This is a genomic window from Desulfosporosinus youngiae DSM 17734 (assembly GCF_000244895.1).
Lineage (GTDB): Bacteria > Bacillota > Desulfitobacteriia > Desulfitobacteriales > Desulfitobacteriaceae > Desulfosporosinus > Desulfosporosinus youngiae.
Genome location: NZ_CM001441.1, coordinates 3,996,198 through 4,053,868, shown reverse-complemented (window position 1 = coordinate 4,053,868; position 57,671 = coordinate 3,996,198). Strand labels below are relative to the sequence as shown.

At 43.9% G+C, this 57,671-nt stretch carries 48 protein-coding genes, 2 pseudogenes and 1 riboswitch (1 of these 51 only partly in view); of the genes and pseudogenes, 42 read left to right on the top strand and 8 right to left on the bottom strand.

The genetic code is table 11. The features are described from left to right. The 9 genes from DESYODRAFT_RS18765 to ilvN form a co-directional block, all read left to right on the top strand. Positions 1–76 carry the final stretch of an ABC transporter permease subunit gene (locus tag DESYODRAFT_RS18765; protein ID WP_007785493.1) on the top strand. Its footprint begins 731 nt before the window's first position, so 76 of the gene's 807 nt are visible here — the last part of the coding sequence; its start codon lies beyond the left edge, outside the window; it ends in the stop codon at positions 74–76. A gap of 295 nt (positions 77–371) precedes the next feature. Continuing rightward, positions 372–2,060: a methyl-accepting chemotaxis protein gene (locus DESYODRAFT_RS18760; RefSeq protein WP_242833486.1), complete on the top strand. Its 1,689-nt coding sequence runs from the start codon at positions 372–374 to the stop codon at positions 2,058–2,060. A gap of 4 nt (positions 2,061–2,064) precedes the next feature. Then, positions 2,065–2,370: an STAS domain-containing protein gene (locus DESYODRAFT_RS18755; protein WP_007785489.1), complete on the top strand. Its 306-nt coding sequence runs from the start codon at positions 2,065–2,067 to the stop codon at positions 2,368–2,370. Positions 2,371–2,501: 131 nt separating this feature from the next. Beyond that, positions 2,502–5,087, top strand: a complete 2,586-nt coding sequence (locus tag DESYODRAFT_RS18750) for a SpoIIE family protein phosphatase (RefSeq protein ID WP_007785487.1) — start codon at positions 2,502–2,504, stop codon at positions 5,085–5,087. Between the two features lie 50 nt (positions 5,088–5,137). Next, the gene (locus DESYODRAFT_RS18745) at positions 5,138–5,626 is read left to right on the top strand and encodes a (deoxy)nucleoside triphosphate pyrophosphohydrolase (protein ID WP_007785486.1); all 489 of its coding nucleotides are present in this window, start codon (positions 5,138–5,140) and stop codon (positions 5,624–5,626) included. Next, positions 5,619–6,782: a benzoate/H(+) symporter BenE family transporter gene (locus tag DESYODRAFT_RS18740; RefSeq protein ID WP_007785484.1), complete on the top strand. Its 1,164-nt coding sequence runs from the start codon at positions 5,619–5,621 to the stop codon at positions 6,780–6,782. Before DESYODRAFT_RS18745 ends, DESYODRAFT_RS18740 begins: the two co-directional genes overlap by 8 nt. Before the next feature lie 114 nt (positions 6,783–6,896). Continuing rightward, positions 6,897–7,451 (top strand): hypothetical protein, encoded by a 555-nt coding sequence (locus DESYODRAFT_RS18735; protein ID WP_007785482.1) that lies wholly within the window; start codon positions 6,897–6,899, stop codon positions 7,449–7,451. Between the two features lie 47 nt (positions 7,452–7,498). Then, complete coding sequence (ilvB, locus tag DESYODRAFT_RS18730) at positions 7,499–9,199, top strand: biosynthetic-type acetolactate synthase large subunit (protein ID WP_007785480.1); 1,701 nt, start codon at positions 7,499–7,501, stop codon at positions 9,197–9,199. Continuing rightward, entirely contained in the window at positions 9,196–9,693 is a 498-nt protein-coding gene (gene ilvN / locus DESYODRAFT_RS18725; RefSeq protein WP_007785479.1) for an acetolactate synthase small subunit, read from the top strand. Before ilvB ends, ilvN begins: the two co-directional genes overlap by 4 nt. 232 nt (positions 9,694–9,925) lie before the next feature. Here ilvN and DESYODRAFT_RS18720 read toward each other — a convergent pair whose 3' ends face one another. Further along, complete coding sequence (locus DESYODRAFT_RS18720) at positions 9,926–12,133, bottom strand: N-acetylmuramoyl-L-alanine amidase (protein WP_085938798.1); 2,208 nt, start codon at positions 12,131–12,133, stop codon at positions 9,926–9,928. A gap of 391 nt (positions 12,134–12,524) precedes the next feature. Here DESYODRAFT_RS18720 and DESYODRAFT_RS18715 point away from each other — a divergent pair, with 391 nt between their 5' ends. The 5 genes and pseudogenes from DESYODRAFT_RS18715 to DESYODRAFT_RS18695 all read left to right on the top strand — a co-directional run bounded on the left by DESYODRAFT_RS18715 (position 12,525) and on the right by DESYODRAFT_RS18695 (position 18,937). Beyond that, positions 12,525–12,830 (top strand): hypothetical protein, encoded by a 306-nt coding sequence (locus tag DESYODRAFT_RS18715; protein ID WP_007785475.1) that lies wholly within the window; start codon positions 12,525–12,527, stop codon positions 12,828–12,830. A 771-nt stretch (positions 12,831–13,601) separates the two neighbouring features. Then, the gene (locus DESYODRAFT_RS18710; RefSeq protein WP_007785472.1) at positions 13,602–14,492 is read left to right on the top strand and encodes an Rpn family recombination-promoting nuclease/putative transposase; all 891 of its coding nucleotides are present in this window, start codon (positions 13,602–13,604) and stop codon (positions 14,490–14,492) included. 993 nt (positions 14,493–15,485) lie between these two features. Next, positions 15,486–16,523: an agmatine deiminase family protein gene (locus DESYODRAFT_RS18705; RefSeq protein ID WP_007785470.1), complete on the top strand. Its 1,038-nt coding sequence runs from the start codon at positions 15,486–15,488 to the stop codon at positions 16,521–16,523. 1 nt (position 16,524) lies between these two features. Next, entirely contained in the window at positions 16,525–17,412 is an 888-nt protein-coding gene (gene aguB, locus DESYODRAFT_RS18700; protein WP_007785469.1) for an N-carbamoylputrescine amidase, read from the top strand. A 368-nt stretch (positions 17,413–17,780) separates the two neighbouring features. Continuing rightward, positions 17,781–18,937 (top strand): annotated as a pseudogene (locus DESYODRAFT_RS18695) (IS110 family RNA-guided transposase). Positions 18,938–19,306: 369 nt separating this feature from the next. On the opposite strand, the gene DESYODRAFT_RS18690 reads toward DESYODRAFT_RS18695, so the two are convergent. Continuing rightward, entirely contained in the window at positions 19,307–19,645 is a 339-nt protein-coding gene (locus tag DESYODRAFT_RS18690) for a helix-turn-helix domain-containing protein (protein ID WP_007785467.1), read from the bottom strand. Positions 19,646–19,821: 176 nt separating this feature from the next. Between DESYODRAFT_RS18690 and DESYODRAFT_RS18685 the strand changes: the two genes are divergently transcribed. From DESYODRAFT_RS18685 to mch, 3 genes are all read left to right on the top strand, one after another. Further along, entirely contained in the window at positions 19,822–20,226 is a 405-nt protein-coding gene (locus DESYODRAFT_RS18685; protein WP_007785465.1) for a response regulator, read from the top strand. Between the two features lie 61 nt (positions 20,227–20,287). Beyond that, positions 20,288–21,388: an HD-GYP domain-containing protein gene (locus tag DESYODRAFT_RS18680; RefSeq protein WP_007785461.1), complete on the top strand. Its 1,101-nt coding sequence runs from the start codon at positions 20,288–20,290 to the stop codon at positions 21,386–21,388. Positions 21,389–21,462: 74 nt separating this feature from the next. Next, complete coding sequence (mch, locus tag DESYODRAFT_RS18675; RefSeq protein WP_007785460.1) at positions 21,463–22,434, top strand: methenyltetrahydromethanopterin cyclohydrolase; 972 nt, start codon at positions 21,463–21,465, stop codon at positions 22,432–22,434. 123 nt (positions 22,435–22,557) lie between these two features. After that, positions 22,558–22,707: riboswitch (cyclic di-AMP (ydaO/yuaA leader) on the top strand. A gap of 117 nt (positions 22,708–22,824) precedes the next feature. Here mch and DESYODRAFT_RS18670 read toward each other — a convergent pair. Then, positions 22,825–23,403, bottom strand: a complete 579-nt coding sequence (locus DESYODRAFT_RS18670; RefSeq protein WP_007785458.1) for a hypothetical protein — start codon at positions 23,401–23,403, stop codon at positions 22,825–22,827. A 157-nt stretch (positions 23,404–23,560) separates the two neighbouring features. On the opposite strand from DESYODRAFT_RS18670, the gene DESYODRAFT_RS18665 reads away from it, so the two are divergent. From DESYODRAFT_RS18665 to DESYODRAFT_RS18640, 6 genes and pseudogenes are all read left to right on the top strand, one after another. Then, entirely contained in the window at positions 23,561–24,931 is a 1,371-nt protein-coding gene (locus DESYODRAFT_RS18665; RefSeq protein ID WP_007785457.1) for a citrate/2-methylcitrate synthase, read from the top strand. Positions 24,932–25,677: 746 nt separating this feature from the next. Further along, on the top strand, positions 25,678–26,268 hold the full coding sequence (locus tag DESYODRAFT_RS18655) for an accessory gene regulator ArgB-like protein (protein ID WP_007785456.1): 591 nt from the start codon (positions 25,678–25,680) through the stop codon (positions 26,266–26,268). After that, complete coding sequence (locus DESYODRAFT_RS29615; RefSeq protein WP_007785454.1) at positions 26,265–26,387, top strand: cyclic lactone autoinducer peptide; 123 nt, start codon at positions 26,265–26,267, stop codon at positions 26,385–26,387. Before DESYODRAFT_RS18655 ends, DESYODRAFT_RS29615 begins: the two co-directional genes overlap by 4 nt. Positions 26,388–26,477: 90 nt before the next feature. Continuing rightward, a complete protein-coding gene (locus DESYODRAFT_RS18650) occupies positions 26,478–27,182 on the top strand; it encodes a hypothetical protein (protein WP_052315273.1) in 705 nt (234 codons plus the stop codon). 120 nt (positions 27,183–27,302) lie between these two features. Then, a pseudogene (locus DESYODRAFT_RS18645) lies at positions 27,303–28,803 on the top strand (IS5 family transposase). Between the two features lie 147 nt (positions 28,804–28,950). Next, entirely contained in the window at positions 28,951–29,928 is a 978-nt protein-coding gene (locus DESYODRAFT_RS18640; protein ID WP_242833485.1) for a two-component system sensor histidine kinase NtrB, read from the top strand. A 34-nt stretch (positions 29,929–29,962) separates the two neighbouring features. Here the strand turns inward: DESYODRAFT_RS18640 and DESYODRAFT_RS18635 are convergent, their stop codons facing one another. Further along, the gene (locus DESYODRAFT_RS18635) at positions 29,963–33,205 is read right to left on the bottom strand and encodes a DEAD/DEAH box helicase (RefSeq protein WP_007785451.1); all 3,243 of its coding nucleotides are present in this window, start codon (positions 33,203–33,205) and stop codon (positions 29,963–29,965) included. A gap of 240 nt (positions 33,206–33,445) precedes the next feature. On the opposite strand from DESYODRAFT_RS18635, the gene DESYODRAFT_RS18630 reads away from it, so the two are divergent. Further along, positions 33,446–34,042 (top strand): hypothetical protein, encoded by a 597-nt coding sequence (locus DESYODRAFT_RS18630; RefSeq protein WP_007785450.1) that lies wholly within the window; start codon positions 33,446–33,448, stop codon positions 34,040–34,042. A gap of 148 nt (positions 34,043–34,190) precedes the next feature. On the opposite strand, the gene DESYODRAFT_RS27530 is transcribed toward DESYODRAFT_RS18630, so the two are convergent. After that, positions 34,191–34,382: a hypothetical protein gene (locus tag DESYODRAFT_RS27530; protein WP_083842191.1), complete on the bottom strand. Its 192-nt coding sequence runs from the start codon at positions 34,380–34,382 to the stop codon at positions 34,191–34,193. Between the two features lie 171 nt (positions 34,383–34,553). Next, complete coding sequence (locus DESYODRAFT_RS18625; RefSeq protein ID WP_007785448.1) at positions 34,554–35,711, bottom strand: amidohydrolase; 1,158 nt, start codon at positions 35,709–35,711, stop codon at positions 34,554–34,556. A gap of 298 nt (positions 35,712–36,009) precedes the next feature. On the opposite strand from DESYODRAFT_RS18625, the gene DESYODRAFT_RS18620 reads away from it, so the two are divergent. The 4 genes from DESYODRAFT_RS18620 to DESYODRAFT_RS18605 all read left to right on the top strand — a co-directional run bounded on the left by DESYODRAFT_RS18620 (position 36,010) and on the right by DESYODRAFT_RS18605 (position 41,191). Then, positions 36,010–37,404: an aspartate kinase gene (locus tag DESYODRAFT_RS18620; RefSeq protein WP_007785447.1), complete on the top strand. Its 1,395-nt coding sequence runs from the start codon at positions 36,010–36,012 to the stop codon at positions 37,402–37,404. Between the two features lie 18 nt (positions 37,405–37,422). Further along, the gene (locus tag DESYODRAFT_RS18615) at positions 37,423–37,881 is read left to right on the top strand and encodes a YbaK/EbsC family protein (RefSeq protein ID WP_007785446.1); all 459 of its coding nucleotides are present in this window, start codon (positions 37,423–37,425) and stop codon (positions 37,879–37,881) included. Between the two features lie 154 nt (positions 37,882–38,035). Beyond that, on the top strand, positions 38,036–38,974 hold the full coding sequence (locus tag DESYODRAFT_RS18610) for a DMT family transporter (protein WP_007785445.1): 939 nt from the start codon (positions 38,036–38,038) through the stop codon (positions 38,972–38,974). A 36-nt stretch (positions 38,975–39,010) separates the two neighbouring features. Next, positions 39,011–41,191, top strand: coding sequence for a DNA topoisomerase III (locus tag DESYODRAFT_RS18605; RefSeq protein ID WP_007785444.1), 2,181 nt, complete (start codon positions 39,011–39,013; stop codon positions 41,189–41,191). Between the two features lie 75 nt (positions 41,192–41,266). Here DESYODRAFT_RS18605 and DESYODRAFT_RS18600 read toward each other — a convergent pair whose 3' ends face one another. After that, complete coding sequence (locus DESYODRAFT_RS18600) at positions 41,267–42,994, bottom strand: sigma-54-dependent Fis family transcriptional regulator (protein ID WP_007785443.1); 1,728 nt, start codon at positions 42,992–42,994, stop codon at positions 41,267–41,269. A 243-nt stretch (positions 42,995–43,237) separates the two neighbouring features. On the opposite strand from DESYODRAFT_RS18600, the gene DESYODRAFT_RS18595 reads away from it, so the two are divergent. From DESYODRAFT_RS18595 to DESYODRAFT_RS18540, 12 genes are all read left to right on the top strand, one after another. Continuing rightward, positions 43,238–44,428, top strand: coding sequence for an ABC transporter substrate-binding protein (locus DESYODRAFT_RS18595; RefSeq protein WP_007785442.1), 1,191 nt, complete (start codon positions 43,238–43,240; stop codon positions 44,426–44,428). 137 nt (positions 44,429–44,565) lie between these two features. Further along, entirely contained in the window at positions 44,566–45,453 is an 888-nt protein-coding gene (locus tag DESYODRAFT_RS18590) for a branched-chain amino acid ABC transporter permease (protein ID WP_007785440.1), read from the top strand. 14 nt (positions 45,454–45,467) lie between these two features. Then, positions 45,468–46,436 (top strand): branched-chain amino acid ABC transporter permease, encoded by a 969-nt coding sequence (locus DESYODRAFT_RS18585; RefSeq protein WP_007785437.1) that lies wholly within the window; start codon positions 45,468–45,470, stop codon positions 46,434–46,436. 2 nt (positions 46,437–46,438) lie between these two features. Continuing rightward, positions 46,439–47,221 carry an ABC transporter ATP-binding protein gene (locus DESYODRAFT_RS18580; RefSeq protein ID WP_007785435.1) on the top strand — a complete coding sequence of 261 codons (783 nt, stop codon included), beginning with the start codon at positions 46,439–46,441 and terminating at the stop codon, positions 47,219–47,221. Positions 47,222–47,234: 13 nt separating this feature from the next. Further along, positions 47,235–47,942 (top strand): ABC transporter ATP-binding protein, encoded by a 708-nt coding sequence (locus DESYODRAFT_RS18575; RefSeq protein ID WP_007785433.1) that lies wholly within the window; start codon positions 47,235–47,237, stop codon positions 47,940–47,942. A 277-nt stretch (positions 47,943–48,219) separates the two neighbouring features. Beyond that, complete coding sequence (locus tag DESYODRAFT_RS18570) at positions 48,220–48,525, top strand: (2Fe-2S)-binding protein (protein ID WP_007785431.1); 306 nt, start codon at positions 48,220–48,222, stop codon at positions 48,523–48,525. Beyond that, the gene (locus DESYODRAFT_RS18565) at positions 48,522–49,616 is read left to right on the top strand and encodes an NAD(P)/FAD-dependent oxidoreductase (RefSeq protein ID WP_042338837.1); all 1,095 of its coding nucleotides are present in this window, start codon (positions 48,522–48,524) and stop codon (positions 49,614–49,616) included. The genes DESYODRAFT_RS18570 and DESYODRAFT_RS18565 overlap by 4 nt, the downstream gene beginning before the upstream one ends. Then, positions 49,610–50,113, top strand: coding sequence for a 4Fe-4S dicluster domain-containing protein (locus DESYODRAFT_RS18560; RefSeq protein ID WP_007785429.1), 504 nt, complete (start codon positions 49,610–49,612; stop codon positions 50,111–50,113). The genes DESYODRAFT_RS18565 and DESYODRAFT_RS18560 overlap by 7 nt, the downstream gene beginning before the upstream one ends. Beyond that, positions 50,103–50,390: a (2Fe-2S)-binding protein gene (locus DESYODRAFT_RS18555; protein ID WP_007785427.1), complete on the top strand. Its 288-nt coding sequence runs from the start codon at positions 50,103–50,105 to the stop codon at positions 50,388–50,390. Before DESYODRAFT_RS18560 ends, DESYODRAFT_RS18555 begins: the two co-directional genes overlap by 11 nt. Then, positions 50,374–51,522, top strand: coding sequence for an NAD(P)/FAD-dependent oxidoreductase (locus tag DESYODRAFT_RS18550; RefSeq protein WP_007785426.1), 1,149 nt, complete (start codon positions 50,374–50,376; stop codon positions 51,520–51,522). The genes DESYODRAFT_RS18555 and DESYODRAFT_RS18550 overlap by 17 nt, the downstream gene beginning before the upstream one ends. Positions 51,523–51,615: 93 nt before the next feature. After that, positions 51,616–53,247, top strand: coding sequence for an L-glutamate gamma-semialdehyde dehydrogenase (pruA, locus tag DESYODRAFT_RS18545; RefSeq protein WP_007785424.1), 1,632 nt, complete (start codon positions 51,616–51,618; stop codon positions 53,245–53,247). Positions 53,248–53,539: 292 nt separating this feature from the next. Next, positions 53,540–54,418, top strand: coding sequence for a glycyl-radical enzyme activating protein (locus tag DESYODRAFT_RS18540; protein WP_242833484.1), 879 nt, complete (start codon positions 53,540–53,542; stop codon positions 54,416–54,418). A gap of 12 nt (positions 54,419–54,430) precedes the next feature. Here DESYODRAFT_RS18540 and DESYODRAFT_RS27525 read toward each other — a convergent pair whose 3' ends face one another. Then, complete coding sequence (locus tag DESYODRAFT_RS27525; RefSeq protein WP_083842190.1) at positions 54,431–54,634, bottom strand: hypothetical protein; 204 nt, start codon at positions 54,632–54,634, stop codon at positions 54,431–54,433. Between the two features lie 147 nt (positions 54,635–54,781). Between DESYODRAFT_RS27525 and hypD the strand changes: the two genes are divergently transcribed. Continuing rightward, a complete protein-coding gene (gene hypD, locus DESYODRAFT_RS18535; RefSeq protein ID WP_007785421.1) occupies positions 54,782–57,139 on the top strand; it encodes a trans-4-hydroxy-L-proline dehydratase in 2,358 nt (785 codons plus the stop codon). Positions 57,140–57,223: 84 nt separating this feature from the next. After that, on the top strand, positions 57,224–57,628 hold the full coding sequence (locus tag DESYODRAFT_RS28775) for a hypothetical protein (protein ID WP_169315902.1): 405 nt from the start codon (positions 57,224–57,226) through the stop codon (positions 57,626–57,628). Positions 57,629–57,671: the final 43 nt, after the last annotated feature.

The following is a 57,671-nucleotide window of genomic DNA, read 5'->3' as shown; positions in this document are numbered from 1 at the left end:
AGGTCTTAGTGTTGTTTCAGCGGTTCTCTGGTTATTGACAAAAAAGGTATTTGAGAAACAGGATCTGGCAATATAAAAACGCAGAAATTGGCGCCTAACCATAAATAGGCGCCAAATTTGGCTTCAGTGAGGCAGTTTGTTGAGAAGTCAGACATGGTAACATCAGAATATTGTATACCAAATAAGTTGACTCATTAAAGGAGTTTGAAATAATTCGTCTAATAAAAAGCATAGTAATTACATAATATACGGTCGGTTTTATTGTAATTTATTCCTCAAATTTGTTGGTCGGCACATGCGGAAAGCTCAACTAGATTTAAGAGGGAGGGAAGCTGATTTCTACCTGCGTAGAAACCAGGAAATGAATGAAAATGACATTAGCAAAAAAAATGGTGGCTTATTTTTTGTTAGTAATCTTTGTGGCGTCAGCTGGGTTTGGTTACACGATTTATAAGTGTACTAATGCGGAAGTGGCGGTTATCGATCTCAAGGGTAAGATTCCGAGAATGCAGACAAACAATGATATTGCCTATAACGCTGCTGCCGAGGCCTCTAATCTCAGGGCTTATTTACTCTATGGCAAGGAACAATATCTTGATGAATTTAAGCGCTTGGCAGAATTAAATATAAAGCTTGAAGATGTCCTTATCAATGAGGCTATGAATGCACAGTCACGCAAATTAGCTGAGGAGACTAAAGCACTGGATCAGAAATATGCTGAACTGGCGAATAATAAATTTATTCCTTTATTGAAGGCTGGCAACCGGGACGAGGCAATGAAAGTAGCGATTGAGGAACTGGCACCACTAGGCAGTCAATTACTGGCAAAGGTTGATGAAGCCAAAATCCACCGCATGAATACGGTCCAGAAAGCTATGGAGGATACCTATAATGCTACGTTATTAGCTAAAAGGGTGTCGGTAATATCCGGAATTCTGATGGCGGTTTTAGGAATCCTAATCGGTTTGTTTGCAGCTCGTAGAATTTCGGCCCCGGTCAGAGAGTTACAAGGGTTGATGGCTCAGGCCAGCGAAGGAAATCTGATGGTAAGGGCGATTGTCAAAACCAAGGATGAAATTGGAGAGCTTTGTGAGTCGTTTAATGCCATGATCGCCGGGCAATTGGAGATTGTCCGGTCGGTGAGGAATAGTTCGATTGACCTGGCGGCAGCATCTCAGGAAATGGCAGCCTCTTCCAGTGAGGTATCGGGGGCAACAACGATTATCGCCGCCAAAACCCAGACGGTTGCCGAGTCCATGGATGTTGCCTCAAATTCAAGCATGGAAACCTCACAGGTCCTAGTCGAACTTTCGGCACTTATTCAAATTGCCAAAGATAAGGCCGCTTCAGCCAGCGTTCAATCGGAAAGCTCTATTAACGCGGCCAAGGAGGGAAAAGCCACCGTAAACATTGCGATGCAAAGCATGAATACTATTTACGATAAGACGAGAGAAGCGGAAAAAGTAATCCAGCTCCTGAATGAATACTCTCAAAAAATCGGTATGATCAACGAAACCATCACCGGTATTGCAAGTCAAACAAATTTATTGGCACTCAATGCGGCTATCGAAGCCGCCCGGGCCGGCGAATCGGGCAGGGGATTCGCGGTTGTTGCTGAAGAAGTCAGAAAACTGGCGGAACAATCCAATGTTGAAGCGAGCAATATTTCCCAGCTGATTTCTAAGATTACCGAAAACACAACCAGTGCGGTTATAGCTATGGAGCAAAGTTTAGCTGAGGTCGAGATAGGGGTGCAAGAGGTCGGTAAAGCGGGGAAATCACTGGAGAACATTCTCTCAGCCGTCACGGAAACGGTAAGCGATATCAATGGGATTGCTAAGGTCACAAACGACGAGGTTGCTTCCTCCGACAAAATTGTTCAACTCATCGAGGGGGTTGCCGAAGTTATTGAGAATACAAGCCGGGATGCCCAAGAGGTTTCCACAGCTATCGAGGAAACGACGGCAAATGTTGAGATGGTAGCCGCAAGTACTGAGCAAACCAGTGCAATGTCGCAGGGCCTGCATAATCTTATTACTAAGTTTAAGGTCGAGGAGTGAGACGATGAAACATTCAATTAAAGTCAATGGAAATCAGGCCACGGTATTCTTAGCAGATAAATTATACGTTCGCGATGCCTCGTTACTAAGAGACGATGTGTTAGAAATAATCGACCGTGGGGTTACGAATATCCGGATTGATCTCTCAGGGTTATCCTACATCGATAGTTCGGGATTGGGCACGTTAGTGACGATTAATAAACGCACGAAGGAGAAAAACGGCAGGCTTGTGCTGAGGGGCGCTCAAGGTCTACCATTTGAACTAATTAAACGAACCCGGCTTGACAGGGTGTTTAGCATTGAAGATTAAAACGTATTGAACGCAAAACTTTAAAAAGTATTGAGGAAAATGATATTACTGAAGGCTCTAGGCAAAACGATTAATAATCTGTTGGCCTGGAGCTGAATTTTGTTCAAGAGTATAGGCAAAGGAGGTCCTTTATGCTTAAAAATGCCCAATCAATCCTCAATAGTATGCCATTTCTGGCTTGGCTAAAAGATAAGCAGGGTAAATATGTGCTTGTCAATTCAGCCTTTGAAGATTTCTATAGAATAAAGAATACAGAGATCGTCGGAAAGACCGATTTCGATTTCTTTCCTCATTATGTTGCCTTAGAACACAAACGAAGTGAAGAAGAGTTAATAAAATCTAAAAACTGGCAGCCCCTTCTTCCTCTTCACCATGAGGTGGGAGGCCAGTGGCTGGAAACCTTTGTTGCGCCGTTTTTTGAGGAGGCAAGGGGTGAAGTCATAGGAACTATAGGAATAGCGAGAAATATCACGGAGAGAAAACAACTTGAAATTGATCTTGCCAACCAAAAGAGATTTCTCAAAACGATCATTGATACTATACCTGATTTTATATTTTATAAGAATACCAAGAGCGTGTTGCTGGGGTGTAATAAAGCGTATGCAGAAAAGGTTTTAGGGGTAAGCGAGGATGAAGCAATCGGCAAAATAGATTTAGAAGGTATGGAGGATATCGAATCCGTTCAATTCTATCAGCAGAATGATCAGGAAGAATTATTGACCTTAAAATATGAAGGGAAATTTGCTTTAACAGGTGGTAATGTCATCTCCACTGAAACAGTGAAAACAACTTTCTTAAATGAGCAGGGGAACGTGGCCGGGCTTATAGGCATTGCCAGAGATATTACGGAGAGAAAACAGCTTGAAAGTCAACTCAGAGAGAGCAAAGAAAGATACTCTGCAATTGTCAATAATGCACCCCAGATTGTCGTTATTTTTAAGCAAGGGATCATTGAATTTGTGAACAATGCTGGTATAGAAGTCCTGGGGTATAACGAAGAATGTGTCCGCCACCATATGAAGGGTTTTAAGACAGAAACCTTATTTGGGTCTGTTAATTCGGCTTTATTGGATAGCATAAGAGGGGAACATTGTGTCTCCTATGAAATAGAGCTTATTAAAAAGTCCGGTGAAATCATTAATGTACTTTTAAAGGGTACAGAGATTCCCTATGAGAGGGAAAAGGCCACACTGGCGGTCATGATGGATATTACTGAAAGCAAACAATTAAACCTCAAGCTGCGGGCAAGCGAAGAGAAATTCAGACAGCTTGCCGAAACGATCAATGAGGTTTTCCTGATTACTGACGGAGAGAGGATTGTCTATGTCAGTCCGGCCTATGAAAGAATAAGTGGGATGTCTTGTCAGAGCCTGCTGGATAATCAAAGTTCACTTCTTGAGTTGATTCATCCGGCTGACAGGGAGAGGATGCAAGCTTCGTTCTATCACGGCTCGCGCACAAAGAACGAGGATTTAAGCGAGGAGTTCAGGATTACCCGACCCGATGGGGAAACCAGGTGGCTTTGGATGCAAAGCTATCCCATACGGGATGAAGCCAACCCTAGCTCAAGGAGAGCGATGACCATCGTTGATATAACCGACCGGAAGAAGGCAGAAGACAAGCTTAGGGAGCGGGAACATCAGACTCAGATCGAAGTTATGTTAGCCGCGAGGGTGCAGCGTGATTCCCTGCCCCGCCCTTTGGTCAACAATAAGGTTCGGGTCCGTACGATTTTCGAGCCCAGAAGCACGATCAGCGGAGATTTTTTAAATTACAAGTGGTTCGGGGAACAGGAAAAATTATGTGGTTATATCATAGATGTAAGTGGACATGGTGTGGCTACAGCTTTGCAAACCGCAACCTTTAAAATGCTGCTGGATAACGTTCTGCTTACCGGAGAGAGGATTGAGGAAGAGGTCCTGCAAACGATTAACCAGAAAATAATGCAGTATTTATATGAGGATTCTTTTGTAGCTTTACTGTACTTCGAATTTGATTTTCGAGCCGGGGTGCTTAAACTAATCTGTGCCGGCATAACCCTATTTCTCGCTGCCAATCCGCAGGGATGTTCGTTAGTCCCTATCTATGGCTGTTATCTTGGTATTATTGATCATCCGGAAATCGAAACCAAGATAATATCATTGAATCCGGGAGACATATATTGTTTGATGAGTGATGGTGCTTCTGATCTCTTGGAATTACATGGGCTACGTAAACAGGGTAGTTTCGCGGAATATAAGAACTGGCTTGAGGAAATGGCCAAATGTCCGGAAAGAAATGATGATTTTTCGGTTATTTGTGTCGAGATTCTCCATGAAAGCAAAGGAACAAGCCTACTGAAGATAAAAAGCGATGCGGATCTCGAACGCGCTCAGGTAACTATAAGTGAGTTTCTGGAACGGAATGCTCCGGGCCAGGCGCCCATGATGGAGGTTGCTGTCAATGAAGCGATCAACAATGGTTTTCTTGCCTGCGGGCAAGTTTTTGTGAAAGCCAGGCGGATTGGCGGCAGACTAATCATAAGGGTTAAGGACGATTGCCAGGGTTTTGACACAAAGGATGTTAATGTCCGCCGGAAAACAGAGAGGTATGAAGAAGAATTTGAGGAGATGCTGGATGCCGAGGGCGGACGAGGCATCTTATTAATGAAAATGGTTTGTGATAAAGTCATTTATAATGCTAAGGGCAATGAAGTGCTCTTGATGAAGGTGATTTAACACATGCGAAAGATTCTTGGCAGATTGTCCTAAAAATAGTATATTTGATGATGAACTATATTAAAGACACAAGCTATCTCCTCAGAAAGGGTGAGGGAAAAATTAAAGAAGTAACAGCAGCAGTTATCCTAAAGGACAATTGTGTCTTGATTGCCCAACGGTCGGCCGGTGATAAATTAGCAGGCAAATGGGAGTTTCCGGGCGGCAAGACGGAACCCGGCGAGACTCCGCAGGAATGCTTGAAACGCGAGATCAAAGAAGAATTAGAGGTTGACATCGAGGTGTTGAATTTCTTTGCTGAGAGCATTTATACATATCAAAGCGGGACCATCAAACTAATGGCCTTTTGGTGCAAGTGGATTGCGGGTGACTTAACTTTAAAAGTCCACAGCAAAATTGTATGGGTTAAACGGTCCGAATTGAACCTATATGACTTTGCCCCCGCGGATATTCCGCTGGCAGAAAAACTAAGGCAATTATTAAGCTTGGAATCTCAAAGCTTAGAAAGTAAAATATTAGGAGATTCGGCGCATGAGTAGCAGAATAGGGGACCTTAATAATAAAACTGTGGCTGCCGGAATTGCATCAGGACTTTTAGCGATCACTGGCCCGCCTGTCATTATCCTGGAAGCTGCGGCCAAGGGTAACTTTACAATGACTCAGACCATCCTTTGGATGTTCTCGGTCTATGTATTTGGCGGAATCTATAGTATTGTGATTCCGCTGTATTATCGCATGCCTATCGTGGGTGCCCATTCGATTACAGGTGTTGCTTTTCTGGCGACGGTCACGACTCAGTTTACGTATCATCAGTTAATCGGTTCTTATATTTTTGCCGGGCTGTTGATGTTGCTGATTGGATACCTGGGAGTGTTTTCCAAGCTCCTGGAATATGTGCCTAAACAAATCATTTCTGTGATGTTAGCAGGAATGATTACAAAGTATATGGTTAGTTTTGTCACATCACTCCACCATTTCCCTCTGGTTAGCGGAGTGTCTCTTCTCACCTACTTTATTTTCAGCAAATGGAATCAGCGAATTCCTCCAATGGTTGCGGCCATCGGGACAGGATTTGTGCTCTTGATTTTGACGCAGCCTTTAAATAATGTTGGCTTGGTATCAGAGTTTGTTCTTCCGGCTCCTCAGCTCCCTGTATTTGATCCCTTAAGTTTATTCTCCGTTTCAATTCCTCTTGCCTTACTTATCTTGAGCAATGATGCGGCGGTTGGGATTGGGGCCCTGGAACAGAATGACTATCCCCCGCCTGTGAACCAGGTTATAATCTTCAGTGGTATTTTTTCAATAATAACCAGCTTTTTCGGAGGGCAATCAGCAAATATTGCAGGAATGATGACTGCGATTTGTTCAGATAATGAAGCGGGCCCCAAGGAGAAACGCTATATGGGAGCAGTCGTCTCAGGGATCATCATTCTTTTGTTTGGCTTATTCGCCTGGAAGCTGGTTCCCTGGATTCAAGCCCTGCCATCGGAGTTTGTAGCAATGCTTGTTGGTTTTGCCTTGCTGGGTGTGTTTGGAAATAGCTTGTCTGTGGGCTTCTCAAAGCCAACTATGAAATTGAGCGCGGCATTTACCTTTGTCATCGCTGTGTCTAACATTACCATCTTTAATGTTAGTGCACCGGTATGGGCTTTGATTATGGGTACCTTGATTGCCCGCTTTGTTGAGAAAAATTGACAGCTATAGAAAAACTGCCGATTCATGGAGTAATGACTTTAACGACTTTCTCCCGGAGGTCCTTTTTATGCTATAATTGTGAGTAATATCAAAATTGCGTTAAGGAGTGTATGTATGGGTTTCCTTAGAAAAAGGATCACGTTAGGGTCTTTTATAAGAATGATTGCCAATGAGGTTTTACAGGTACCCCAGTTTACTTATGAGCATTATCTTAAACACGATCCAAACTCAAGATTAGCTCAAAGTGAATTTGAGGAGTTTGTTAAAAACCTATCTTCTTTAAGACTCCTGATTTTCTACGCTTTATTAAAAGACAGCCAGAATAAAGGGCAATTAAAGTTTAAATTAGATGACTTTGTTAAGACCTTTATCCAAGCGTTACAATTAGCTTACCAAGATAATGACTTCGGCCAAGATGAAGCCCAGCGGCTTGTGGCAGCTTTCAGTCATGAGTTGGATGGTTACACTAGTTACCTTGAGACAATACCCGAGAATGACTTGCGGAAAGACGGGTTTACTGCCTATGCATGTTTATATTTTACTTCCAAATTCAGTGAACCTTCTAAAGAGGATGTAAAAAATGGGATATATGTCTCGCTTATCAATACCCAGCGGTTGCTGATGAAAGAATATTATAGTCAAGCCATACAAAAGGTTAAGATTACTTAAAGTTATATCTCTAACATATTCATTGGGAGAAAGAGAGGGTTACTGACTTGATTATTACCGGAGCAGAGGCGATTATTGAATCCCTGAAAAACGAAAAGGTCGATGTAGTGTTTGGTTATCCCGGCGGGGCAGTGTTAACACTTTATGATGCTTTATATCAAGCGGACTTTAGACATATCCTCACTAAGCATGAACAAGGAGCGGTTCATGCCGCCGATGGTTATGCCAGGGCAACGGGAAAAGTCGGAGTTGTTATTGCCACCTCTGGCCCGGGGGCAACCAATCTGGTGACAGGAATTGCCACAGCCTACATGGATTCTATTCCTTTAGTGGCGATTACAGGACAAGTTGCTGTTCCTCTGATCGGAAGGGATTCCTTTCAGGAGGCCGATATCCGGGGGATTACGACTCCTATTACGAAACATAATTATTTAGTTAAGAAGGCCGAGGATTTACCGGCTGCACTTAAAGAAGCCTTTTATATCGCCCGAACAGGCAGACCAGGGCCCGTTGTTGTTGATATTGCGAAAGATGTCTTTGCCGCTTCCTTTGATTATCAATATCCGCAGGAAGTTAAGCTGCGCGGTTATCGTCCTGTTTACGCAGGGGATACTGAGGTGATCGAAAGGGTTTTTGCGGAAATGAAATCTGCTCAAAAGCCGCTGATTTTTGTAGGAGGCGGGGTCAATCTGTCAGATTCTGCTGAGGAGTTAAAAGACCTGATTGAACAGACCGGCTTTCCGGTTATTTCGTCGTTAATGGGTTTAGGGTGTCTTTCTTATGATCATCCTCAGTTCTTAGGCATGGTTGGAATGCATGGGACTTATGCAGCTAATATGGCTACGACGGAATGTGATTTGCTCCTTGGAATAGGAGTCCGCTTTGATGATAGAGTGACCGGACTTCTGAGCGAATTTGCGGCAAAGGCTAAAATTGTTCATTTCGACATCGATCCGGCGGAAATCAATAAAAACGTTTTAGCCCACATACGTGTGATCGGAGATATAAAATGGTCAATGCCGGCCTTAACCCAACAAGTTAAGGCGGTTTCCGGCGAGCTTAAGGAACAGGTTCGATCCTGGCTGGAGAAAGTACAGAACTGGTATCGGGAGAAGCCTTTGACCTATGTGCGGGGCACTGACCTTGTTATGCCCCAGGCGGTCGTCGAAAAGGTTAGCCAATTGACTCAAGGGGATGCTGTAATTGTTACAGATGTCGGGCAGCATCAGATGTGGGTTGCCCAATTCTACGGTTTTAAAAATCCCCGTTCCCTGCTCACCTCAGGCGGGCTTGGCACAATGGGCTATGGCCTGCCTGCAGCCTTAGGCGCGCAATGCGGATTGCCGGATAAGCCGGTTATCCTCTTTGTTGGCGATGGGGGAGTTATGATGAATTGCCAGGAGTTTGCTACGGCCGCGGAATATCATTTTCCGGTCAAAGTTCTTATCCTGAATAATCAATGTTTAGGTATGGTTGCTCAGTGGCAGAGGATGTTTTATGGAGGGCGCTATTCCCAGACCAATCTTAAAGGGTCCCCGACCGACTTTGTGAAATTAGCTGAGGCTATGGGGGTGGCTGGTCTAAGGGTGACCAAGCCGGAGGAACTAGGAAAGATTATTGAACAGGCCTTGGCTATTCCGGGTCCAGTGGTCGTGGATATTCAGATTCCGGAAGTATTGGACGTCTTCCCTATGGTTCCGGCAGGTGCATGTTTAGATCAGATGATGCTAGGAGGATTAGAAGGATGAAGCATACACTCGCAGTATTAGTAGAAAATAAACCGGGGGTATTGACCCATATTTCCGGACTTATTAGCCGTCGGGCCTTTAATATTGAAAGTATCGCTGCCGGGTACACGGAGGAACCGGACACCACCAGAATCACGATTGTGGTCGAGGGGGATGAGATAGAGCAGGAACAAGTTGTCAATCAGCTGTCTAAATTAGTGGATGTTATTAAAATAAGTGATCTGACGGCAGTAGAGTCGATTCAGCGTGAGTTAGCCTTAATTAAGGTTAAAGCAAGTATGGCGACACGTTCAGATATTATTAATATTGTCGAGATTTTTCGAGCGAGTATTGTTGATGTTAACCGGGAGACGATGGTTATCGAATTGTCCGGGGATGAAACAAAGATCGATGCCTTATGCCAAGTCCTCGAAGAGGATCACGGAATTATTGAAATCGCACGTACGGGTAAGATCGCGCTTTCACGGGGACCAATTCCGGCGAAAGATCAGTAAAGATAAGGCTGTCCTGAAAACTCAACTACCAAAATTCTAAGTGGCTGCAACAAACACAAGCGTCCTCCTTTCACATATCAAAAAGTGGAGAGGACGCTTGTGTTTTGTTGTTTTAGAAGCATAAGTGGGGACGTGGAGAAACCATTGATCTGCAATTCGAAAGGCGCAATGGATGATGGGGATAGAGAGAGACTGTTTATACATAATAGGTGTGGCAGAGATTTAAAATCTGTTATGCCTCTGGCAAGGGGTTTTTATAATAGTTGTAAATTCCAATCAGAATGGCATTGGCAACATTTTTGCGGAAGGTCGGGTTCTGCAGCCTTGCTTCTTCGTAGGGATTGGATATAAAGGCGGTTTCAACCAAGACAGAGGGCATGGTTGTATAGCGTAAAACATATAATCTGCCTTCTTTGGGTCCGCGGTTGTTTGTTTTGATCGTGTCGATGACAGCAGATTGAATGCTATTGGCAAGATGCAGGCTCTCATTTTTTTGAGGATTATCCGCAGAATAATAGGTTGAAGTGCCTTGAACATCCCTATTAAGACTCGCATCATTATGGATACTTATGAATAGATCTGCCTTTGATTCATTGGCTAAGTTTACCCGGGTTTGGAGGTCTTCGGCTTCTGTGTGGTTGTTTGCACAGAGTGAGACATCCTTAGTTCGAGTAAAGATAACGGTTGCTCCCGCATTTCTTAAAGTTTCGTCCAAAGCAAAGGCTATGGCTAAGTTGTTATCTTTTTCGTAAGTTTTCGTAGGGCCGATAGCTCCCGTATCCGGTCCGCCATGACCAGGGTCAATCATTATGGTCTTACCTGACAAGGCATTAGCGGGAACTTTTTCAAAGGGATTGATAAGAACTTCTGTAGAAGGATCATAGGTTGTTACAGGAGGATCATCTTTGGGGTCTTCGGCAGGAGGAGGCTCTTCATCCTCTCCTCTTGAAGGAGGAGGAGGTTCCGGTTTCTTTATTTCTGAAGGGAGCGGGGGAAAGTCCTTCAGATTGTCCGGGTATTTTGAAGAGGTTTTTCCTTCAATAATAGTTTGGGCGGCAGCACTGATAATCCCGGTTCCGCCTAAAATATAAACCTGACCATTAACGGATAGATCAATGGTGGGCGCAGAATTGCTGTTGTCTGACGAAGAAGGTTCGTTGTTCGCCGCGATAGTTACATAGTCAGCGGAGATCCAGCCTGTTTTCGATTTATAGGTTGTCTTGTACCATTGGCCTTGCTGTTCGAGAAGCTCAACAGAGGTATCCTTTGGGATCGTGACAAGCACATTTCCTGTGGAGGAAGGGGTTTCCCGAAGGTTTAGCCCACCTGAAGCCTTGGTGATCCCCTTTATGGATGTCACACTGAGATAATTGGCAGATACCCAGCCGGTTTTGGCTTGATAAGTTGTTTTGTACCATTGGTCCTGCTTATCGCTAAGATCAATCATGGTTCCTTCCGGAATGGTGGTAAGCACGTTTCCCGTGGAGGAGGGGGTTTCTCTGAGGTTTAAGCCCCCTGAAGCCGTGATTTTTCCTTGATTAAGCCGGGGATTGGTATTATTACTTGGGGTTTGGACCGGAGCCGGAGGTTCTACTTTCATATGCTGGCGCATAATGGCATAGACTGAGGGCGGGATATCGTTTACTTCCGCAAGTAAAAGGGGAGCCTTGAATTTAGAAGCAAGAACAGTACCCGCTACAGCGTCCGGAAATGTGATACCGGAAGCTAAGAAAAGGTCATTTGATTGGTAAGTTTCTTTCATGTGAGAGACAACTTCGGCATTCGTTCCGTAACGGTCATAGCCTGCCAGGCGAGTTTCAACGGTGAAGCTGCGTTTTGTTAATTCTTCGGAAGGAATGACAGCTTCCCCCCCGATTACGATTAAGTGCTGAGGGGCAGTTTCCTGATAGTATTGAATCACAGAATCCGGAAGCTTAGTTGAGGTAAGAACGATGGGGATCTGCTTTATGCCGGCAAAGGTTGCTGCAGATAGAGCATCCGGGAAATTATCGCCGTTGGCCAGAATCAAGGAATCGCTGGATAGCTTTTTGGCAAGGAGTACGGATGTCTCATACCGGTCAAATCCCCCGATGCGTTCCCAGTTTATCGACAATTTATCCGTGAGTTCCTTTCCAATGGCAGGTTGCAAACATGCATTCCCGCCCAGAAGAATAACGTTTTGCGGGGATAAGCGCTGCAATTCCTGAACAACCCGCGGGTCAATGGAGTCTCCTTTGGTCAGCAGAATAGGAGCATTTAAGCTTACAGCGAAAGGGGTTGCCGCGATGGAATCCGGATAATCGTTATATTCGCATAAAATAACCGCTTGAGCTGAGGTCCATCCTTTTTGAGATATTTTAAGAGCTGTTTCAACTCTGTCTTGTCCAGCGATACGCTCTGTTGAATAAGCCAAGGGGCTTGCTTGGGTTATGTAAGGCATGCAAAACGTAAATGCAAGCGTAGTAATAACAGATAAAATGAGCTTTTTCAGAATGTCCACCCTTTCCTTTATCAATTCATGTCGATTATATCACAAAATAAAGGCTTATTTTATGAAATTAATATTAAGAACCACTTATAATAGACGAGTTCTAAGATTCAGTTCTGATGCATCCTGCTCTATAGCTCTTCTAAATAGTTCCGGTTTATTGTCGAAGATAGTTGGAAGAGAACAAGGAGTCTGATATGATATAAATAATTGGTCGAAGGGTCGCCTTGACGAGTTATGTGTTGTACTAACCTTATATAAGTTCTTAAACAGTCTTTTTGCAGTAATAACTTGAATTATTGCGGATAATGAATGGCAGTGAAAGTTAGGGAGGAGAGAGCTTATGTTTAAGATTACTGAGGATTGCATCGAGAAAAAAACCTTTGTTGAGTATTTCAGTTCCGAGGCCAAAAAGGGCACAGAGGAATTTGAGCAGCTCATTAAAAGGTTTGAATCCGGACCACAGTACAAATTCCGCATGCGGGACAGGGATGAAGAAGTTTATTTTATTGGCTATTCAGATGATTGTACAAAAAAAGGCGGCTATGATCCGTTAGATATGTATGGTGAATACTATGGCTGTTTCGACATCCAATATCTTAATGCCGACGGAAACTATGTGAGATTAATGCCGACGGAGGATGATTAATATTTTATTTTAGCAAAAACGGTTGATTTGGCGAAATAGTTTATAATTTGTTTATAAATTGTTTAGAGAAAATCAAGACAATTAGTATAAACTATAATAGAGCTTCCTAAAAAGGGGAGTTGTTCCAACATAGTCTTGGTATCAAGGCCTGGTCCATGACAGTCGTTGGATCCGAGCGGTAAGCCCAGACGTGGGTATTGCCGCTCGGCGGACATGCTGTCGTCCTCATTTTTGTGGTTAATTGAAAGGGAGGGGTTTGAATGGAAGGACTAGATTTTTTGTTAACGGCTATCTGTTTCTCTGTTTTAGGTTATAGCTTATGCTATATGACTCTCTCAGTTAATCATAAATCTGAAGCTCAAAAGATTAACACGGAGAATTCCCTGCAGAGGTGAGTAGGAACGTTTCAAAAGAAAGCTATAGGAGTTATTAGATTTGTATAGCATATAAGGGCATAGCGGACGAAAGTGCGTTATGCCCTTTTTAATATGTTTGACTCTTATAACCTCTTTTTTCTTATAATTTTTGACAATACAGTCGGACAAGATTAACACGCTTAGGTCGCTAGAATCGTGAACAAGCGGGTCTTCTTAGCGTAACGCTCATTTATAGGACGTGGAAGTATAGTAATGATAATCACCAAAGACTTATCGGAATGCGCAAACATTTAAAACATGGCCAATATTTTTAAAGACAGTTAAGTGAAAGAGTGACTCGATTCTTCTAAACTGGTATAATAATTTTAAACGCGAAGAGTGGAGCGGTTAAGTTGTGAGACAGTTAATCGATCTAAAGATAGACTATGCTTTCAAGCTGATTTTTGGCAAGCAAGGTAATGAACCAATTCTTATGGCATTCTTAAATGCTGCACTTAAACTCCCGCCGGAGAATCAGATAACAACAGTTACCTTGTTGAATCCTGAACTGAACAAAGAATATAACTATGATAAGAAATCTGTGATGGATATTCGTGCAGTGACCAACGAAGGTATTAATGTCAATATTGAAATTCAGCTAGCCAATAGACATGACATGGAAAGGCGCACATTGTATTACTGGGCAAAAATGTACACCCTCCAAATGCGAGAGGGGATGTCTTACCAGGAATTGGCGAATACAATTACGATCAACATACTGGATTTTAACTACATCTATCAGACTAGAAATTACCATAGCGTATTTCGACTCTTCGAGAAAGACGAGGGGTTTGAATTAACCGAAGCGCTTGAGATACACTTTATAGAACTACCAAAACTTCTCGTAAAATGGAGAGAAGGGCTGGTTAGTCCATGGGAGGATTTGCTGGCGCGCTGGTTATTTTTATTAGAAGGCTCAGAGAACGAGGAAATTTTGAAGACATTGGAGGAGATTGCAATGCAAGACCCAGTGTTAAATCAAGCGATGGAAGAATGGGAAAAGTCAAGCGATGATCCAAAGATACGCGAAGAATATTTTGATAGGCGCAAGGCAGTCCTAGATGAAATGGCTGCGGTCAGAGAAGCTGAACTGAGGTTAAGAGAGGCAATAAGGCAGAGTAAAAAAGAAGGTAGAGAAGAGGAAAAAGAGAAAGTAACAAAAAAACTTCTTGAAAAGGGTATGGATGTTAAGTCAATCTCGGACATTACAGGCATGTCAGAAGAGGAGATAAAGAATTTAAGATGAGCGTAAGCGTCAAAAGGGGCTGTCTCAAACTAAAATGACATCTGTAGACATCATTTTAGTTTGAGACAGCCCCTTCAATCGCGGAACATCTCCTGATGGTCCCTGCTCCGGGCAGGTTCCTGGAACCTTTTTTTCCAGAGGTCACGTGGTGAGTCAATAAAGAAGACCCATTTCACCATCCGAAGCCTGTCTACGTATGCTGTAGTTAAAGCTAATAAAAAGGTGGAAATCAAAAATGCCATGGAGATTGCTTCCAGCGATGACCACGGCAGGTCAAATTCGTCAGCGCTGACGAATTTGACCTCTTATATCGAACCATTTAAAATAACTAAACGTTGTGTAAGAGTATGAGGTAGTCAAATCGGATTTTATCGATATGTATCACTTATTATTGGAGGTTTTATATTAAATGTATGAAACGGGATGCTTGATTTACAAATTTTGGCTGGAGTACTGCTATTTATTATAATGAAAACCAGAACGCTTTATTGTATAATGCTGAAGATGACTTTTATCCAACTTGCTGCGAAAGCAGCTTATTTCTTTGCACTAGCCTGAAATTAAAGACCCGAAAGACATGCAGAAAAATCCCCAGACCCGTAAGCAGGGCAGCTTCGTCCACAGAAGCGAACCCATTGCATGGAGAGGCGGTAAAAGCCCACAAGACGGTGCGGGGAGACGGAGCCACGGGTTCACATCAGGTATTACCCTGAGGTTTGGCGGAGTCCCGTACCGGCGAGTGGGCGAGCCTCGGAATGCTGCGGTGAGCGGATGTGGCGAAGCTGCCCGACCCGGGAGCACTTTCGCTTTCATTCTCTGCTGGTGCCGCATCAGCGGCATGAGAGTCTATTCAAAAAGCATAACTTCTGTTGCCTGTACTTTCGAAGCATAACTGCAACTAAGGTGGTGTCTTAGCCTTAGCTTAAGCGTTTGAAATTTTCTTCATAGGCAAAAATCTTGGTGAGTTTACAAATTAAGAATAGAGGGATTCCAATGTATCCAAAAAATCTAAACTATAAAATGCCGCCGGAGTGGAATAGGCATAGGCGGACCTTTATTTCATGGCCCATAAAAGCTTCTATGTGTTATCCGGAAGACTATGCCGCAGTCTGTCAGGGGTATGCGGAAATTATTAAAGCTATCGCTGAATTTGAGCCTGTAACGGTCGTAGTGAATCCTGAAGAGTTGGAAGCGCTTTCTCATTTATTTCATAACGAGAGGATTGGATTCCTTCCGATTGAGCATAATGATGCGTGGCTGAGGGATAATGGCCCCACCTTTCTTATCCATGAGAATGAAGACCTGGCAGGGGTTAATTGGAAGTTTAACGCCTGGGGCGGTAAATACGCTCCTTGGGATTTAGACGATCAGGTGGCCGCAAAAATCTTGGACCATGTTGGATTAAAACGATTTGATGCCCCAATCGTTATGGAAGGGGGTTCCTTCCATGTGGATGGAGAAGGCACGCTGCTGACGACGGAGGAATGCCTCTTAAACCCCAATCGCAACCCTGAATTAAGCAAAGAACAGATTGAAGGGGAGTTAAAAAAGTTTCTCAATATCCGGAAAGTCGTTTGGCTGAAAAACGGGCTTGATGGGGATGAGACCGATGGTCATGTCGATAATATTGCCTGTTTTGCCGCTCCGGGGAAAATTCTCCTGCAGGTTTGTGAGGAGTCCGGGGATGAAAATTATAAAATTACTCAAGAGAATTTAAAAATACTAGAGGGAGAGACGGATGCCTTGGGAAGACCATTGGAAATTATCCCTATCCATCAGCCCCCAAAGTTAAGAGATCCGCTGACAAATGATCGTCTGACCTTGAGTTATTTAAACTTCTACTTTGTTAATGGAGGAATTATTTTACCCGTTTTCGGAGGGGAAGCGAAGGAGTCCGACCGGTTAGCGGTCCAAGTGTTGAGCAATACCTTTCCTAAACGGCGGATTCGCACAGTCAATGGCATGGGGATCATCCGCGAGGGTGGAAATGTTCATTGTACGACTCAACAGATGCCGGAAGGGAGGAATTAGCTTGAGAAAGGTGAACGTAGCAGCTACTCAGATGAGTTGTTCGAACAGTATTGATGAAAACATCGCCAAAGCAGACAGCCTGGTAAGGAAGGCTGCCGCCCAAGGTGCTCAGATTATCTTATTGCAAGAGTTGTTTGAAACCCCGTATTTCTGTCAAAAGGAAAAATCTCAGTATTATGTCTATGCAACAGAATTAGAACAGAATAAAGCAGTCAACCATTTTAAACAAGTTGCTAAAGAACTTCAGGTAGTATTGCCGATCAGCTTCTATGAAAAAAAGAACTATGCACGCTATAATTCCCTGGCCGTTATAGATGCCGGCGGAGAAGTGCTTGGTAAGTATCGCAAAAGTCATATCCCGGATGGTCCGGGTTATGAAGAGAAGTTCTATTTTAACCCGGGAGATACAGGTTTTAAGGTCTGGAACACTCGCTTTGGAAAAATCGGTGTTGGGGTTTGCTGGGATCAGTGGTATCCGGAAGCCGCCCGCTGTATGGCCCTGATGGGGGCGGAGCTGCTTTTTTATCCGACGGCAATCGGATCAGAACCCCAGGATGGGTCTATGGATTCTAAAGAACATTGGCAGACCTGTATGCTGGGGCATGCCGCAGCGAACCTGATTCCGGTGATCGCTTCGAATCGGATCGGAGTTGAGGAGGATGATGAATCCATTATCACTTTCTATGGATCTTCCTTCATTGCAGGTCCGCAGGGGAAGAAAGTTGCTGAAGCCGGGCGCACGGAAGAAAGCGTACTAGTCGCCGAATTTGACCTGGATCAACTTGAGACGCAGCGAATTGAGTGGGGAATTTTCCGGGATCGCCGCCCTGATTTATACAGAATCATAGCCTCGTATGATGGTGAGATCACGATTAGGGAGACTTTTTAAAGTAATTAACTGAATAAGATTGATTTCCCCCCGGTACTAGTAAACCGGGGGGTTTTTTCCGTACTATCAGACTTTCATGCCGCTATGCGACACCACTGATGAATGAAAATTTTGTCAATAATACTCCTTAGGCTGGCGAAGGTAGGTCGAACTTTCTTGGTGCCGCGAGCCCGTCTATCAGACGGACCACATCGACCTGGTGTATCACGGATTGTTGCTCCTTCGGGAAGCACGCAGGGCAGAATAACCCATATTGGTTGTTGCACCAGCCTTAAATAAAACCAGTCTAAGGAGAAGTTGTTGTTATGGAAGTATTGCATGAACGATGTTGCGGACTGGATGTGCATAAAAAAAGTATTACAGCCTGCATCATTACCCCCAAAGGAAAGGAGATTCATACATTTTCAACAATGACTCGAAACCTAATCGAACTAGTTGATTGGGTAAAAGACAACCGATGCTCCCATGTCGCGATGGAGAGTACAGGTGATTACTGGAAACCGATCTATAACCTCTTAGAGACAGAGGATCTACAACCGATGGTAGTTAATGCCCAGCATATTAAAACTGTGCCGGGACGAAAGACGGATGTTAAAGATGCCGAGTGGATTGCACGTTTACTGCGTCATGGTTTGGTCCAAGGAAGTTTTATTCCGAACCGGGATCAAAGAGAATTAAAAGAGGTCGTTCGATATCGGCGAAGCATCGTTGAAGAAAGAACGCGAGAAGTGAATCGCCTACAGAAAGTATTAGAGGGGGGGAACATAAAACTATCCTCTGTGGCTTCAAATGTGTTGGGTGTATCTGGGCGAAACATGTTGGAAGCTATGATTAAAGGAGAGGAAGACACTTCTGTTTTAGCGGATTTTGCTCTAAAGAAACTAAAGGATAAAAAGGAAGATTTGAAACTTGCGCTAGAAGGATTACTTGGAGCCCATCAATTATTCATGCTTGAGAAGCAATTAGCTCATATCGATTACCTCAATGAACTAATTAGTAAATTGGACGAAGAAATTGAGAAACGTATGACCCCTTTTGCGGAAGAACTGAAGTTATTGGATTCTATACCCGGAGTTGGAAAAAGAACTGCTGAACAAATTATTGCTGAAGTTGGTACAGATATGTCACGATTTCCTACACCCGGACACTTATGTTCGTGGGCAGGGATGACTCCAGGTCATGATGAAAGCGCAGGAAAAAAAAGTCCACAAAGACGCGTAAAGGAAATAAGAAGCTTCGAAGCGCCCTTACCGAGGCAGCAAAAGCGGCTGCTCGTAAAAAAAATAACTACTTATCGGCACAATATCATCGGATAGCAGCCCGACGTGGAAAAAATAAGGCTTCGATAGCTGTAGGACATACAATCTTGTCTCTTGTACATATCTTGTTAACGCGAAAACAAGAATATGTGGATCTAGGCTACAATTATTTTGATGAACGTAAAAAAGATAGTTTGATTAAAAATTCGATCAAAAAATTGGAGTCACTGGGTTTAGTAGTAAGTGTTCAAGAACAAATAGCATAAATGTATTCAAAACGATTTACACAGATCGAAAAATAGCCCGGGTAAACTTGGTTTCTAACGTCTTAACCATTGTGCTTACACTAATTATTTTTTTGTAATGATAACCCAGGGTTTATTTTAGTATTGTCATTTTCGTAAAACGTGCACTTAGTCCAACTTTTTGAATTTTCAGGGCAGAAAGTATAAACTTGCGTTATATACTGCAAGAAGGTTTAACCCGTGCGAAGACAGTGTCTTCGTCTAAGCATAAGTGCAACTAAGGCTGCCGCCGCGCCTGCGGCTTGGCGCCAGCCAAGTTTTCTTTATGCGCCTCACAGTCACTATTCGAATACTTGCCGGAACTAAGCTGAAGGGGATGGAGATAAGCAGTTAAACAGATTCACTGGTAGATACAAAATAGGCCCTGGCCACTTCATAGACAAAATTAATTGATTTTGAATTTTTCCCGGCCAAAAGAGCATTAAGCTTTTTTAGGGTTGGGTCAAAATCATCGGAGGTAGAAAAAAGCAAAGCTGTAGGTTCCACTTCCAGGGCGGTGCCTATTCTTGCCAATAGGTCCAGGGAAGGAGACCTAAGGCCTCGTTCCAGATAACCTATATAGGAACTGCTCACATTAACTAGTTCAGCAAGTTTCTCTTGTGTAAGGCCTTTAGCCTGGCGGAATAACCGTATGTTTTTCCCAGCGACCTCCTGTATAGTTTTAGACACGCTATCACCTCACCCTCAATTTTATGTTAGTCACATTAAACATCTTACCGACTGTGTGTAACTAATTATGTTGAAAAACACAACATATAGTTATAGAATACATTTAGGCATTTTACCAATATCTATAAAAAATTAGTCGGAGGTATTAATAGAATGTTCAGTTGGGAGGAAGAAAATTGTCGGGATATATACTAGTTGTTGACGACCAATATGGGGTTAGACTTCTTATTCATAAAGTTTTGGAGGAATCAGGCTATAACGTTAAAATGGCGGCAAACGGGTCTGAATGTTTGGACCTTGCAATATCCTTAAACCGCCCATCTCTCATTCTATTAGATAATAGGATGCCGGCAATGACAGGGCTGCAAGTATTATCCCGGCTTAGTGAGGACTATTACGCTAAAAATATCCCGGTAATCATGATAAGTGCAGAATCTGATCTGGAGGACGTTGCCCGCTGTTTGGGTGTTCAGAGTTTTTTAAGTAAGCCTTTGGACGTAGACGTTTTGCTCAAAACAGTTGAGCAAACGTTAGCAGGGGCGAGATTGGAACAGAGGGACGCCGGAAGGAGTTTAAATTAATTCCGGCTGGGCTGAGCAAATGAAGAAAAATTAGTATGAGCGTGTAATCTGGAGGTATTTGATGAATTTGGTTCTAGAAAAGTTGCCGCAAGGTTTTTTGATGGCAGGAAATCAAGCCCCAATGGACTTGTTCGATGCCAGGGGGCTTCTGTTATTGACAAGGGGGCAACTCGTGACAGAATGGATCAGAGAACGTCTGACAAGAAGCGAGGTATACACATTAAAATCTGAGAAAAAGCCGTTTGCTAATATTAAGCCCTTTTCCAAAGACCTGTATTGGGATATTATAGGTTCAATCTGGAGTATTTATCATGATGCTGAGTTGATCACTCCCGAGCAGATTTCTCAGACTATGGTAATTATCGAGTGGATTATTAAGGAGATTAACGATAAATGTATTTACATAGATACCAATTCTCTGCGAGTCAATTTAGCGAGTTTTAAAGAACATGATTATTGTACGTTTGTTCACTCTGTTAATGTTGCTATTCTCTCGACATTATCGGCAAGGGAATTAGGTTATAAGGGGCAGCGTTTAAAGTATCTCACGCTGGGTGCTATCCTTCATGACATTGGCAAGATTAAAGTACCTTATGAGATTTTGAATAAGCCGGGGCCATTGAGCAAACATGAAGTAAGCATTATCCGGCAGCATCCCCTTGAAGGTGAAGCAATGCTTCGAAATACGAAGGTTTTGCCCCGTATCTTAACTACAGTACGTCAACATCACGAACGTTGGAGCGGGAGTGGCTATCCCGATGGACTTAGCGGATCCGGAATTTGCCTGGAAGCCCAAATCATTGCTGTGGCTGATGTTTATGATGCTCTAACCGCAGACAGGCCATACCGTAAAGCACTTCCACCTTATCATGCTCTCGAAATGATTTTAACCATGGAAAAGGAATTTAATCCGGTTGTTGTCCGGGCATTCCGAAAATCCTTAAATCTTTATCCTAAAGATACCTTAGTAACCCTTAATACTGGGGAAATTGGCATGGTTGCAGCTGTACCGACCAGTTTTCCGACACGCCCTCTCGTGCGGCTATTGATTGATTGTAATGGGAAATATGTCGATAGAGAAACATATATAGATTTAATGTGCGAGCTGACCTACTTTATTATAGAAGCTTCTTCCGGTAACTATTATTTGGCGGGCCCTTAGAACTTAATGATATTGACGAAAAAGGGGTATGCTGAAGCATATAGTTAAAAGTACATGGAAAAGGAAGAAGCAACATGGTTTTTCCGTTTACCGAACAATCCATACTGAGCCCAAACCGTCAGGCCTTTCCCTTAGTTAAGGAATTGATCTTAAGGAGCGAGCTTCTGAGAGTCAACGTTCTCAAATACAATGAGGCAACAGTTATTGACTGCGGTGTCCGGGTTCAAGGGAGCTGGGAGGCCGGAGTTTTATTTGCAGCAGTATGCCTGGGCGGACTGGCTCAAGTAAACCTTCAATGGTCAAATTTTGATGGGTTACGCTGGCCGGCGGTAGAAGTTGTTACGGATCATCCAATACGGGCTTGTATGGCGTCACAATATGCAGGCTGGCCTATCAAAAATGGCGGGTTGCTTGCTATGGGATCCGGTCCGGGACGTGCCATTATTCATAAAGGTGGCCTGTATGAAAACTCAAGCTATGAGGATTATTCTGAGACGGCTATTCTATGTTTAGAAAGCGCGGAACTACCGTCAGAAGAGGTAGTTCGGCATCTATTGGGGGAATTTGGATGTAATCCTGAGAATCTTTATATTTTGGCAGCGCCTACTGCTTCTCAGGTGGGTTCCATTCAGATAGCCGCACGGGCTTTGGAAACAGGGTTATCTAAACTTAAAGAACTGGGGTATGATCTGGAAAGAGTCGTTTCCGGCTGGGGAATTTGTCCGCTCCCTCCTGCAGCCTGTGACCAGCTCAGCGCCTTAGGACGCTCGAACGATGGGATTCTTTATGGATCAACAGTACTTTATAATCTCAGAGATGATGATCAAATCTTAGATGCGCTTGTAAAGCAGGTTCCGTCCTGCTCTTCTAAGGAATATGGGCGGCTTTTTAAGGATATCTACAAGGACTATGGGAATTTTTATGATATAGACCCCCTGATTTTTAGCCCTGCCGAGGTATGGTTATGCAACTTGAACAGTGGGCGAACGTTTCATGCCGGAGCCTTACATACGGATCTTTTACGAGCTTCTTTTGGAATAGGGTAAAATGGCTGCCGGACACAACCAATCATAGAGAAAATATAATACAAATACCAAAACTAAATTGACCATTCGAATTAAACTATGATACAATTCTAGTTATTGTTAGTAGTTCCATAAACTAAATAATGTTCTCTATCGCTTAATTCTAATCTAGAAGCGGGGAAACCATTTTCCGGGGTGAATCCTTCACATAATTGTCGATAATTTAGTGAGGGTAGGGTTACTCTTCAACCCGAATCCGTCAGCTAACTTCGTAAGCGTTGCAAGAGAGGAACGAAAAGAGCATGCATGCGCAGCCTGCTTTGCTTTGCAGTTCCCAGGCTTACCTCTATGGCTGGAACCCGGACCTTTGGACGGGTTTTTTATTATTTGGCCGGAAGGTGATTTTCAATGTTATTCAAGTAAATGATGAGTTTCTAAGTAGTTTAAAATGGCTTCTTTCTCACTCATTTCGACGTGGATTAAGGGTTGTTTGCTTCCTGCTATGACTCCGGCCCATTTAAGATAAATTGTTTGGGTATAGGATTTATGGACGATTGGATCAGCATATCTTAAGCAAATGATAACAAAATGCGGATTGATATTAGTTTTTTCTACTAAGTCCGGGTCATTAAGATTAAGGAGCAAACTGGTTGTAGTATCCCTGGGAATATCATTAACTACAGTGTAGTCATCGATCAGAATTGGCGTTTGCAGTAATTGCTGCTCAAAAACCAAGGTTCTGCTGAACAGATTTGTAGCCGGATGGGTTCCTACGTTTTTGAATTTGAATTCGAATTCATAACTTAAACTCCCGGTAAGCCGGATAGATGGAGATTCCAAAAACGTAAAGTATGGGCGTGCTGCTTCGCGCTGTATTTGCCAGGTAGTGATCGAGATGTATACAGAAATAAGGGATACCAACGCAAAGATCGCGGTTGACATTGTGACCAGGGTTCCTGACCAATTCCATTTTTTAATGTTCCAAGACATGTTTGCCCCCTAATACAATAATATAGTTTTGATATGTATATTATTTTATAAGCTAAAAGATTCATTAGGATTAAAGCATAGGTATTGTGGGAAAAACAATGACACATTGTAATTAGGCACGGCTAAGTCAGAAACTAGCTTTAGAAAGGAAGAGTATATGAATTATTTTAATCTTGATAAATCTGAAGAGACGATGTTAAGTATGTTGAGCAGGATGGCTGAAGAAAGTGGTTTTATTAAGCCTGAATTATACCGGAAATATGAAGTCAAACGCGGCTTGCGTGATTTAGACGGAAAAGGGGTACTTGTTGGGCTGACAGAAATAGGCGAGGTCCATTCTTACATTATGGATGAAGGTGAGAAGGTATCGGTCCCGGGACGGTTGATTTATCGGGGGATTGATATTCGGGATATCGTAAAAGGTTTTGTCCAGGATGAACGATTTGGATTTGAAGAGACGGCATATCTGCTGCTCTTTGGAAATCTTCCGGATCAGAAGGCTCAAAAGGAATTTGAGGCTCTCCTCTCACTTTATCAAAGGTTACCGGAAGATTTTGCCCGGGACGTGATTTTAAAGGCTCCGAGCAAAGATATCATGAATACGCTGGCCAGAAGCGTTTTGGCGCTGTACTCTTTTGACGACAATCCAGATGATACTTCAATGCAAAATGTTTTAAAACAATGCCTCAGACTGATCGCCTGCTTCCCGTCCCTGGCTGTCTATGGCTATCAAGCCTTCAGTCATTATCATGGAAATCAGAGTCTTTATATTCACAGCCCTCGGGCGGATCTAAGTATTGCTGAGAATATTCTCGCTATGTTGAGACCGGACAGCAATTACACAAAACTTGAAGCAAGACTCTTGGATCTTGCCCTTGTACTTCACGCTGAGCATGGCGGAGGAAATAATTCATCCTTTGTCACCCATGTGGTGACCTCAACCGGAACAGATACTTATTCTGCCATAGCCGCGGCAATCGGATCTCTTAAAGGTCCGAGGCATGGCGGAGCGAATATAAAGGTTGTTCAAATGTTTGAGGATATCAAGAGTAAAATAAAAGATTGGGAAGATGAGGAAGCGATAGAGCAATATCTCACCCAAATCCTCGCCAAAGACGCATTTGACCGCTCGGGCTTAATCTATGGAATCGGACATGCAGTTTATTCTATATCTGATCCCAGAGCGGTTATTCTCAAGCATTACGTTTCCCTGCTGGCTCAGGAAAAGGGACTGGAAGATGAATTTAAACTATACACTAAAGTTGAGAAGATTGCACCTGAAGTTATTTCGAGAGGGAATACAATGTATAAGACTGTAAGTGCTAATGTGGATTTCTACTCGGGTTTTGTCTACAAAATGCTTAATATTCCTATGGAAATGTTTACACCGATTTTTGCAATATCCAGAATCGTAGGGTGGAGTGCTCATCGTATTGAGGAAATTGCCAATACCGGAAAAATCATTAGACCGGCTTACAAAAACGTAGCACCGAGAAGAAAATATGTCAGGATGAATGAGAGATCCTAGATTTTGGTAAGCAGAACATGGAAACAAAGGTTAAACTAGAAGCGGGAATACAGCTTGGATATAAACTGCAAACAAGAAGAGAAGCCCTTGGCCTTGACCGTCGGCTTCTCTTTTTTATCTACTCCTAATTTCGGCAGTTAGAGTGATTTGTAAGATTGAAAATTTTCTAATGATCGATCGAGATCTTTACAACAAGACAGGATTTACGCGAATTCGACACCAAAGATGTGCGATAATACAAGTCAAATAAACTAAAAGAAGGCAAAAAATTTTACTATTTGAAAGGGTGAATCATCTATCAATATTCCATTTGTTATTTTTCTGTTGCAAGGAATACCTGAACAAATAGCCGTTACTACGTTAGCTTTTGTAATTGCCAAGTTACCTATCAAATGGAGTAGAATTATCCTAATTGGTATTGGTTTAGCGTTTAGTGCCTATGTGGTGAGACTATTTCCTATACCTTTTGGAGTACATACTATTCTAATAATTCTCTTGTTATTTTCATTATTAACTAAATCTGGTGGAGATTTCAGTTTATCCCTAATTGCTAGCCTAATCAGTTTCTTAGCCTTAATAATATTAGAGACTGTATGCATCTCATTTCTAATGTCTTTTTTTGGAGTCTCCATGGAAACCTTTTTAACAGATTCAATCACGAGAATTCTGATATTGTTACCTCAAATTGTTGGCTTATTTATATTAGCTTTTATAGTAAGGAAATGCATAAAAAGAGGGGATCCGGGATGAAGTTCGCTGTTATTAGTGAAAAGCTTGCTAAAGGGTTAACTGAGGAACTGGATTTCATTGGGGATGAAAAAGAAATTATATCTTATGCTATATATACAACGTTGTTGTCGATTATTGGTACAATCATGGTAGTTTGTTTAGCCTATTTTTTAAATGTTTTAAAGCCAACGGTTATCGCGGTACTATTTGGGGGTACATTGCGGAGGTTATCTGGAGGTGCCCACTTTAATACCCCTTTAAAATGCTTGCTTTTCGGGACGATTGCCTATTGTACTATCGGGATATCCGCGAAATTACTATTTATATATGAATTATTAAATCAAACTAGTCTTTTAACCGTCACTGGTATAGCTTTTTTATTAGTCCTTATCTTGGCACCCGTTGATAGCCCCGCCAAGCCAATTAACTCTAAAAAACTTCAAATTGTGCTTAAAATTTCATCTCTGGGTTTTATAATAATCTCGCTTTTGCTGATTAGGTTAACGAATGATCCGTTAATAATTGTCAGTGCGGTTCTAGGTTTACTTTATCAAAGTATAACCTTGCTACCAATTTTTAATAGAAAAGAGGTGAAGAAGAGCATATGAAAAAGAGTATCTATTTGGCAATTGCTTCACTGTTAATGGTTCTGGCTAGCGCGACCTCTGTTTTTGCATGCGGATGGATCGGATACCAACCAAATACTCCGAAAGCATTAAGAAAATAACCTGAAGTTTCAAAAAAACATTAAAAGCTGGGAACAACAACCCAGCTTTTAAATTTCATGGATTTTTGATTGTAGCAGTTGGAGGATATAATGTTTAATCTAAAAGATTTTAAAAGCAAACAGTCTATTATTCAAATGACACTATATAAAATGACCATAAGCGTTTCTCTTTTTCTTATTGCCTTTTGGCTTCTCTATGGGCAAAATTATTGGAATAAAGAAAGCGTAAAAACCTATGGACAGTTGTTACTAATTGCTTCAGATATACAATCAGAAATTCAATCCCAGGTTGACCAAATTGAATCAATAGATCAAGGTAAGTTAAATGTCGATCAAAAAAAGACGAACATAAGGGAACTCCTAAGCTCAGTGGAGAGTAATAAATATGACGGCTTCTATAATGGCTATTACGATCTTGGATCAGATTCAATAGTGACAATAGAAAATCTGTCAATAAATGATATTGCAGATCAAATTCGCGCTAACTTAGGGCTGAAAAGAGAATTCCAGAATATTACATGGAGTAATTACAGCTTTATTACAGTAAGTCTTCCTGTTTATAATCATCAGAAAATTGTAGGGTATGCTTGGGCCTGTGCTAAAAATGCTGATATTATTGTCAACTCGGCACGTGAAGTGGGCGGGATCATGATCCTAATATTAGGTTTGCCCGCACTATTTTTGGTCTTCGTTAGGAAACAAATGAAGCAGATCCGATCCTATCTGGAAATGTTTAGTATGATGATCATGGATAATGATATTAAGAAAGAACAAATAGTAATTAGGGCTTGCTAACGAGTGCTAAACGCCAGGGAAAAACCTGATTTAACAAGGGTTTTTGGGCATTTACGTCGAATCTTTAGTGCAAGGAAATATGAATTTAGATTAAAAAAACCGTGCACTTGGAGGTTGAAAATGTACCGTAAACCGAGTCCCCAGCTAACCATAGATGATTTCATCCTGCCTTTTTCGGGGAAACTGGATCCCGAAAATCGTTGGGTTCAATTAGCTAATATAATTCCTTGGGATGAGTATGAAAAAGAATACGCCCATATGTTTCCGAGTGACCGTGGCAATGTGGCCAAACCGGTCCGCATGGCACTCGGTACGTTAATCATCCAAGCTCGCTGCGGTTATACTGACCGTGAAACGGTTCAGCAGATTACGGAGAATCCTTATCTCCAATGGTTCATAGGCCTCAAGGAGTTTCAATTGACTCGTCCTTTGACTCCAGTCGCCCTGGTGAAATTTCGCAAGCGCTTTAAGAAAGACCGCATGGCTAAAATCAACGAGCGCATTGCTTTAGCTGAGCGGGCGGCAAAAACATCTAGAAAAGGAAGCCGAGAAGAACGATGATGATCAACAAGGACCTAATCTTCCGGATGCGGATAAGGAAGAGAAGAAAACCCCTGCTGACTCTGATTCAGAAGAATCCAAACCGAATCAAGGTACGTTGATCCTTGATGCCACCTGCACACCGGCCGATATAAAATATCCGACAGACCTCGGACTGCTTAACGAATCCCGCGAGAAACTGGATGAGATCATTGATACGCTTCATAAAGCGAAGGGTAAAGCAACCAAACGGCCGAGAACTTACCGTGAAAAAGCGAGAAAAGCTTATCTGAGTGTGTCTAAACAGCGGAGTCCGAGAAAGAAGCAACTTAGAAAAGGCATCAAGCAGCAATTGCAATATTGTAAAAGAAACCTTCGCCACGTTGACCAAATGCTGAAAGAAATTCCCTCAGGCTTTGAAGCCTTAAGCAACCGACAAGTCAAGTTATTGGAAACCATTCGAACCGTAATTGAGCAGCAGGAAACAATGTATAAGACAAAACAACATCAGATACCGGATCGAATCGTCAACCTCTATCAGGATCATGTCCGACCGATTGTACGCGGCAAAGCCAGTGCCAAAGTAGAATTCGGGGCTAAGGTAGCCATAAGCATCGAGAAGGGATTCTGCCGCATCGAAAAATTGTCTTGGGACGCGTTTAATGAAGCAGAAACATTGATAGATAGCGTAGAGCGTTACAGAGCCCGTAATGGATGCTATCCTGAGGCGGTGCTGGCCGACAAGATATACCGTAACCGCAAAAATCTGGCGTATTGCAAAAACCACAACATCCGGCTCAGCGGTCCCAAACTAGGCAGGCCCTCAGGAGATGCCCTGAAAAAAGTAGAGAAGGCCATTGAACGGATGGATGCCAAGATGCGTAATGCTGTAGAAGGCAAGTTTGGCGAGGGTAAAAGGAAATATGGCCTTGATCGTGTTTATGCTAAATTGAAAGAAACAGCAGAGTGCATGATTAGCATGCAATTCTTTGTCATGAACTTGGAGCATAAGCTCAGGGTTCTTTTTGTCCAAATTTTGAAGAGGTATTTTCAAATTACAGATATTGGTGTATTTGCGTAATCGAACGAATAAAAAGGATTCGGTTAGCAAGCCCTAATTAAGCTTCCCGAATTAGAATCTGTATTATCCCAGATTACTTATTACACTGATTGCTTGAAACAGGCAAACGCAGAATTAAAATCATCAAAGATCCAGATTATTAAGATAATGGAAGGAATTTCTGATGGCTTTTATGCATTAGATCGAAATTGGCAGTTTACATTTGTAAATTATAAGATTAAAAAAGTTATCAAAGATAAAGATACCGAAATTTTAGGAAAATCGATCTGGGAAGTGTTTCCAAAGGATTTAAATCCATTATCGTTCGAAAAAATGCACCAAGCTATGTCCCAGAATGAATCGGTTCATTGGGAAGCGGGAGGGCTGGCAGATCCTGATCGGGACCATGAATTTCATGCATACCCCTATATGGAAGGTCTGACTGTGTTTTTTAGAGATATTTCTGAGTCTAAACGCCAACAACAAGAGTTGGACCGTTTAGAACGACTTAACCTTATTGGTCAGCTAGCTGCCGGAATTAGCCATGAGATAAGGAATCCTCTGACTTCGGTTAAAGGATTCTTACAGATTTTCATAACAAAACCAAAATATGCCCAAGATAAGGAATATATGGATTTAATGATTTCCGAGATTGATCGTGCCAATACCATTATTACGGATTTTTTATCCTTAGCTAAAGCAAACTCGGATAATATTGTAGCTCAGAACTTAAACGAAGTGATTAATAAAGTATTACCGATGCTTCAAGCTGATGCCTATAACCATAATAAAGAAGTTGTTGCTGATCTGAATAAATTGCCTGAAATTATGATTAACGAAAACGAAATAAAGCAGCTTATTTTAAATCTTGTACGTAATGGTTTGGATGCCACCCCGGAGCAAGGCAGTGTTACAATTAGTACCTTTCAGGAGAATGATAAAGTTGTGTTGGCGATTAAGGACCAGGGAAAAGGAATTCCTAAAGAAATACAAGAAAAGGTAGGTACGCCATTTTTCACAACAAAGGATAGCGGAACAGGACTTGGCCTGGCTATCTCAGCAGGAATAGCCCAGAGACATGGAGCTGTCTTTAAGTTTAAAACAGATATTCAGGGAACGGTTTTCTATACGATTTTTTCAACTTAGCCAATGCCCGTACTGCTTAAACGGCGGGAGTATGTCAGGTCAGATCAAAGAGCTCTCTGAGTTCTTGTTCAGTTAGTTTGGATAACAGAGTTTCTCCTGGCTGAATGACCGAATCAACCAGCGTCTTTTTCTTAGCTTGTAAGGCGTTGATTTTTTCTTCGATCGTTCCTTGAGTAATAAGCTTGATTACTTGGACAGAATTATTTTGCCCGATGCGGTGAGCCCGGTCCGTGGCTTGGTCTTCGACAGCCGGGTTCCACCAGGGATCATAATGAATGACCATATCGGCACCGGTCAGATTTAATCCGGTGCCGCCGGCCTTTAATGAAATAAGGAAGACTTTGCCTTGGCCTAAGTTAAAGGAATTGGCCATGTTCAAGCGTTCTGCGGCTTTAGTTGAACCCGAAAGATAGAAATGCTCAATTTTTTCGGAGAGTAAAAAATTCCGGATGATCTCCAGCATGGTTGTAAACTGAGAAAAAATCAGGATTCGATGGCCGCTTTCCAAGGCATCTAAGAGGATTTCCTGCAAGAGCAGCATTTTACCGCTCTCTCCGGTGTAATTTTCTATGAACATGGCGGGATGGCAGCAGATTTGCCTGAGTCTGGTCAGAGCTGCAAGAATTTTCAAGTGACTTTTGTTAAAACCCACCAGGGCTATTTCCTGAGCAATTTTTCCTTTGGCTTCTTGTAAATAGGCTATATATAGTTTTTTTTGTTCTTCCGTCAAAGGAGCATTAAGCTGGGTTTCGATCTTGTCCGGGAGTTCTTTCAGCACGTCTTTTTTAAGACGCCGTAAAATAAAGGGATTAACATGTCTGCTTAATTCTGAAATAGCTTTCGGGTTTTCCCCTTTGATAATCGGAATTTCATAGTTCTTGCGAAATGTCTGATAAGAGAGCAGATATCCCGGCATGACAAAATTGAAGAGGGACCAGAGTTCGGAAAGCGAGTTTTCGATAGGTGTTCCTGTCAGAGCAAAATATCCTTTGGCTTGAATCTGTTGTGCTGATTTTGCGTTGAGGGTGTGGGGATTCTTAGTATGTTGAGCTTCGTCTAAGAAACAGTAGGAAAACTCAAGTTTATTAAACTCGTCAATGTCCCGCCTTAGTATGGGATAGGAAGTCACCACCAGGTCCCACTGGGCATTTAAGTCAGTTAAGAGTGCTTGTCTTTCCTGGGGCGTGCCTTCTACAACGAGAACCCGCAAGGCGGGTGTAAATCGCTTGGCTTCTTCCTGCCAGTTATAGATTAAAGAGGTGGGGGCGATAACCAGTGCAGGGCATTTGGCATTTGGTTTTTCGGATAAAATAAATGAAAGAACTTGCAGCGTCTTTCCCAGCCCCATATCATCCGCCAGTATACCGCCCAGCCCAAAGGAAGCCAGGCTTTTGAGCCATTTAAAACCGACCTTTTGGTAATCTCTCAAGACATTCTCAAGCTGCTCGGGGATCTCGAACTCCCCGTCCTGAGGTTCGAGAATACATTGAACTAACTGATTGAAGGCTCCATTGCGCTGAATGCCGGGCAGGTCAGCCTGATGCAAAAAACTGTCGATATACATTGCCCGGTACTTGGGTAAATTGAGCACGTTATTGTTAAGATCATCTGCATCAAGGGCTAAGTTATCAAGGAGTTCCGCAACCATTGTCAACTGGGGCTGGTTCAAAGCGAGAAATGAACCATCCTTGAGGCGATGGTATTTTTTTTTGAGATGAAGAGATTCAAAAATATTGGCTAATTCGTCCGGCGGAATGTCGTTATATTGAAAGGATATCTCCAAGATGTCCAGACTTTCGTCTAAGCGGACATGACCTGAAAATGTCGTTGCTGTTCGGATCTTGAGTTTGAATTGATCGGAATAATAGAGTTCGGCAAGGTCCCGGAGCTGGGGAAGCCAGTTGTCCGTAAATTCAAAAATCTTCTCATCATCTTCAAGATAGATTTTCCCTTTAGAGACCATAAAATCAGCCTGTTCAAAAATGCGCAGAATGGTTCGTTCTTGTTCTGCCGAGCGGATGAGGATAGCATCTCTGTCACCTGAATCCTCAGTCTCCCGGTTTGAAGCAAAGGGGTTAATGACCATATCACCATAGTGGAACTCTAAGCGTGCCGTGATGCCCATCTCAGGGGTGCGATCAAAATATAGTTTGGCCTGTAAAGGTTCATGGCTGAATTTGGCTTCCAGGAACGGGTCAACGGAAACCTGACCCAGCTTTCCAATCAGAGGCAATGCTTCTGAAGCAAACGACTCTTTCCGGGCCGAGGGAATAACAATATTGGGGCCCGGCCCTTGACGAAGTGCCTCAATGATTAGAGGGAGCAGGTCTTTCTGTGCGGCGGAGGCCTGATAAATTTTATGTTGATAGACATAATAGCTGCCATCCGGGGTAAGTAGAAGGGGCAGCTCGTCAGTTTCCAGTGCTAAGGCCATATCCTGCCCTTGAGATTGCAGGGAGAATTCCATGGGCAAACCCTGACGGATAATCTGCGTGGGCTCCGGGGGAAGAGATCCTATTCCCCAAAGAAAGGTTTTGTTCCCCAGAGCGTCTAAGAACCTTGTCAGGTAATAGCCCGTCAAAGGCAAGGACTTCTGATTTAACACTGCCGTAGAATAATAGGGTCCCTGCATTTCCGATAAAGCTGCATGCTGTTCGAACATTTCCAAGAGCATGGTGATAATAGCCCGGTCTTCTTCTTTGAAAGCCTGTCTCGTTGGTTCAAAGGTAAATTGTTTACCGAATTCCAGGGATTGGCCTGTTTTGACTGACTTGAGTAATTGACCGATATCTTTAACCACATAGAGCTTCTGAACACCCAGCTTGAGTTGTAAGCGGGCAGAGAGGCGGTGGCTGGTCGATGTAGTGAGTTCAGCGTTCAAAGTCAGCTTTTCCGGAAGAGTCTCCTGAGGATGGCTTACAAAGGCGGCCAAAAATTCGTCAACAACCTGGTTCTGAACTGAAGGAAGCGGCCAGGCTGTTGGTAATTTTTCCTGAGCCGTTTTTAGGACGGCAATGACATGTTTGCATGCGCCCGGATATTCGGTAAAGGCAGGACATGTGCAGCGATAAGAGCGAAGAGAGCTATCTTGTCTAAAAGCAATTTGGACAAGGTAACGTAAGCCGCCTATGACAGAAGCGTTAACAAGTCCTTTATCAGGCGAGAAGCTGAAATTAATCACTCTGCCGGCCAGGTAATAGGCCAGGCCCTTTTTATAGACACGGTCATTGTCTGCCAGATCCAGAATTTTTTGCTCGGAAATAGTAAAGAGTGGCATGCAAGTGTCTCCTTTGTGGCACAAAAATAATCGTATAGAAAATAAATTAATATCTATTAAGAATATCATAGTTCACGGCCGCTCGTCTAATAGAGCCTCATTATTCCCGCAATAATGAGAATTTTGTTGTAGATAAATGTAAAATAATGTCTTATTTTAGATGGAGGAAAAATGTACAGCTACGCAGAATCAATATAATATAAAAAAGACTATAATTATCAAGCTTAGGGGGGATGTTCCTTGCTTATTACCTGCGATAATAGCGTGCAAATGGGCTATATCTACCTAATGCCTAATGAAACAACGAATGAGTATACTCTCGACAAAAGTGATATTGGTCTTTACTATGATGTAAACAGTTTGAGCATTCCAAGAATCAAATGGCTTAGCATGGGGCAAAGTTTGAGTCAAATGCGTTTGGCGACGAAGACTTATCGAGAGGCCGTTGATAAAGTATTCCATTGTGAATATTGGAATGATCTGGATAGTGAAGGCTACATGATGGGAATCGAACTATATTTGACCGAGGACACTTTTTTGACATTGGTTGCTCATCAAGCCTTTAAACTATACGATATCCGGTGGCGTAACCGGGACTTTAGAGTTCTTACCTTGAATGCTTATCTTGATGTGTTTAATAAGAATAATATTATTTATCCTTTATCCGTGAAAAAAGATGCTTTTGTCATTGTAGACATTGATCCAATCACTAAGGTTGGGAAAATCATGGCCTTGATTTCTGCAAGAGACGACTTATACCCTATTGATTACTTGCGGAATCCGTTGTTTATGTTGGCTAATTCCAGCCGCTATTTTGGTGAGATCAGTACGATGTGATGTAATTAGGAATAGGCATTAGCAGAGTATGAAAATAGGTCGTTTAGGTCGGGCAGATTCGTCCACATCCGTGCAAGATTAGTTAATTCGTGCGAAGACAGTGTCTGCGAGAAGGGTAATCCGTGCGAAGACAGTGTCTTCGTGTACCTCAGCACTCCGAGGCTCGCCCACTCGCCGGTGCGGGACTACCTTCAGCGGATAAGTCTTCTTTGGAGATAGCCGCTTCGGCGAAACTGTCCACCGGACATTTTCGTGCCAAACCGACCGGTAGTACCTGATGTGAACCCGTGGCGACCTCTCCCCGCACCGTCTTGTGGGCTTTTATCGCCTCTCCATGCAATGGGTTCGCTTCTGTGGACGAATCTGCCCTGCTTGCGGGTCTAGGGATTCTTCAGGGCGGTTTTGGGAGGTATTTTTTAGAGTAGCAAAAAAAGGGGTTATAACAAACGCAGGAATGACGTTTGTTATAACCCCTAAATAGTTTGAGTTTGAGTTAGATTCAGCTTTAGCCTTAGTCCCTTTGATAGACGATTTCTCCGTTAATAATGGTCATCATTACTTTGGACATAGTGTTAAAGGGGTTGCCCGTAAAAACGATTAAATCAGCATCAAACCCTTCTTTAAGTTTCCCGAGCCGGTTATGGCACTCTAATACCTCGGATGGATGTATTGTAAGGCATTTCAGCGCTTCCAGCTGAGGAAGACCTTCCGAGATGGCCAGACCGGCCACAGTTCTGAGTTGATCAATAGAATTATACGGGTGATCCGAGATCAAAGAAACTTTTACGCCTGCTTCGGTCAATTTCAAGACTGAGTTGTAATTTCTGCCTTTTAGTTCCATTTTGATTCGCGGAGTCAGCATAGGTCCAAATGCGACGGGGATATTCCTCTCAGCCAGGTAGCCGGCAACTAAGTGGGCTTCCGTACCGTGTTCAATAACAAGCTTTTTGATCTTGAACTCTTCGGCGATTCTGACGGCCGTAATAATATCATCTGCTCTGTGAGCGTGTGCGCGTAAGGAAATATCTCCGGTTAACACAGGAATGACCGATTCTAAGCGGATATCTCTGTTTTGCAGTTTACCTGATTGCTTTAATTCCAGATAATCCTGGGTTCTCATCAATAAATCTCTGATGAGGCCGGTAATGCCCATTCTTGTTACGGGGCATTTACCGTGGGCCCCATAGGTACTCATCGGGTTTTCACCGAGTGAGATTTTCAGACCGGCCGGACTTCTAACGATCATTTGATCAATAATCGTTCCATGAGTTTTAATAACCAGGTTTAATCCACCCACTGCATTATTACTGCCGGGGCCGGTCATCACAGTAGTGACGCCGGCTCTGATAGCATCAACAAACGCAATATCTTGTGGGTTTATGGCATCTAAACCTCTTAAATGGGGGGTGACGGAGTCAGATGTTTCATTATTATCAACCCCGATCTTGCCGGTAGCCTCCTCAATAATTCCTAAATGAGTATGGCAATCGATGATTCCCGGCAGTACATATCGCTCGCCGATTTCGCATACCTGACAATCTGCAGGAGGATTTTCGATAGCAGGGGAGATGCGGCTGAAGCGATTATTATCTATAAGAATATCGTTAAGCAGTTTCTCCCCAGTTTCAGGGTCGATTGTTAAACAGTTCTTTAAGAGCAGTGTACCCATATAATACCTCTCTGTTCCATACTTTAAACGGCAGAATGCACATTGAGACTTATATAGTAATGACCAAATTAGTATAAATAATTCAAAATAAGCATGCTTATGTCTGATCTTGATCACTTGCTTTTGGTTTAGAAAAATTTTAAAATGGGTGGATAGACAATTTTCACCTTCGAAGCTCGATTGGTGATAGAATTCATGGAGAAGTGTCCGAAATCTGAGCGTTTAAAGGGATACACTGAATTTTGACGAATTATGTGAAGACAGAATAAGAAAACAGAAGAGAGGTTCGAATTATACTATGCTAACTGTGGAAAAAATCGGCGGAACATCTATGCTCCAATTTCAAAATGTACTCAAGGATATTATTGGCTATCCTGCTTCAGAAGGGTTCCGTTATGGAAGAGTATTTGTTGTCTCAGCTTATGCTGGGGTTACCAATATGCTGCTCGAAGATAAAAAGACGAAAGCGCCGGGTATTTATCAGCAATTTATTAAAGGTGAAGATTACGAATCCGCTATGGACGAATTGTTAATTAAGACACTAGAGATAAACGAAACCATGATTGATTTAGGCTTGGATTCAAAGGTCTGCAAAGATTTTTTAGTAGAACGGATAGAGCAGACAAAAGCTTATCTTAAAAGTATGGAAGATATTATTGCTTCAGGGTATGTGGGAAGAGAGAGTATCTTTTCCGCTGCGAGAGAGTTATTAGCATCCATAGGGGAAGCTCATTCTGCATTTAACACGGTGAATATTCTCCGTAATAATGGGATCAATTCGGAACTGGTCGATCTTACAGGTTTCCGTGATTCCAAACAACTATCAATCAGCGAGCGGATTGAGAAGTCGTTTAAAAACGTAAATCCGCATGAAGCAATCATCGTAGCTACTGGTTATACAAAAGGAATCGAAGGAATCATGCGCCAATATGAAAGAGGATATTCAGAAATTACCTTTTCCAAAATCGCAACTCAGCTTCAGGCAGATGAAGCAATTATTCATAAAGAATATCATTTATCTTCGGCCGATCCTAAGATCGTGGGGGTGGATAAAGCAATCCCCGTAGGTAGGACAAATTATGATGTGGCGGATCAACTTGCTGACATCGGAATGGAAGCCATTCATCCAAATGCTTCTAAACCATTAGAGTTAGCCGGAATAAACCTGCGCATCAAAAATACCTTTGAACCTAATCACCCTGGAACGGTTATTTCCAATGATTATATCGGTCCTCAAGCAAAGATTGAGATTATCGCGGGTTCCGATAAAATCGTGATCTTAGAAATCCACGATACCTCTATGGTAGGGGAAACAGGGTTTGACTTAGATATTATGAAAAAGTTCAAAAAGTATAACATTAGCTATATCATGAAAACCACAAATGCTAATAGTATATCCCTCGTGATCTGGCAAAGCGATCTCAGTGATCTTTTGGTGTCAGATCTTGAAGCGGAGTATCGTACGGTTACGGTTCAGGAGGCGGCGATCGTTTGTGTGATAGGATCCAATATTGCTATGCCCAGCATTCTGGCTAGAGCGGCTAATGCTTTGGCCAAAAACGATATCAATATTAAATGCATCTCTCAATCCCTGCGGCAGGTGAACATGCAATTTGTTATTGACCGGGATATGTATGCCAAGGCAATTGTGTGTTTAAATGAAGATCTTTGTTTTGCCGATACTAACCATTGATTAGCGGGAGGCCTGATAATGTCCGTAAAACATGTCGAAGAATTTTTTAAACAACAGGGTAAAGATGTTAAGATTTTAACTTTTGAGGATACCAGCACGGTTGCTAAGGCGGCAGATTCTTTGGGAGTGACCCCCGGGGAGATTGCCAAATCATTACTCTTTAAGGTTAAAGACAGCTTTATCATGATCCTGATGGCTGGCGATAAGCGGCTTGATAATAGGAAATTCAAGGAAATCTTTAATACTAAGGCTAAGATGCCGGAAGCTGAAGAGGTATCCGAGGCAACCGGGCATCCGGTAGGCGGGGTATGTCCCTTTGGATTAAAGCAATCGATACCTATCTATCTGGATTATTCGTTAAAAGCATATGCCCGTGTCTTTCCGGCGGCCGGTGCAGTCAATACGGCCATAGAGTTAAACGTGGAAGAATTAGAGGAAGTGACCAATGGACAATGGGTGGACGTTATCCAGTCCTGACATCGGCAATTGGTCTGAAGGGAGAACCTTTATTCAGGTTCTCCCTTTCTGATGTTTAAATGTCCTTGAGGATCAATGTTTGACCATTATCTCTATTAGGACTATTATTTACGGTATGGGGAATGTAAGAAAACAAACTGGGAAGGAACGAAAAATGAACTCGAAACACTACTTAACCAACAAATACTGGGTTATCATTATTGCTTTGTTCTGTGCTGTTCTTTGGGGAAGCGCCTTTCCGGTCTTAAAACTGAGTTATTCAGAAATCGGAATAGCATCGGATGACCGGTCTGCGATCATAGTATTCGCTGGAATGCGTTTTTTTTTAGCCTCAATACTTATTTTCCTGCTGACGACAGCGGGACTCCGGCAATCCCCGAAAGTAGAGAGGGCTATTCTGCCTCAGCTCTTTTTGCTGGGCTTACTGCAAATTAGTTTGCAATATTTCTTTTTCTATAATGGCTTAGCACATACCTCTGGGATGAAAGCCGCAATTTTATCTTCGGCAAGCACGTTTTTTGTGGTGATTTTAGCGCACTTCGTTTATAGAGACGATCGATTGGACTTTCGCAAGTTAGTGGGCTTGATCGCAGGTTTGGCGGGGATTATCTTATTAAATTCAGGTGAAGATTTTACCCTCGATTTCTCCTGGCAAGGCGAAGGGTTTATGATCTTGTCCGGTCTTGTCAGTGCTTTCGGGACGATTTTAGCCAAACGGATTTCCAAAGCGGTTCACCCCTTTGTACTGACAGCTTGGCAGATGCTGTTAGGCTCCCTGCTCCTGGTGGCGGCGGGATTACCGGGTTTGAAACCTCATGTTTTAGTATTTTCCAATAAAGCGGCTCTGCTTCTTATTTATTCCGCTTTTTTATCCGCTGCCGCATTTTCTCTGTGGTATGCTATTTTGAAATACAATAAGGCTGGAGAAATTAGTGTCTATAAGTTTATGACTCCGGTATCGGGAGCGATTTTATCGGCTTTATTAATTCCGGGAGAACATTTAACCGTCAATATGTTTATGTCTTTAGCCCTGGTTGCACTGGGGCTGGTCATTGTGAATTATCACAAGAGGGTCCCCAAAGAGGGTTACTAAGCTATTACGAATACTATTTATAGATAGGAGAATGATATGGGAAAGACGTTAGTGTTAACCGAAAAGCCATCTGTGGGTCGGGAAATTGCGAGAATTCTGCATTGCAATCAGAAGGGAAATGGGTGCTTCATAGGCCCTAAATACGTGGTGGTTTGGGCTTTAGGGCACTTAGTAACCTTAGCTGACCCGGAATTATATGACGAGAAATATAAGACTTGGAAGATCGAAGATTTGCCCATGCTGCCGCCTAAAATGGAATTAGTGGTCATGAAAGAAACCGCTAAGCAATTTGGTGTGGTTAAAAATCTGATGAAGAATCCGGAAATGGCGGACTTAATTATTGCGACAGATGCCGGTCGGGAAGGGGAGTTAGTGGCCCGTTGGATTATTAAAAAAGCCGGCTGGAGGAAGCCGGTCAAGCGTCTGTGGATTTCCTCCCTGACTGAACGGGCTATTAAAGAAGGTTTCAATCATTTAAAGCCGGGTAAAGACTATGAAACATTATATGCTGCTGCGGAATGCCGCGCGGAAGCGGATTGGCTGGTGGGGTTAAATGTAACCAGAGCTTTGACCTGTAAGTATAATGCTCAATTATCCGCGGGGAGAGTGCAAACTCCTACCTTGGCAATGGTCGTGGAACGGGAGAACGAAATCAAACAATTTGTCCCGAAGGATTATTGGTCGATCAATGTACTGGCCAAAGGGGTTACCCTGCGCTGGCAAGATCATAGTGGTCAAACCCGTATCTTCGATAAGCAGAAAGCGGAGGCCCTGGCAGCTAAATTGACAGGACAAACCGGGGAAGTGATCGAGGTGAAAAAAGAAGCTAAAAAGGAACTTCCTCCACTGGCTTATGACCTGACTGAACTGCAGCGGGATGCCAATCGCAAATACGGATTCTCTGCCAAAACTACATCCTCAGTGATGCAGCAGCTCTATGAAAATCACAAATTAGTAACCTATCCCCGCACGGATTCCCGTTATATCAGTGAGGACATCGTACCTACCTTACCGGAACGCCTGAAGAGCATTGCCCTTGGACCTTATGTAGATCTGGCCCGCGGCATTTTGCGCAATAAATTAAACATCACGAAACGGTTTGCGGATAGCTCCAAAGTTTCGGATCACCATGCTATTATCCCGACGGAACAGCCCCCTTCACTGTCCAGGCTCAGCTCTGAGGAATTGAAAGTATACGATTTAATTGTCAGGCGTTTTCTTGCCGTTCTCTCACCAGCCTTTGAATATGAACAAACCTCAATTAAGGTGAGTCTTAAAGGGGAAATTGTTACGGCTAAGGGTAAAATCGTAAAGCTTAAAGGCTGGCGGAAGGTTTACGAAGGGCAGGGCCACTTAGATGATCAAGCAGAGAATGGCGACGGGGATTCAGAGCAAACTCTTCCGGAAATCCGCAAAGGAGAGCTGCTCAATGACTTAAGGGTTAAGTTAGTACCAGGCAAAACTAAACCTCCTGCCAGACATACTGAAGCAACCTTGCTCTCCGCTATGGAACATCCGGGAAAATTAATCGGGGATGAGAAATTACGGGAAGCGATGGAGCAAAGCCATGGCTTAGGAACTCCTGCGACCCGGGCGGAAATCATTGAAAAACTGTTTAATTCCTTTTATATGAACCGCCAGGGCAAAGAGATCATTCCCACCTCCAAGGGGATTCAACTGGTGGGTTTAGTTCCTCCTGAACTGAAGTCGCCGGTCCTGACCGCTAAATGGGAACAACAGCTGACGGAGATAAGCAAAGGCCGGGCTGACAGCCAATCCTTTTTAAGGGGAATCAGAGGATATGCGACCCAGCTTGTATCCACTGTGCTTGGCAGTGAGCAGACTTTTAAGCATGATAACCTGACCAGAAATAAGTGCCCTGAATGCGGAAACTATCTTTTGCAGGTTAAGGGAAAAAAGGGCGAAATGTTAGTTTGTCAGGATCGGGAATGTGGTTATCGGAAAGGGCTGTCTCAAATTTCTAATGCAAGGTGTCCGGAATGCCATAAAAAGCTGGAGATTAAGGGGGATGGGGAAAATAAGCTGTTCGCCTGTGTCTGCGGATATCGTGAAAAAATGTCAGCCTTCAGGAAACGAAAAGAAGCTGAGAAGGGAAATCTTAATAAGAGAGATGTGCATAAGTATCTGCAGAACCAAAAGGATACCGGACCCATTAATACTGCCCTGGCAGATGCTTTAGCCAAGTTGAAGAAATAGGAAAAGCAGAGTGCTGAGCACTGTCCTCAGTCGAACGGTGTAAATTGTCAGATGGTCATCCTTTGTAGTATAGCTTTAGGCTAAACCATACTGATTAAGCTTGTAGTAGAGAGTACCTCGTGAAATACCAAGAAGTTTTGCTGCCGCTGTCTTATTGCCGTTGGTTTTTTCCAAAGAGAGTTTAATTTGCCTGATTTCCTCAGAATTTTCCCTGGGAGTAAGAGCTCTTGGGAGGTTCTGAGCTGTGACAGGGTAAATCGCGGAGGGCAGACGAGAACTAAGAGGTGTAAGATTTGAGGGCAGGTATTGAATATTAAGGGTTTCCCCTTCGGAAAGAATGGCCAGCCGTTCTATCACATTGCGCAGTTCCCGGATGTTGCCCGGCCAGTCATAGTTTAAGAAATTAAGCATGATCTCAGGGTCAAGAGACGGGATTGTCTTCTGATACTTTTGGGCAAATTCCTGAAAAAAGGCCTGTACCAAAGCCGGAATATCTTCGCTTCGTTCCCGGAGGGGCGGCACCTCAAGGGCAATAACATTTAAACGATAGTAAAGGTCTTCGCGAAATTCACCCGTTTGAATCATCTTTCCTAAGTCCCGATTGGTTGCGGCAATAATTCGGGTATCGACAGTGAGTGGTTCCGTGCCGCCTACTCGATAAAAGCATTTATCCTGCAAAACCCGCAGCAATTTCACTTGGAGTTGGAGCGGCAATTCTCCAATCTCGTCCAAGAAAAGGGTTCCCCTGTTGGCGAGCTCTAATTTTCCGGGCTTGCCTTTACGTTCAGCACCGGTAAAGGCACCTCCGATATATCCGAATAATTCACTTTCGAATAAGGCTGAAGGAATCGCACCACAGTTGATGGCAATAAAAGGCTTGCTGGTCCTTGGGCTATCCTTATGGATGGCTTGGGCAAAGAGTTCTTTGCCGACGCCGCTTTCTCCCGTAATAAGGATTGTAGCTTCACTGCCTGCTACTTTTCGGGCGAAAAATACAGTGCGAAGTATCGGCCGGCTTTTTCCGATGATCCGGCTGAAAGGATCATCGGAAGAGTTGGTTTTTTGTTTAAGGTCCTGTAATTGAGAACTGGCCTGGGATAATTCTTCGTTGAGCCGAACGACTTGGGTAATGTCTTGTTCGGCAGAAATGGCGCCTACTATTTTATCCTCGAAAATAACCGGAGAGGCGTTAATCTGGACGTGTGTTTCCGGGCGGGGTCTGTGGTATGCCTGGTGAACCGGAGGCCCTTCATCTAAAATGTGAAGGGTTGCTAAGGCCCTTCGGTCAAAAAAATCGGCGATAGGTTTCCCGACGATACTCTGTTTTGGTATCGAATACATTTCTTGAGCTTTAGAATTCCAGTGACTGACGGTTCCGTCGTTGGCTACAACAGTAACAGCTTCATTAACTGTTTCCAGCAGAGTGTTGAAAAAAGTATTTAAACTATGCCAGGAATTAAGCAAACGGCGCATAAAAATGGTTGGAGTAATGATGCCTTGGACGTCTCCGCTGGCATTGAGTATGACAACAGGATATAATTCATATGGTTGATCCTGATAAAATGTCAGGGCATCCGTAGTGGAATTGGCTTTTAATACAGGAGACCAATTGATTTCGCTGAGGGATTGATCCGTTGGATTTAGCTGAGCGGCTTGTTCCATAGTAAGAACTCCTACGGGGATCTCGTCTTGAATCATTATTAAGTGGGCAGAATTTGCCAATTCTAAAGCGGCATGTATAGTTAGGCCAGGCTTTACTAGAATAATGTTCTGATCCATTAACTCTGATAGGGTAAGCTTCATGGTCCCCCTCCTTTCAGACTACTGTAACCTAAAAATGAGCTGTTGCCTAGTCTTTTGTTTAAACACATTAAACAAAAGTGTTCAATGTGTTTAAACACTTAATGCTGGATAAATCCGGAACAGATCTCTGAAGAATGTATTTATGAATAAAAATACTGTATTCTTTTAATAATCATGCAGGAATTTTAAATATTCCGTCAAATAATACATAACAGGCTATTTGAAATCATAAGGAGGAATACAATGTTTCGTAAAAAGAGTAAAGCCCTAGCTGCCATGAGTCTGATCTTGTCTGCTTTAATCATGGTAAGCGGATGTGGGGCGAGCAAGCCAGCGGAAAAAGAGCCGGCTGCGGCAGACAGCAAAGAACCTATCAAGATTGGTTTTCTGGGTGCTAAAACGGGTGATGTCGCAATGTATGGTCTGAACACATTAAAGGGTCTGAACATGGCTGTCGAGGAGATTAATAAAGAGGGACTTCTTGGACGCCAAGTTAAGCTGGTAGAAGAGGATAACGCAGGACAAAAGGATCAAGCGATTAACATCACTAATAAGTTAATCAGCCAAGACAAGGTTGTCGCCATGATCGGTGACCCTACGACAGGTATTACTCGTGTAGCCGGACAGATCGCCAACAGTAAAAAGACCGTCATCATGTCAGCCGGTGCCACTGGAACGGACGTTGTAGAAATTGGACCTTATGTTTTCAGGGATACTTTGTTGGATACAATAGCTGCTCCTGCAACTATGAAGTATGTTATTCAGGAGAAAGGCTGGAAAAATGTGGCCTTAATCACTTCTAAAAACAATGATTACAGTGTATCATTGTCAAAAATCTTTAGCAGTGCGATTACTGATAATGGCGGAAACATTGTAATTGAAGAGTTCATTCAAGATAAAGATACCGACTTCAGCGGACAAATCACCAAAATTAAGGCTGCTAATCCGGATGTTATCGTCTTTTCCGGCTATTATACCGAGGGAGCTTTGATCATGAAGAAAGCTCGTGAAGTTGGGATCAAGGCTATCATGGTTGGCGGAGATGGCCTTCAGGGAGAGGACTTAATGAAAATCGGCGGAGAGGCTGTGGAAGGCTCTATATCCTATGCAGGCTTCTCCCCTGAGCAACCGACCCCTAATACCGAAAAATTCATTAACGCATACAAGGCAAAATACAACAACGAAGAGCCGGATTTGTTCTCTGCTCAAGGGTATGATGCTTTGATGCTTATCGCCAAGGCAATTAAGGATGCCAATAGTGCCGATCCGGAGAAATTTAAAGATACTCTTGCCAAAACCAATAATTACGATGGAGTTTCAGGATCTATCACCTTCCAAGAAAACCGTGAGCCTATTAAGAGCCCGGTGTATTTGCTGGAAGTAAAAGGCGGCAAGTTTGCCTTGCTGAAGAAGGTTCCAGTAGAAATAAAATAAGCCAGACTTGATTCGTTTCTTAAACTAATTAAATGTAGCAGCACAAGGTCCTAGGACCTGTGCTGCTACTAATCATTAAGGTAAATTCCGACATTTTTTACCTTATTAATCGGTTTTATTTAAGGAGGGCGCCAAATTTGCCGATTTTAAACAATCTGATGCAGCAACTTGTTAACGGGCTTGCTTTAGGTAGCATTTATGCTCTTATTGCTTTAGGCTACACCATGGTGTACGGTATTATTGGCATGATCAACTTCGCCTATGGCGAAATCTTTATGTTTGGCGCATATGCCGGCCTGGTTTTGGCATTGACTAATTATGTTAATATTTATTTAGCATTACTAGGTGCTACGGTTATAACTATGATACTGGGAGTGGTCATTGAGCGGATTGCTTATAAACCGCTTCGCCGTTCATCCCGGCTTTCGGCACTGATTAGTGCCATCGGGGTTTCGATTTTCCTTTCTTCCTTAATGGTTCGGCTTAAAGGCCCTAATACCAGGGGGTTTCCGGTACTTTTTGAAAATAGAATTTTTGAAATCGGAAATTTCCAGATTACGATTTATCAGATTGTAATCATTGGAGTCGCCGGTCTCTTGATGCTTGGCTTACACCTTTTTGTATCATACACTAAGATGGGCAGGGCTATGCGTGCCTGTGCTCAGGACAAGGATGCGGCAAGTCTGATGGGGGTTAATATTGACCGGGTTATATCTGTAACCTTTGCCATCGGGTCAGGCTTAGCGGGAGCTGCCGGGGTATTGGCGGGTATTTACTTTAATGCGGTTCAGCCTTACATGGGACTTTTGGCAGGCCTAAAAGCTTTTGCGGCGGCAGTCCTCGGAGGAATTGGCAGTATACCTGGTGCTATGATCGGGGGACTGGTTATCGGTTTAACTGAAATAATGGGCATCACTGTGAATTTATCCCAGTACAAGGACGCCTTCGCCTTTGCCATCCTTATATTGGTGCTTCTGTTCAAACCATCGGGAATCATGGGGCGAAAAGCCAATAAGAAGGTATAAGGAGGGGAATGGCTATGAAAAAATTACTCAGCAATTGGATTGTTCAGGCACTGCTGTTCCTTTGTGTGCTAGGCTTGACAGCCTACGGCTCACAAATAATTTCTAAAATTATACCGACCTATATTCTAATGATTTGTTTGTTTATTGGGATAAACATGATCATGGCTTTAGGATTAAACCTGATTACCGGGGTAACGGGTCAGCTTTCTTTAGGACATGCTGCTTTCATGAGTATCGGAGCTTATGCTTCGGCAATTGCCACCGTGAATTACCACGTGCCCTTTCTGCTGGGAGTATTAATAGGCGGTCTTGTCGCGGGTTTGTTTGGAATTATTATCGGATTTCCGACTCTGCGCCTGACAGGAGATTATCTGGCTATTGCTACGCTGGGGTTTGCAGAAATTGTACGAGTCCAATTCACAAATATGAAGATTACGAATGGGGCTATTGGTTTCCTCGGGATTGAGGGATCGACCACTTTCCCTATTGTTATAACTATTGCGGTGTTTACCATATGCGCTATGGTTTGGCTGGAAAACTCCCGGAATGGACGGGCCATGCTTGCGATTCGGGAAGATGAAATCGCTTCCTCAGCAGTAGGAATTAATACTACATTATATAAGATTCAGGCTTTTGCCATTGGCGCTTTTTGCGCGGGGGTAGGGGGAGCACTTTTTGCTCATACCACTACGTTTATTCAGCCAACTGATTTTGGGTTTCTCAAGTCCGTCGATATTTTGAGTATTGTTGTTCTGGGAGGTTTGGGAAGTATCCCCGGAACGATTATCGGCGCGATCGTTCTTACCTCTGCTCCGGAAATTTTAAGGCCGCTCTCAAACTATAGGATGATCGTTTACGGGTTATTGTTGGTCGTGATCATGATCTTCCGTCCCTATGGGTTATTGGGCGGAGTAAACCTAAGGCGGGCCGTTCGCCGTGCCTTTATGCTGCCTAAGAAAAAACAGGCCGGACGGGGGGAATAAGGATGAGTTTATTAACTTTGGACAACGTAACCATCCGCTTTGGCGGTCTGACTGCTGTTGACAGCGTGAACTTAGAAGTACAGCAGGGCGAAATTCTGGCCTTGATCGGTCCTAATGGTGCGGGTAAAAGCACAGTGTTTAATCTGATCACGAGTATTTATAATCCCACTGAGGGTAGGATATCGTTGGATGGCAAACCATTAGTCGGCATCCCTACTCACAAAATCGCTGACATGGGTATTACCAGGACCTTCCAGGCCATTCGCCTATTTACTGAGCTATCTGTCTTGGATAATGTAAAGATTGGGGCCCACTGCCGGGGAAAAGCGGGCTTAGTGCACTCCTTTACCCGCTTGCCAAGCATGAAACGTGAAGAGGCAGAAATCGAAGAGAAATCCCTTGAAGCCTTGGGTTTCCTCGATTTAGCTTCGAAACAGGATGAAATAGCGAAGAATCTATCCTATGGAGAACAGAGACGTTTAGAGATAGCGAGAGCCTTAGTATCCAAGCCAAAATTACTTCTGTTAGATGAGCCTGCGGCCGGGATGAATCCTCAGGAAAAGGTCGTCTTAATGGAAATGATTCGCAGAATTCGGGATACGGGTATTACTGTTTTTCTGGTAGAACATGATATGAAGCTAGTCATGGGTATTTCTGAGAGAATTGCTGTGCTGGATTACGGCAAAAAGATAGCTGAAGGGACCCCCTCAGAAGTTCGCAGTAATAAAGCGGTTATCGAAGCATACCTGGGCTCCGGTAAATTCAAAAGCAGAATTCGGCGCTAGGGAGGGCCAGAACATGTTAAAGTTAGAAAAGCTCGAAGTGAGTTACGGCTCAATTAAAGCCTTGCACAGCATAGCTCTGGAAGTGAAAAAAGGGGAGATCGTCGCCTTAATCGGAGCCAATGGAGCTGGGAAGAGTACAACCCTTCGCACAATCTCAGGACTTCTGAAACCATCCAATAAAGAAGGGAAGATAAGGTTTAAAGATAAGGAAATTCAAAGTGTCTCCCCCCATAAAATCGTGGAGATGGGCTTGTCTCATGTACCGGAAGGTCGTCGTGTGTTTCCTGATATGTCCGTTTATGAGAACCTTCTGATGGGTGCTCATAGTCGTAAAGGGAAGCCGGATCAGACCGACTTCGATCGGGTATATCATCACTTTCCCAGGTTAAAGGAGAGAATTAAGCAGATGGCCGGCACCTTATCCGGCGGAGAACAGCAAATGCTTGCTATGGGCAGGGCCTTGATGGCCAGGCCTGACCTGCTGCTCCTTGATGAACCAAGTATGGGTTTGGCCCCAATGCTTGTGGAAGAAATCTTCCACATCATTGAAGATATTAATGTTGCGGGAACCACGATTCTTTTGGTTGAGCAAAATGCTCACTTGGCCTTGGAAATTTCGAACCGGGCCTATGTTCTTGAGACCGGCGAAATTGTCCTGGACGGTCAGGCTCAGGATTTAGCACAAAATGAGAATATCCGTAAGTCTTATCTCGGAGAATAGGTTTATTGTTTAACCTTTAATCAAGCTAAAGAAGCTGATTCTTCGTTCCGGAGGGAATTCTTCTTTCGAATCTGCAGTGTTAATAATTACTTAACACTTGAGATTTTGGAGGAAGTTCTCTTTTTTTGGCGTGTAAGGGGGAGGGGGCTGCTGACAAGTTGTTCAGCAGCCCCCTCCCCCCTTACACCCTGAAATAGTGGCACAAGAATTGCATGTATTAACTCTCAGAGAGTTCCATTGACCTATTAAGATTTTCATAACTAGGGGAGTGAGTTTAATGCGTATCACTGAGCATCCGATTTTAGAGTTTCAGCGTGGAGAAGAAGTCTCTTTTTTCTTCGAAGGGCAGGAGCTTAAAGGTTTTGAGGGGGAGACTATTGCGGCGGCACTTCATGCCGCCGGGGTTAGAGTTTTGGGCCACAGCCCAACAATGCACCGGCCCAGAGGTCTTTTTTGTGCGATCGGAAACTGTTCTTCTTGTCTAATGATTGTCAACGGAGAACCTAATGTCAGAATTTGTGTAGAAAAGCTTAAGTCCGGCATGAACGTAGAAATTCAACAAGGAAAGGGGTGCCTGAGGTGAAAGAGATAGAAATTCTCATCATTGGCGGCGGGCCGGCTGGTCTTAGTGCTGCCGCTGCAGCGGCTGACTTGGGTGCCAGTGTCCTTGTCTTAGAAAGGGACGGGAAACCGGGCGGCCAATTAGTCAAGCAAACTCATAAATTCTTTGGTTCTAAAAAGCAATATGCCGGGGACCGTGGTTACCAGATCGGTAATCTGCTGATTGATCGATGCCAAAATAATCCCAAGGTTGAAGTTTGGACTGACACCACGGCTCTGGGGATTTATGAAGACGGAGTCGTAACTGCTGAAGGGCAAGGCAAGCATCTTAAAATAAAACCTCAAAAAACAATTGTAGCCACTGGTGCTTCTGAGAAAATGATTGCCTTTCCTAACAATGATATGCCTGGTATTTATGGGGCTGGGGCTGTACAGACATTGATGAATGTCCATGGGATTGTCCCTGGCCAACGCGTCCTGATGATCGGCGCGGGGAATATCGGCCTGATTGTTTCCTATCAATTGATGCAGGCGGGAGTAGAGGTAGCGGCCATTATTGAAGCAGCCCCGGCCATTGGCGGTTATCTTGTGCATGCTTCGAAGATTCGCCGCGCGGGGGTACCTATTTTAACCTCACATACTATTAGGGAAGCTTATGGGCAGGAAAGTGTTGAAGGGGCCATTATCTGCCGGCTTGATGAGCAGTGGCAGCCAATTCCAGGGACTGAACAAGATCTTAAAGTGGATGTAATTTGTCTGGCCGTTGGCCTGAGTCCCTTAACTGAACTTTGCTTTCAGGCGGAGTGCCAGATGAAATACGTGCCTGAGCTTTCCGGACATGTCCCTCTTAGAAGCGAATCGTTGGAAACCACACGCCCAGGCCTTTATGTCGCCGGGGATGTAAGTGGAGTTGAGGAAGCCAGTTCAGCCATGGTTGAAGGCCGGTTGGCCGGTATCAGCGCTGCCTATAGTTTAGGGTATGGAAATGAGGCTGCAGCGAAACTTCAAGCTGAAGCTTTGGCTGAGTTAAGCGAACTTCGTTCCGGCCCTGCCGGTCAAAAGACGGTGCAGGGAATTAAGAAACTGATGGATAAGGAGGAAGCGGCATGCTAAGCAAAACTGGGATTCCGACAGCTGAGGATATAAAAACCGTTGCTCCTTCCGAGGAAAGACTGAAGAAAGGTCCTGTAGCCGTTATTGAGTGCTTTCAGAAGATTCCCTGCAATCCCTGCACAGAAGCTTGTAAACAAGGGGCAATTCAGGCGATGAAAGATATTAATGATCTTCCGAAACTGGAATTTGATAAATGCAACGGCTGCGGTGTTTGCCTTAGCCGCTGTCCGGGGTTAGCCATTTTCATTATCGATGCTTCTTACAGTGACACGGAAGCCATTGTCAGAATTCCTTTTGAATATTATCCGGTCCCTCAAGCCGGCGAAAAGGTCGTTGGTTTGAATAGGGCCGGAGAAGAGCTCGGTATGTTTGAAGTGAGCAAAGTTCAGTCCGGCGGTCAAAAAAATAAGACCTATACGGTTTGGTTGGTTGTGCCAAAAGAACTTGCTATGGACGTGCGCAGCATTCGTTTGGGAGGGGTTAGACATGCAAGCTAAGGAGACCATCGTCTGCCGGTGTGAGGACATCACCTTAGACGAAATTCAAGCACTGATTAAGCAAGGATATCGTACCATCGATGAAATCAAACGTGTTATTCGTGCGGGAATGGGCCCTTGCCAGGGACGAACCTGCCGGATGCTGATCGCCCAGGAACTCGCCAAATATTACAAAATTCCGGTGGGAGAGGTTTTGCTGCCTACCTTTCGGCCGATTGTGAAGCCGGTCAAATTAGGAACGCTTGCGGGGGGTGAATCAATTGCAAAAAACAGCTAATGCAGTGATTATCGGCGGCGGGATTACAGGCTGCGCTGTGGCTTATGAAATGGCTGTCCGAGGGGTAAAAGATATAGTTGTTATAGAAAAACAGTACCTTTCTTCCGGAGCAACAGGCCGCTGCGGTGCCGGTGTCCGCCAACAGTGGGGAACCGAGACCAACGCTATTCTGGCCCGGGACAGCGTTAAACGCTTTGAGGGTATGAATGAAGAACTTGACTATGATCGGGACATCGAATTCAAGCAAGGCGGCTATTTGATGGTTTCTTATACTGAAAAGGAATGGGATCAGTATAAAAAGAATGTTGCTGTGCAGCATAGCCTTGGAATTCCTACGAAAATGATTACCCCTCAAGAAGCCCGGGAAATTGTGCCTCATTTGAATCTCAATGGATTGATCGGGGCCACGTTCTGTCAATCGGACGGGCATGCCAATCCCTTTCATGTGGTCGATGCCTATTACAAAGCCGCCCTTCGCTTGGGGGTAAAATTCGAGACTTATACCTCCGTAACCGGAATCACCCTGGAAAAAGGGACTGTTACAGGTGTTCAGACCACTAGGGGAGATATTGCCACTTCAACTGTGATTAATGCCTGCGGTTATGCAGCAGGCACGATTTGCAAGATGGCGGGCTTTGAACTGCCCCTCTATCCCCAGAGACACCAGGCATTGGTAACTGAACCAGTAGACCCCTGCCAGGGGCCGATGGTCATTTCCCTCCATTATCGTTTATACTGTCAGCAGACTCCTCATGGCAGCTTTATTATGGGTGTGGGTGATCCCAATGAACCTAAGGACTTTAATATTAATTCCAGCTGGGAGTTCTTAGAGGATGTTGCTCGTCAAGCGACCACAGTCTTACCTCTTCTGAAGAACCTCCGTGTTGTCCGCCAGTGGTCGGGTCTTTATGATATGAGTCCGGATGCCAATCCGATTTTGGATGAAGTTCCGGGCGCTAAAGGAATGTGGGTGGCTGCCGGCTTCAGCGGCCATGGGTTCATGGTTGGTCCCCAGACGGCCGTCCTTTTAACTCAAAAGATTCTCGGTCAGGAGTGTTTTATGCCCATTGAACGATTTGGTCTGGCCCGTTTCCTAGGGGGAGAATTGGACCTGGAATCTGCAGTGGTATAATATCAAAGTTCAGCTTGAGTCAGACGAACGGATTAAGATAGTCAATGTAATAGTAACTTGAAAAACCAATAATAATTAGGAGGAATGTTAAACATGAACAATGCCTATTTTCAACTTAAGCTTCCGGAAAACGAACCGATCAAAGGTTATCTGCCGGGATCTCCGGAAAGGATTGCCTTAAAAGCAGAACTTGAGAGACAATTAGTTAACCCGGTTGAAGTTCCTATTATTATTGGCGGTAAAGAAATCCGTACCGGAAATAAAGAAAAAATGATCTGCCCCCATGACCATCAAACGGTACTTGGCGAATACTATGTGGCCGGCGAGCAAGAGCTGCTTATGGCTATCGAAGCGGCTGAAGCAGCAAAAGCTGAATGGGAAAACATGCCTTGGGAGCATAGGGCGACTATCTTTTTAAAAGCAGCCGATTTATTGACCGGAAAATACCGGGCAAAAATGTCCGCGTCTTGTATGCTCGGACAAAGCAAGAATGCCTTTCAGGCAGAAATCGATGTTATCTGTGAACTAGCGGATTTCCTCCGGTTTAATTCTTACTATGTGCAGGAGATCTATAAACAACAACCCAACAACTCAAATGGTGTTTGGAACCGGGTAGAATATCGTGCCCTGGATGGTTTTGTTGCAGCGATCACCCCGTTCAATTTCACTGCGATTGGCGGTAATCTTGCCACAGCTCCCGCTATGGCCGGCAACACGGTTTTATGGAAACCATCATCAACAGCAGTACTTTCCAATTACTATGTCATGCAAATTCTTATCGAGGCCGGTTTACCTGCCGGTGTTATTAACTTTGTGCCTTGCCGGGGTGTTGATTTCGGCAAAATTGTTATAAATCATCCTAAATTGGCAGGCTTCCACTTCACAGGCTCGACCAGCGTATTTAACAGCATCTGGAAGCAAGTCGGCGAAAATATTGATAAGTATGTTACCTATCCACGTCTCGTTGGTGAAACGGGCGGCAAAGATTTTATCTTTGCTCATGAATCGGCAGATGTTGAAGCACTTACTTGTTCGATCATTTTGGGTGCTTTCGAATACCAAGGGCAAAAGTGCTCGGCGGCTTCCCGCGCTTACATTCCGAAAAGTCTTTGGGGGGATCTGAAAAAACGCCTTGAAGAAGAGATCGGCAAGATCAAAATGGGTAATGTTTGTGATTTCTCTAACCTCGTGAACGCTGTTATTGATCACAAATCTTACCAAAACATTCAAAGTTATCTGGATTATACCCGGGAATCCGGTGATGCGGAGATCATCATCGGCGGAAGATGTGATGACAGTGTCGGATACTTTGTAGAACCTACGGTAATCTTAGCCAAGACACCTACCTTCAAGACAATGGTGGAAGAGATTTTCGGGCCGGTTATAACCATCTATGTCTATGAAAATGACAAATTGGATGAAGCATTAAGAGAGTGTGATACAGCAACTGCTTATGGATTGACAGGTTCTGTATTTGCCCAAGACAGAGCGGCCATTATCAAGTTATCAAAGGCTTTGGACCATGCAGCCGGTAATTTTTATATCAACGACAAGCCTACCGGTGCGGTTGTCGGTCAACAACCATTCGGCGGCAGCCGCGGATCAGGAACCAATGATAAAGCCGGCAGTGCAATCAACTTATATCGCTGGATGAGTCAGCGTACAATTAAAGAAACCTTTGTTCCTCGTACAGAAGTCGCTTATCCTTACATGGCAGAGAAATAAGTGAATTGATGGCGATAAAGGGTCTGTAACAAAACTGTTACAGACCCTTCTTGATGATGCTGCTATAAAGACATTTTAGAAGAACTCTGTATACTCTATAGTTGACCATAAAATTGAAGGAACTAAAGAGGTCCGTGGTGAATTAAATGATGATATCCAATTTGTATAACGGATAACATGGAAGTATATTGATTAGGTGATATAAAGGGGGAACGTTCCTTCCCTTTATTAAACAATCAGTTCGGATAATTAGGGTGGTGAGAATTTGCTGACTGGCAGGATCTTTAACATTATGAAGTATTCTATTCACGATGGACCTGGTATTCGTACGACCGTCTTTTTCAAGGGCTGTCCTCTCAAGTGCCAGTGGTGTCACAACCCTGAAGGTCAGGAATTTGCTCAGGAATTAATGTATCGACCGGATAAGTGTATCGGCTGCGGGCGGTGTCTTGAGGTTTGCCCGAGCGGAGCAGTGATTTTTTCTGAAGAGAAACTGGTTTACCAAAGGGATCAATGCCAAGCCTGCGGGGAATGCTGCAAGACTTGCTGCTCCGGTGTAAGGGAACTTGTTGCTAAGTCAATGTCCGTGGATGAAGTCATGGCAGAAATTGAGAAAGATTTGATTTTCTATGATGAATCAGGCGGAGGAGCCACATTTTCCGGCGGGGAAGCCTTGATGCAGCCAGACTTTCTCTTAGAAGTGCTCAAACAGTGCCGGAAAAAGGAAATCCACACAGCGGTCGAAACTTGTGGTTTTGTCAAATTGGACACTTTGAAAACAATCAGCGAATTCGTGGATCTTTTTCTCTATGATTTGAAACTTATGGATAGTAAGAAGCACCAGGATGTAACTGGGGTTCCTAATGAACTTATTCTAACCAACCTGCGTTGGTTGGCCGAGAACCATCCCCATGTCATTGTCCGCCTAGCGATTATTCCCGGGATCAATGACGATGAGGAGAATCTTCAGCGATTAGGAGAATTTACGGCGGAGTTAAAAGGGGTGACTGAACTTCATTGCTTGCCTTACCACCGGGCAGGGGCAGATAAGTACCGGCGGCTTGGTCTTGAGTACTGCTTGCCGGATATACAGCCTCCGGACGATGAACGAATGAAGGAAATTGCCGGAGAGTTGGAGCAATTTGGCTTTAAGGTAAAAATCGGGGGATAGACTCTCATGCTGTTACGTAGCACCATCAGAGGCTAAAAATAGGTTCCTTGGGTCGGGCAGTTTCTCCCACATCCGTTCACTCAGCACTCCGAGGCTCGCCCACTCACCGGCGCGGGACTCCGCCAAACCTCCGGGTAATACCTGATGTGAACCCGTGGCTTCGTTTCCCCGCACCGGTTTGTGGGCTTTTACCGCCTCTCCATGCGATGAGTTCACTCCTGTGGGAGAAGCTGCCTGGCTTTGAGGTCTTTAAGTTTTTAGGATAGCTCTTTAATGTTACAAGGAGAGGTACCTATCTTGACAAGTATAAGAAAACATAGGAATAAGGTAGTTAGAACGCTTACAAGATGAGGAGAGCTTAAAATGAATGAAAGAGTGGCTATGCTCAGGCAACAAAGCCTAGAAGCTGAGGCATATATCTCTGCTGAAAGAGCAGAGTTGATCACGGAATTTTATCGTTCGGCCGGGAAGACATCCGTTCCGCTTCAGCGGGCCCTAGCTTTTAAATATATACTGGAACACAAGGATATTTGTATTAATGAAGGCGAGTTAATTGTCGGAGAACGAGGACCTGGGCCTAAAGCTACTTATACCTACCCTGAGCTTTGCTGTCATAGTTTAGAGGATTTGGACATTCTGGATTCACGTCAAAAAGTCTCCTTTAAAGTCAGCCCGGAAGTTCGCCAGGCTTACGAAGAGCGGATCATTCCTTGCTGGCAGGGCAACTCTATGCGGGATCTGATGTTTGCGGAGATGTCTGAGGAATGGAAACGGGCCTATGATGCCGGCATTTTTACAGAGTTCATGGAGCAGAGAGCTCCTGGGCATACCGTACTTGATGATAAAATCTATCGTCGGGGTTTTCTGGATTTCATTGCCGACATTGATCAGCATTTGGCAAAACTGGATTACTTGAATGATGTGGAAGCCTACTACAAGCAGGAAGAACTGAAAGCTATGCGGATCTGTGCAGAAGCCATCATCCGTTTTGCTGAACGGCACGCTGAAAAGGCCGGAGAATTGGCTCTGTTGGAGACGGATGCCCTGCGTAAAGCTGAATTGGAGAGGATTGCCGAGGTTTGTTCACATGTTCCGGCCCATGCTCCGCGGAATTTCCGGGAAGCACTGCAAGGGTACTGGTTTGTGCATTTAGGGGTTATAACGGAATTGAATACTTGGGACGCCTTTAATCCGGGACGACTGGATCAGCATCTGAATCCCTTCTATAAGAAGGGCCTGGCAGAGGGAACCCTGACTGAGGAAGAGGCTAAAGAGCTCCTGCAGTGTTTTTGGATAAAATTCAATAATCAGCCTGCACCGCCCAAAGTAGGGGTAACTGCAGAGGAAAGCGGGACCTATACGGATTTTGCTAACATAAATAGCGGCGGGCTGAAAGCGGATGGTTCAGATGGTGTTAATGAGGTCACTTACTTAGTTTTAGATGTGATTGATGAAATGCGGCTCTTGCAGCCCAGCTCCAACATCCAATTAAGCAAGAAAAACCCGGATCGTTTTTTAAAGCGTGCGGCCAGGATTATCCGTAAAGGCTGGGGGCAACCCTCAGTTTTCAATGCGGATACCGTCGTCGAGGAACTGCTGCGCCAAGGTAAATCAATTGAGGACGCCCGGCAGGGCGGGACAAGCGGGTGTGTGGAAACGGGAGCCTTTGGTAAGGAAAGTTATATTTTGACCGGGTATTTTAACCTGCCGAAGATCTTGGAACTAGTCTTGCACAATGGGTTTGATCCCAGGACAGGTCAGCAGTTGGGCTTAGAAACCGGAGATCCACGGAGTTTTGAGTCATACGATGCTCTTTTCACAGCCTTTAAGCAGCAACTCCACTACTTTATGGATATCAAGGTCAAAGGGAGCAATATTATTGAGCGGCTATATGCCACGTATATGCCTTCACCGTTTCTTTCTCTGCTGATTGACGATTGTATTGCTAAGGGCAAGGATTATAATGACGGCGGTGCCCGCTATAACACTAATTATGTCCAGGGGGTTGGTCTGGGAAGTCTGACCGATATGTTGTCAGGCATAAAATATCATGTGTACGACAACAAGAATCTTACCTTAGATCAACTACTTAGGGCCTTGGACGATAATTTCTCGGCACATGAATCCCTGCGGCAGCTTCTGATGAACAAGACCCCCCACTTTGGAAATGATGATGACTATGCTGACGAAGTTATGGTAGATATTTTTAATGCCTATTATAATGAAGTCAATGGCAGACCCAATACCAAGGGCGGTGTTTATAGAATCAATATGCTGCCTACCACCTGCCATGTCTATTTTGGTTCGGTTATCGGTGCGACAGCAGAGGGACGGAGGGCTTGGGAACCGCTTTCTGAAGGGATTTCTCCTGTTCAGGGTATGGACCTTCGAGGCCCGACGGCGGTTATTAAATCCGCTGCCAAATTGGATCATGCCCGGACTGGAGGGACTCTCTTAAATCTGAAATTCACCCCTCAGGTCCTCGAAGGAGAAGATGGGCTTGGTAAATTAGCGCAATTGGTCCGCTCCTATTTTAAATTGGGAGGGCACCATATTCAATTTAACGTGGTTAGTGCTAAAACCTTGCGGGCTGCTCAGGCTGAACCGGAAAAGTATCGAGACCTGATCGTGCGGGTGGCAGGGTATAGCGACTATTTCTGCGACCTAAGTGAGGCTTTGCAGGAGGAGATCATTGCCAGGACTGAGCATACCATAGTTTAGTGCAGTCTGCTGCCCTGAAAACAGATCCTTCGCCATGCTCAGGATGACACTGCTCTATGTCATACTGAACGCAGTGAAGTTATCTTGCCCAATACTATTTTTTCATCCTCTGATGGTGCCGCGCCAGCGGCATGGAGGGCTACCCCGAAAAAATACCCTAAAGACATGCAGAAGAATCCCCAGACCCGCAAGCAGGGCAGCTTCGCCACAGAAGCGAACCCATTGCATGGAGAGGCGGTAAAAGCCCACAAGACGGTGCGGGGAAAGGTCGCCACGGGTTCACATCTTACAAGGTACTACCCGGAGGTTTGGCACGAAAATGTCCGGTGGACATTTTCGCCGAAGCGGCTATCCCCAAAGAAGACTTATCCGCTGAAGGTAGTCCCGCACCGGCGAGTGGGCGAGCCTCGGAATGCTGCGGTACACGAAGACACTGTCTTCGCACGGATTACCCTTCTCGCAGACACTGTCTTCGCACGAATTAACTAATCTTGCACGGATGTGGCGAAGATGCCCGACCTAAACGACCCCA

Excerpts from the sequence above, each read along its gene's own strand:
- DESYODRAFT_RS18615 (WP_007785446.1), top strand. The coding sequence starts at position 37,423 with ATGTCCGTAAAACATGTCGAAGAATTTTTTAAACAACAGGGTAAAGAT.
- DESYODRAFT_RS18620 (WP_007785447.1), top strand. The coding sequence starts at position 36,010 with ATGCTAACTGTGGAAAAAATCGGCGGAACATCTATGCTCCAATTTCAA.
- pruA (WP_007785424.1), top strand. The coding sequence starts at position 51,616 with ATGAACAATGCCTATTTTCAACTTAAGCTTCCGGAAAACGAACCGATC.
- ilvN (WP_007785479.1), top strand. The coding sequence starts at position 9,196 with ATGAAGCATACACTCGCAGTATTAGTAGAAAATAAACCGGGGGTATTG.
- DESYODRAFT_RS18595 (WP_007785442.1), top strand. The coding sequence starts at position 43,238 with ATGTTTCGTAAAAAGAGTAAAGCCCTAGCTGCCATGAGTCTGATCTTG.
- DESYODRAFT_RS18555 (WP_007785427.1), top strand. The coding sequence starts at position 50,103 with ATGCAAGCTAAGGAGACCATCGTCTGCCGGTGTGAGGACATCACCTTA.
- DESYODRAFT_RS18610 (WP_007785445.1), top strand. The coding sequence starts at position 38,036 with ATGAACTCGAAACACTACTTAACCAACAAATACTGGGTTATCATTATT.
- hypD (WP_007785421.1), top strand. The coding sequence starts at position 54,782 with ATGAATGAAAGAGTGGCTATGCTCAGGCAACAAAGCCTAGAAGCTGAG.
- DESYODRAFT_RS18720 (WP_085938798.1), bottom strand. The coding sequence starts at position 12,133 with ATGCCTTACATAACCCAAGCAAGCCCCTTGGCTTATTCAACAGAGCGT.
- DESYODRAFT_RS18760 (WP_242833486.1), top strand. The coding sequence starts at position 372 with ATGACATTAGCAAAAAAAATGGTGGCTTATTTTTTGTTAGTAATCTTT.
- DESYODRAFT_RS18580 (WP_007785435.1), top strand. The coding sequence starts at position 46,439 with ATGAGTTTATTAACTTTGGACAACGTAACCATCCGCTTTGGCGGTCTG.
- DESYODRAFT_RS18665 (WP_007785457.1), top strand. The coding sequence starts at position 23,561 with ATGAATTATTTTAATCTTGATAAATCTGAAGAGACGATGTTAAGTATG.
- DESYODRAFT_RS18715 (WP_007785475.1), top strand. The coding sequence starts at position 12,525 with ATGTTTAAGATTACTGAGGATTGCATCGAGAAAAAAACCTTTGTTGAG.
- DESYODRAFT_RS18560 (WP_007785429.1), top strand. The coding sequence starts at position 49,610 with ATGCTAAGCAAAACTGGGATTCCGACAGCTGAGGATATAAAAACCGTT.
- DESYODRAFT_RS18745 (WP_007785486.1), top strand. The coding sequence starts at position 5,138 with ATGAACTATATTAAAGACACAAGCTATCTCCTCAGAAAGGGTGAGGGA.
- DESYODRAFT_RS18750 (WP_007785487.1), top strand. The coding sequence starts at position 2,502 with ATGCTTAAAAATGCCCAATCAATCCTCAATAGTATGCCATTTCTGGCT.
- DESYODRAFT_RS18540 (WP_242833484.1), top strand. The coding sequence starts at position 53,540 with ATGAAGTATTCTATTCACGATGGACCTGGTATTCGTACGACCGTCTTT.
- DESYODRAFT_RS18705 (WP_007785470.1), top strand. The coding sequence starts at position 15,486 with ATGTATCCAAAAAATCTAAACTATAAAATGCCGCCGGAGTGGAATAGG.
- DESYODRAFT_RS18625 (WP_007785448.1), bottom strand. The coding sequence starts at position 35,711 with ATGGGTACACTGCTCTTAAAGAACTGTTTAACAATCGACCCTGAAACT.
- DESYODRAFT_RS18655 (WP_007785456.1), top strand. The coding sequence starts at position 25,678 with ATGAAGTTCGCTGTTATTAGTGAAAAGCTTGCTAAAGGGTTAACTGAG.
- mch (WP_007785460.1), top strand. The coding sequence starts at position 21,463 with ATGGTTTTTCCGTTTACCGAACAATCCATACTGAGCCCAAACCGTCAG.
- DESYODRAFT_RS18600 (WP_007785443.1), bottom strand. The coding sequence starts at position 42,994 with ATGAAGCTTACCCTATCAGAGTTAATGGATCAGAACATTATTCTAGTA.
- DESYODRAFT_RS18570 (WP_007785431.1), top strand. The coding sequence starts at position 48,220 with ATGCGTATCACTGAGCATCCGATTTTAGAGTTTCAGCGTGGAGAAGAA.
- DESYODRAFT_RS18585 (WP_007785437.1), top strand. The coding sequence starts at position 45,468 with ATGAAAAAATTACTCAGCAATTGGATTGTTCAGGCACTGCTGTTCCTT.
- DESYODRAFT_RS18735 (WP_007785482.1), top strand. The coding sequence starts at position 6,897 with ATGGGTTTCCTTAGAAAAAGGATCACGTTAGGGTCTTTTATAAGAATG.
- DESYODRAFT_RS18640 (WP_242833485.1), top strand. The coding sequence starts at position 28,951 with ATGGAAGGAATTTCTGATGGCTTTTATGCATTAGATCGAAATTGGCAG.
- DESYODRAFT_RS18670 (WP_007785458.1), bottom strand. The coding sequence starts at position 23,403 with ATGTCTTGGAACATTAAAAAATGGAATTGGTCAGGAACCCTGGTCACA.
- DESYODRAFT_RS18575 (WP_007785433.1), top strand. The coding sequence starts at position 47,235 with ATGTTAAAGTTAGAAAAGCTCGAAGTGAGTTACGGCTCAATTAAAGCC.
- DESYODRAFT_RS18605 (WP_007785444.1), top strand. The coding sequence starts at position 39,011 with ATGGGAAAGACGTTAGTGTTAACCGAAAAGCCATCTGTGGGTCGGGAA.
- DESYODRAFT_RS18740 (WP_007785484.1), top strand. The coding sequence starts at position 5,619 with ATGAGTAGCAGAATAGGGGACCTTAATAATAAAACTGTGGCTGCCGGA.
- DESYODRAFT_RS18650 (WP_052315273.1), top strand. The coding sequence starts at position 26,478 with ATGTTTAATCTAAAAGATTTTAAAAGCAAACAGTCTATTATTCAAATG.
- DESYODRAFT_RS29615 (WP_007785454.1), top strand. The coding sequence starts at position 26,265 with ATGAAAAAGAGTATCTATTTGGCAATTGCTTCACTGTTAATGGTTCTG.
- DESYODRAFT_RS18635 (WP_007785451.1), bottom strand. The coding sequence starts at position 33,205 with ATGCCACTCTTTACTATTTCCGAGCAAAAAATTCTGGATCTGGCAGAC.
- DESYODRAFT_RS18755 (WP_007785489.1), top strand. The coding sequence starts at position 2,065 with ATGAAACATTCAATTAAAGTCAATGGAAATCAGGCCACGGTATTCTTA.
- DESYODRAFT_RS18680 (WP_007785461.1), top strand. The coding sequence starts at position 20,288 with ATGAATTTGGTTCTAGAAAAGTTGCCGCAAGGTTTTTTGATGGCAGGA.